The 57671-nt window shown below is 35.7% G+C and carries 51 protein-coding genes and 4 tRNA genes (2 of these 55 cut by a window edge); 20 read left to right on the plus strand and 35 right to left on the minus strand.

The annotated features are described in order from the left end of the window. From putP to EIY84_RS02270, 3 genes are all read left to right on the plus strand, one after another. On the plus strand, positions 1 to 836 hold the 3' portion of the coding sequence (gene putP, locus EIY84_RS02260) for a sodium/proline symporter PutP (protein ID WP_124640084.1). 664 nt of this gene lie to the left of the window's left edge; 836 of the gene's 1500 nt are visible here — the last part of the coding sequence; its start codon lies off the left edge, out of view; the stop codon is at positions 834 to 836. A gap of 86 nt (positions 837 to 922) precedes the next feature. After that, positions 923 to 2398 (plus strand): lipopolysaccharide biosynthesis protein, encoded by a 1476-nt coding sequence (locus EIY84_RS02265; RefSeq protein ID WP_124640086.1) that lies wholly within the window; start codon positions 923 to 925, stop codon positions 2396 to 2398. Positions 2399 to 2402: 4 nt separating this feature from the next. After that, on the plus strand, positions 2403 to 5273 hold the full coding sequence (locus EIY84_RS02270) for a M16 family metallopeptidase (protein ID WP_124640088.1): 2871 nt from the start codon (positions 2403 to 2405) through the stop codon (positions 5271 to 5273). 120 nt (positions 5274 to 5393) lie between these two features. On the opposite strand, the gene EIY84_RS02275 is transcribed toward EIY84_RS02270, so the two are convergent. The 9 genes from EIY84_RS02275 to EIY84_RS02315 form a co-directional block, all read right to left on the minus strand. Continuing rightward, a complete protein-coding gene (locus EIY84_RS02275; RefSeq protein WP_124640090.1) occupies positions 5394 to 6173 on the minus strand; it encodes a GLPGLI family protein in 780 nt (259 codons plus the stop codon). A gap of 100 nt (positions 6174 to 6273) precedes the next feature. Continuing rightward, a complete protein-coding gene (locus EIY84_RS02280) occupies positions 6274 to 7350 on the minus strand; it encodes a GNAT family N-acetyltransferase (RefSeq protein ID WP_124640092.1) in 1077 nt (358 codons plus the stop codon). Next, the gene (locus tag EIY84_RS02285; protein WP_124640094.1) at positions 7347 to 8351 is read right to left on the minus strand and encodes a polysaccharide deacetylase family protein; all 1005 of its coding nucleotides are present in this window, start codon (positions 8349 to 8351) and stop codon (positions 7347 to 7349) included. Before EIY84_RS02285 ends, EIY84_RS02280 begins: the two co-directional genes overlap by 4 nt. Before the next feature lie 36 nt (positions 8352 to 8387). Further along, positions 8388 to 9437, minus strand: coding sequence for a hypothetical protein (locus tag EIY84_RS02290; protein ID WP_124640096.1), 1050 nt, complete (start codon positions 9435 to 9437; stop codon positions 8388 to 8390). Between the two features lie 71 nt (positions 9438 to 9508). Further along, on the minus strand, positions 9509 to 9967 hold the full coding sequence (locus EIY84_RS02295; protein ID WP_124640098.1) for a hypothetical protein: 459 nt from the start codon (positions 9965 to 9967) through the stop codon (positions 9509 to 9511). Between the two features lie 26 nt (positions 9968 to 9993). Further along, positions 9994 to 10890, minus strand: coding sequence for a glycosyltransferase family 2 protein (locus EIY84_RS02300; RefSeq protein ID WP_124640100.1), 897 nt, complete (start codon positions 10888 to 10890; stop codon positions 9994 to 9996). Positions 10891 to 10910: 20 nt separating this feature from the next. Then, complete coding sequence (locus tag EIY84_RS02305) at positions 10911 to 11711, minus strand: class I SAM-dependent methyltransferase (RefSeq protein ID WP_124640102.1); 801 nt, start codon at positions 11709 to 11711, stop codon at positions 10911 to 10913. Between the two features lie 3 nt (positions 11712 to 11714). Then, positions 11715 to 13115 carry an aspartate ammonia-lyase gene (gene aspA / locus EIY84_RS02310; protein ID WP_124640104.1) on the minus strand — a complete coding sequence of 467 codons (1401 nt, stop codon included), beginning with the start codon at positions 13113 to 13115 and terminating at the stop codon, positions 11715 to 11717. Positions 13116 to 13216: 101 nt separating this feature from the next. Beyond that, positions 13217 to 14236, minus strand: a complete 1020-nt coding sequence (locus tag EIY84_RS02315; RefSeq protein ID WP_124640106.1) for an N-acetylmuramoyl-L-alanine amidase — start codon at positions 14234 to 14236, stop codon at positions 13217 to 13219. A gap of 135 nt (positions 14237 to 14371) precedes the next feature. Here EIY84_RS02315 and EIY84_RS02320 point away from each other — a divergent pair. The 3 genes from EIY84_RS02320 (at position 14372) to EIY84_RS02330 (ending at position 14655) form a co-directional block, all read left to right on the plus strand. Then, positions 14372 to 14456: transfer RNA gene (locus EIY84_RS02320), tRNA-Ser, on the plus strand. A gap of 15 nt (positions 14457 to 14471) precedes the next feature. Then, positions 14472 to 14546, plus strand: a tRNA-Pro gene (locus EIY84_RS02325). A 35-nt stretch (positions 14547 to 14581) separates the two neighbouring features. After that, positions 14582 to 14655 (plus strand) — tRNA-Arg (locus EIY84_RS02330). A 330-nt stretch (positions 14656 to 14985) separates the two neighbouring features. Here EIY84_RS02330 and EIY84_RS02335 read toward each other — a convergent pair. Beyond that, positions 14986 to 15552, minus strand: coding sequence for an N-acetylmuramidase family protein (locus EIY84_RS02335; RefSeq protein WP_124640108.1), 567 nt, complete (start codon positions 15550 to 15552; stop codon positions 14986 to 14988). A gap of 238 nt (positions 15553 to 15790) precedes the next feature. Between EIY84_RS02335 and EIY84_RS02340 the strand changes: the two genes are divergently transcribed. Together EIY84_RS02340 and EIY84_RS02345 are read left to right on the plus strand one after the other, a co-directional pair. Continuing rightward, the gene (locus tag EIY84_RS02340) at positions 15791 to 16327 is read left to right on the plus strand and encodes a DUF2975 domain-containing protein (RefSeq protein ID WP_124640110.1); all 537 of its coding nucleotides are present in this window, start codon (positions 15791 to 15793) and stop codon (positions 16325 to 16327) included. Positions 16328 to 16330: 3 nt separating this feature from the next. Continuing rightward, on the plus strand, positions 16331 to 16558 hold the full coding sequence (locus EIY84_RS02345; protein ID WP_124640112.1) for a helix-turn-helix domain-containing protein: 228 nt from the start codon (positions 16331 to 16333) through the stop codon (positions 16556 to 16558). Positions 16559 to 16815: 257 nt separating this feature from the next. Here the strand turns inward: EIY84_RS02345 and EIY84_RS02350 are convergent, their stop codons facing one another. From EIY84_RS02350 to EIY84_RS02445, 20 genes are all read right to left on the minus strand, one after another. After that, positions 16816 to 18069, minus strand: a complete 1254-nt coding sequence (locus tag EIY84_RS02350; protein ID WP_124640113.1) for a type II toxin-antitoxin system HipA family toxin — start codon at positions 18067 to 18069, stop codon at positions 16816 to 16818. Position 18070: 1 nt separating this feature from the next. Beyond that, positions 18071 to 18352 (minus strand): helix-turn-helix domain-containing protein, encoded by a 282-nt coding sequence (locus EIY84_RS02355; protein WP_124640115.1) that lies wholly within the window; start codon positions 18350 to 18352, stop codon positions 18071 to 18073. Positions 18353 to 18543: 191 nt separating this feature from the next. Next, positions 18544 to 21567 carry a type I restriction endonuclease subunit R gene (locus tag EIY84_RS02360; protein WP_124640117.1) on the minus strand — a complete coding sequence of 1008 codons (3024 nt, stop codon included), beginning with the start codon at positions 21565 to 21567 and terminating at the stop codon, positions 18544 to 18546. Continuing rightward, complete coding sequence (locus EIY84_RS02365) at positions 21557 to 23377, minus strand: DUF262 domain-containing protein (protein ID WP_124640119.1); 1821 nt, start codon at positions 23375 to 23377, stop codon at positions 21557 to 21559. The genes EIY84_RS02360 and EIY84_RS02365 overlap by 11 nt, the downstream gene beginning before the upstream one ends. 77 nt (positions 23378 to 23454) lie before the next feature. Then, complete coding sequence (locus EIY84_RS02370; RefSeq protein ID WP_124640121.1) at positions 23455 to 26535, minus strand: sacsin N-terminal ATP-binding-like domain-containing protein; 3081 nt, start codon at positions 26533 to 26535, stop codon at positions 23455 to 23457. A 97-nt stretch (positions 26536 to 26632) separates the two neighbouring features. Continuing rightward, entirely contained in the window at positions 26633 to 28387 is a 1755-nt protein-coding gene (locus tag EIY84_RS02375) for an ATP-binding protein (protein ID WP_124640123.1), read from the minus strand. Between the two features lie 22 nt (positions 28388 to 28409). Then, complete coding sequence (locus EIY84_RS02380; RefSeq protein WP_124640125.1) at positions 28410 to 29702, minus strand: restriction endonuclease subunit S; 1293 nt, start codon at positions 29700 to 29702, stop codon at positions 28410 to 28412. Between the two features lie 3 nt (positions 29703 to 29705). Continuing rightward, a complete protein-coding gene (locus EIY84_RS02385; RefSeq protein WP_124640127.1) occupies positions 29706 to 32057 on the minus strand; it encodes a type I restriction-modification system subunit M in 2352 nt (783 codons plus the stop codon). A gap of 24 nt (positions 32058 to 32081) precedes the next feature. Beyond that, the gene (locus EIY84_RS02390) at positions 32082 to 32279 is read right to left on the minus strand and encodes a helix-turn-helix transcriptional regulator (protein WP_124640129.1); all 198 of its coding nucleotides are present in this window, start codon (positions 32277 to 32279) and stop codon (positions 32082 to 32084) included. Between the two features lie 158 nt (positions 32280 to 32437). Then, positions 32438 to 33034, minus strand: coding sequence for a hypothetical protein (locus EIY84_RS02395; protein ID WP_124640131.1), 597 nt, complete (start codon positions 33032 to 33034; stop codon positions 32438 to 32440). Positions 33035 to 33038: 4 nt separating this feature from the next. Next, on the minus strand, positions 33039 to 33959 hold the full coding sequence (locus EIY84_RS02400) for a relaxase/mobilization nuclease domain-containing protein (protein WP_124640137.1): 921 nt from the start codon (positions 33957 to 33959) through the stop codon (positions 33039 to 33041). Then, a complete protein-coding gene (locus EIY84_RS02405) occupies positions 33952 to 34401 on the minus strand; it encodes a plasmid mobilization protein (RefSeq protein WP_124640139.1) in 450 nt (149 codons plus the stop codon). Before EIY84_RS02405 ends, EIY84_RS02400 begins: the two co-directional genes overlap by 8 nt. Before the next feature lie 123 nt (positions 34402 to 34524). Further along, on the minus strand, positions 34525 to 35394 hold the full coding sequence (locus EIY84_RS02410) for a toprim domain-containing protein (RefSeq protein ID WP_124640141.1): 870 nt from the start codon (positions 35392 to 35394) through the stop codon (positions 34525 to 34527). A 246-nt stretch (positions 35395 to 35640) separates the two neighbouring features. Beyond that, positions 35641 to 36810 carry a VapE domain-containing protein gene (locus tag EIY84_RS02415; RefSeq protein ID WP_124640143.1) on the minus strand — a complete coding sequence of 390 codons (1170 nt, stop codon included), beginning with the start codon at positions 36808 to 36810 and terminating at the stop codon, positions 35641 to 35643. A 5-nt stretch (positions 36811 to 36815) separates the two neighbouring features. Beyond that, positions 36816 to 37154 carry a helix-turn-helix domain-containing protein gene (locus EIY84_RS02420; protein WP_124640145.1) on the minus strand — a complete coding sequence of 113 codons (339 nt, stop codon included), beginning with the start codon at positions 37152 to 37154 and terminating at the stop codon, positions 36816 to 36818. A 128-nt stretch (positions 37155 to 37282) separates the two neighbouring features. After that, positions 37283 to 38098: a hypothetical protein gene (locus EIY84_RS02425; RefSeq protein ID WP_124640147.1), complete on the minus strand. Its 816-nt coding sequence runs from the start codon at positions 38096 to 38098 to the stop codon at positions 37283 to 37285. Then, complete coding sequence (locus EIY84_RS02430) at positions 38095 to 39351, minus strand: site-specific integrase (RefSeq protein WP_124640149.1); 1257 nt, start codon at positions 39349 to 39351, stop codon at positions 38095 to 38097. Before EIY84_RS02430 ends, EIY84_RS02425 begins: the two co-directional genes overlap by 4 nt. After that, entirely contained in the window at positions 39348 to 39917 is a 570-nt protein-coding gene (locus tag EIY84_RS02435) for a helix-turn-helix domain-containing protein (protein ID WP_124640152.1), read from the minus strand. The genes EIY84_RS02430 and EIY84_RS02435 overlap by 4 nt, the downstream gene beginning before the upstream one ends. A 229-nt stretch (positions 39918 to 40146) precedes the next feature. Then, a complete protein-coding gene (gene dnaK / locus EIY84_RS02440; protein WP_124640154.1) occupies positions 40147 to 42030 on the minus strand; it encodes a molecular chaperone DnaK in 1884 nt (627 codons plus the stop codon). Between the two features lie 18 nt (positions 42031 to 42048). Next, the gene (locus EIY84_RS02445) at positions 42049 to 42330 is read right to left on the minus strand and encodes a hypothetical protein (RefSeq protein WP_124640155.1); all 282 of its coding nucleotides are present in this window, start codon (positions 42328 to 42330) and stop codon (positions 42049 to 42051) included. Between the two features lie 129 nt (positions 42331 to 42459). Here EIY84_RS02445 and EIY84_RS02450 point away from each other — a divergent pair, with 129 nt between their 5' ends. The 9 genes from EIY84_RS02450 to EIY84_RS02485 all read left to right on the plus strand — a co-directional run bounded on the left by EIY84_RS02450 (position 42460) and on the right by EIY84_RS02485 (position 48183). Then, a complete protein-coding gene (locus EIY84_RS02450; protein WP_241154719.1) occupies positions 42460 to 42768 on the plus strand; it encodes a DUF2752 domain-containing protein in 309 nt (102 codons plus the stop codon). 22 nt (positions 42769 to 42790) lie between these two features. Further along, positions 42791 to 43120 (plus strand): CCC motif membrane protein, encoded by a 330-nt coding sequence (locus EIY84_RS02455; RefSeq protein WP_187477590.1) that lies wholly within the window; start codon positions 42791 to 42793, stop codon positions 43118 to 43120. Between the two features lie 51 nt (positions 43121 to 43171). Further along, a complete protein-coding gene (locus EIY84_RS02460; protein WP_124640157.1) occupies positions 43172 to 43810 on the plus strand; it encodes a DUF4290 domain-containing protein in 639 nt (212 codons plus the stop codon). Beyond that, complete coding sequence (murA, locus tag EIY84_RS02465; RefSeq protein WP_124640159.1) at positions 43810 to 45117, plus strand: UDP-N-acetylglucosamine 1-carboxyvinyltransferase; 1308 nt, start codon at positions 43810 to 43812, stop codon at positions 45115 to 45117. The genes EIY84_RS02460 and murA overlap by 1 nt, the downstream gene beginning before the upstream one ends. Before the next feature lie 40 nt (positions 45118 to 45157). Further along, positions 45158 to 45883 carry a CDP-alcohol phosphatidyltransferase family protein gene (locus EIY84_RS02470; RefSeq protein ID WP_124640162.1) on the plus strand — a complete coding sequence of 242 codons (726 nt, stop codon included), beginning with the start codon at positions 45158 to 45160 and terminating at the stop codon, positions 45881 to 45883. Between the two features lie 37 nt (positions 45884 to 45920). Further along, positions 45921 to 46043, plus strand: coding sequence for a hypothetical protein (locus EIY84_RS11930; RefSeq protein WP_262696897.1), 123 nt, complete (start codon positions 45921 to 45923; stop codon positions 46041 to 46043). Between the two features lie 5 nt (positions 46044 to 46048). After that, entirely contained in the window at positions 46049 to 46813 is a 765-nt protein-coding gene (locus EIY84_RS02475) for a 3'-5' exonuclease (RefSeq protein ID WP_124640165.1), read from the plus strand. Positions 46814 to 46916: 103 nt separating this feature from the next. Further along, the gene (locus EIY84_RS02480; RefSeq protein WP_124640167.1) at positions 46917 to 47522 is read left to right on the plus strand and encodes a fumarylacetoacetate hydrolase family protein; all 606 of its coding nucleotides are present in this window, start codon (positions 46917 to 46919) and stop codon (positions 47520 to 47522) included. A 223-nt stretch (positions 47523 to 47745) separates the two neighbouring features. After that, the gene (locus tag EIY84_RS02485; RefSeq protein WP_124640169.1) at positions 47746 to 48183 is read left to right on the plus strand and encodes a universal stress protein; all 438 of its coding nucleotides are present in this window, start codon (positions 47746 to 47748) and stop codon (positions 48181 to 48183) included. A 73-nt stretch (positions 48184 to 48256) separates the two neighbouring features. Here the strand turns inward: EIY84_RS02485 and EIY84_RS02490 are convergent, their stop codons facing one another. Together EIY84_RS02490 and EIY84_RS02495 are read right to left on the minus strand one after the other, a co-directional pair. After that, the gene (locus tag EIY84_RS02490) at positions 48257 to 49048 is read right to left on the minus strand and encodes an aminotransferase class IV (RefSeq protein WP_124640171.1); all 792 of its coding nucleotides are present in this window, start codon (positions 49046 to 49048) and stop codon (positions 48257 to 48259) included. Positions 49049 to 49144: 96 nt separating this feature from the next. Next, the gene (locus EIY84_RS02495) at positions 49145 to 49531 is read right to left on the minus strand and encodes an START-like domain-containing protein (RefSeq protein ID WP_124640173.1); all 387 of its coding nucleotides are present in this window, start codon (positions 49529 to 49531) and stop codon (positions 49145 to 49147) included. Positions 49532 to 49906: 375 nt separating this feature from the next. Between EIY84_RS02495 and EIY84_RS02500 the strand changes: the two genes are divergently transcribed. The 3 genes from EIY84_RS02500 to EIY84_RS02510 are packed head-to-tail and all read left to right on the plus strand — an operon-like array spanning position 49907 to position 53329. After that, the gene (locus EIY84_RS02500) at positions 49907 to 50383 is read left to right on the plus strand and encodes a Fur family transcriptional regulator (RefSeq protein ID WP_124640175.1); all 477 of its coding nucleotides are present in this window, start codon (positions 49907 to 49909) and stop codon (positions 50381 to 50383) included. Beyond that, positions 50380 to 52113 carry an OstA-like protein gene (locus EIY84_RS02505; protein WP_124640177.1) on the plus strand — a complete coding sequence of 578 codons (1734 nt, stop codon included), beginning with the start codon at positions 50380 to 50382 and terminating at the stop codon, positions 52111 to 52113. Before EIY84_RS02500 ends, EIY84_RS02505 begins: the two co-directional genes overlap by 4 nt. Positions 52114 to 52153: 40 nt before the next feature. Beyond that, positions 52154 to 53329 (plus strand): aspartate aminotransferase family protein, encoded by a 1176-nt coding sequence (locus EIY84_RS02510; RefSeq protein WP_124640179.1) that lies wholly within the window; start codon positions 52154 to 52156, stop codon positions 53327 to 53329. Positions 53330 to 53448: 119 nt separating this feature from the next. Here EIY84_RS02510 and EIY84_RS02515 read toward each other — a convergent pair. From EIY84_RS02515 to EIY84_RS02525, 3 genes are all read right to left on the minus strand, one after another. After that, positions 53449 to 53526: transfer RNA gene (locus EIY84_RS02515), tRNA-Pro, on the minus strand. Between the two features lie 160 nt (positions 53527 to 53686). After that, entirely contained in the window at positions 53687 to 54955 is a 1269-nt protein-coding gene (locus EIY84_RS02520; RefSeq protein ID WP_124640181.1) for a DUF2130 domain-containing protein, read from the minus strand. A 114-nt stretch (positions 54956 to 55069) separates the two neighbouring features. Beyond that, positions 55070 to 57671, minus strand: the 3' portion of a protein-coding gene (locus tag EIY84_RS02525; protein WP_124640183.1) for a RecQ family ATP-dependent DNA helicase. It continues 2237 nt past the right edge of the window; only the last 2602 of its 4839 coding nucleotides appear in the window; its start codon lies off the right edge, out of view; its stop codon occupies positions 55070 to 55072.

Below are 57671 nucleotides of genomic sequence, written 5' to 3' on the forward strand. Positions count from 1 at the left end.
GCAGTCAGTATCTGGATCTTTTCAAAGGAACAACCTTCGTGGGCATTCTTTCACTTTTAGCTTGGGGATTGGGTTATTTTGGTCAGCCCCATATTCTGGTTCGTTTTATGGCGATTGACAACCCAAAAGATTTGGTGAAAGCAAGAAATATTGGCATTACCTGGATGATACTTACTGTTGCGGGTGCTTTGGTTATTGGTCTCATTGGGATTGCTTATTTGTTAAAATTCGATCATGCCACCATGCTGAAGTTCGATAGCAACAATCGAGAAGCCGAAACGATTTTTATATATTTTTCCAGAACATTGTTCCATCCTTTGGTGAGTGGTTTTTTACTTTCGGCCATTCTTGCAGCCGTGATGAGCACCATTTCTTCACAACTTTTGGTTACCTCCAGCTCATTGACCGAGGACATTTACAAGGCCTTCATCAACCCAAAAGCCGACAGCAAAAAAATGTTGATGGTAAGTAGAATGTCTGTATTGATAGTAGCAGCCATTGCACTTTTACTTTCATTAACCCCAAGAGACAGCATCCTGAACTTGGTAGGAAACGCTTGGGCGGGATTTGGCGCTGCGTTTGGACCTCTTATTTTATTGTCTTTGTTGTATAAAAAATCCACCATGCAAGGTGCTCTTTCCGGAATGTTGGTGGGTGGAATTACTGTTTTGGCTTGGGTATATTTTGACCACCCTTTCAAAAATTGGTACGAACTGATCCCTGGATTTACCTTATCGTTCCTTACGCATTGGGTAGTTTCGCAATTTACTTATCAAAAAAACGACATCATCGAACAAGAGTTTGATGAAGTTGAAAAAATTCATCAAGAAAAATAAAGTAATCTTTCAAAAAACAACATAAATTCGACAAATGCGTATCTTCGCAAATTAATTTTCAGGAAAAACGATCAGAATAAAAATCAATGAGTGTAGTAGCCCGACAAGGATTCAAATACAGCATAATAGGATATTTAGGATACCTACTGGGTACCGTTTCTTCGTTGTTCATCTTCACCCATGACATGAAGTTTTATGGCCAACTAAGATTCATCCTTTCCACCACGGAAATCATGGTTCCAATTGTGGTTTTTGGGATTTCCTTTGCCAATGTCAAATTCTTTTTACAAGCTCAAAAATCCGGGAAACATCAGAATTTATTGTCCCTATCTTTACTTGCCATTTTTATTAATTTCCTACTTTTTATAGGTGGTTTTTTCTTGATTAATTTTTTATTTCCCGAGTTTAAAACTTCCAAAATATGGTTGTACAAAACCATTATTTTACCGTTGATATTGGTATTGTCATTATCTGCAATTTTCAATAAATACATCAGTAATTTCAAGAGGATCGTTGTCCCCAATATTTTCGAAAATATTTTTCCAAAAGTGGCCAACTTGGGTGCTTTCACCCTGTTTTTTTTCCTTGGTTTGGAGAATACAGCTTTGTTGTTCTTCTTTTCCATGTTTGTGATGTCCATGATTGGATATGCCGTTTATGCCAATAAATTAGAACCTATAAAACTGGATTTTTCTAAAGATTACATCAAAAAAGATCATCTGTGGAAAGAAATATTGTCCTACAGTTTCTATGGTTTTCTTGGGAACATCGGAAATTATATTGCCATAAGGATAGACACCTACATGATTGGTGAAAATATTGACTTGGAAGCCGTTGGGATCTACTCCACTCTTTTCGCGGTGATCTCTCTGATTTCCATTCCTCAAATGGGACTTTTCAACATTTCGGCACCCATCATCAACAAATGCATCGCCGAAAATAATTTTGAAGAATTGGATCGTTTTCACAAAAAAACTTCGCTATCCTTATATTTTTTAGGAGCTGTATTGTTCTCGTGTATTTTGGTGGGTTTCCCTTATCTCACACATTTTATGGGCAACGGCAATCTTTTGAGAGAAGCACAACCGGTTTTGTGGATTTTGGGTTCAGCCATTTTGGTCGATTTGGCTACGGGTTTCAATGGAAATATCATTTCATTATCAAAATATTACCGATTCAACATCATCATCATGCTGATTTTAGCTGCATTGACCATTGCGCTCAATTACTATTTCATCTTCCAAACCAGTTGGGGAATAGTAGGTGTGGCATTTGCAACAGCGATATCGTTGTTAATTTATAATTTAACAAAAATTATCTTTAATTTTGTTAAATTCAAAATACATCCGCTCAGCATCGAGATGATTTTTGTGTCCATACTTTGCACTTTAGCCATTACCGTTTCCATCTTACTTCCGGATTTCAAAAATCCGATTTTCAACTTGATCTACAAGCCTTTTTGTGTAGTGTTGATGATTGGAATTGGCAACTATTTTTTAAAAATTTATTCGTTAGATAAATTCCTAAACAAAGAATTTTTCAAAAGTCTTTTCAAATTTTAAACACATGTCAGAAAATAAAAATTATACGATAGAAAAACATACCGACCCCAACGGATATGCATACACCACAGTTTCTAACGACGAAAATGGAGTGAGAACCTACCTTTTAAAAAATGGTTTAACCGTGTTTCTTGCACAAAATTTCGACGCACCGAAAATCCAGACCTACATCCCTGTAAAGACCGGGAGCAACAACGACCCTGCCGACAATACCGGACTTGCCCATTACCTGGAGCACATGATGTTCAAAGGGACTTCTAAAATTGCTACCGCCGATTGGGAAAAAGAAAAACCTTTGCTCGATCAGCTTTCGGATCTATTTGAAGTTCATAAAAAAGAAGAAAATCCGGAAAAGAAAAAGGAAATTTACAAAGAGATTGATGCCGTATCTTACGAAGCATCCACCTATGCCATCGCCAACGAATACGACAAAATCATAACTTCCATTGGTGCCACCAACACCAACGCCCATACTTGGTTGGATGAAACGGTGTACAAAAACAACATCCCCAATTACGAATTGGAGCGCTGGTTGATGATCGAAAAAGAACGATTTTCTGAAATTACCCTTAGGCTTTTCCATACCGAATTGGAGGCGGTTTACGAAGAATTTAACCGCGCGCAAGACAACGACTCCCGACTGACCAATTATGCCTTGATGGAAGCCTTGTTCCCCACGCATCCCAACGGACAACAAACCACTTTGGGAAAAGCCGAGCACCTGAAAAACCCTTCCATGAAAGCGATTCATAAATATTTTGATGACTTTTATGTACCCAACAACTACGCCATGGTCTTGGTGGGCGATTTGGATTTTGAAAAAACCATTGCCTTGGTCGATCGTTATTTTGGAAGTTTTGAATATAAAGAACTTCCCAAAAAAGTTAAGATTGAAGAAAAACCACAAACAGAAATCATCAAAAAAACCGTAAAAACCCCTACCAATCCCAGATTGCACTTGGGTTGGAGAACAGACTCTTACGGCAGTCGAGAGGCGATGCTTGCCGATGTGGTAGCAAACATCCTGACCAACAAAGGAGAGGCCGGATTGTTGGACATCAACATTAACCAAACACAAAAAGCACTTTGGGCACAGGCGTATTCGGTGGGTTTCAAACAATATGGATATTTTTCGGCCGTCATCATCCCGAAAGAAAACCAAAGTTTAGACGAAGGCAAAGAATTGCTTTTAAACCAAATAGAACGCATCAAAAAAGGAGAATTTTCTGAAGATTTGCTACAAGCCATCATCAACGATTTTAAAACCCAAAGGATCAAATCTTGGGAAACCGCAGACGGATTGGCAACAACCCTTTACGACACCTACATAAAAGGCCGAACTTGGGAAGACGAACTGAACGAAATACCACAGTACGAAAGCATTAGCCACCAAGAAATTGTAGAGTTCGCCCATCGTTTTTTCAAAAATAATTTTGTGGAAGTCCACAAAGAAAAAGCAACCAACGACCAATTGATCCGAGTGGACAATCCAGGAATAACTCCAGTGAAAATCAACCGGGAAGGCAAATCAGATTTTGCAAAAAAAATAGCAACCTTCAAAACTGAAATTGCCAAACCCGAGTACATCGATTATCAAAAAGCCATTGAAGAAGAAGAAATCGCCGGAAAAAAATTCTCTTTTGTACAAAACCAATACAACAGGATTGCGCAGTTGCATTACATTTTCCCAATCGGTACGGATCACGATAAAGAGCTTTTGCTCAGCACTCAATATTTACAATATCTGGGTACCGATTGCTTCAGTCCCGAGGCTTTGAGGCAAGAATTTTACAAATTGGGGATCACCAATGATTTTAGAACTTCCAACAATCAATTGTACATCATCCTGACCGGTTTGGAAGAAAATCTTTGTGCCGGAGCCGAACTTTTGCAACATTGGTTGGACAATGCTATTGCCGATCAAGAGGTGTATAACGACTTTGTACAAACCGTTTTTGAAAGTAGAGCGTACGCTAAAAAAGACAAAACCCGCATCATGTCTGCCTTGGTCAATTATACCAAATACGGTAAAAATTCCAGACTGCGAGAAGTCATCAGTCATGAAGATTTGCAAAATATTGATGTTGAAAAACTGATCGAAAAAATGAGAACGATTTTCCAACATCCCTACGAAATTTTCTATTACGGCACCGAACCGGAAATCATGAAAAAACATGTTACCAACTACATTAAAAAAGAAAAATTCGGGATTCCAACGGCTAAAAAATTCCCTGAACCCAAGACAGAAGATAAGGTATTTTTTGTAAATTATGACATGGTGCAAATGGAAATGTCCAGGGTGGCAAAGGCAAAAACGGTAAATCCTGAAAATTTCGGAAAAATAAATGTGTACAACGAATATTTTGGACGCGGACTGTCTTCCATTGTTTTTCAAGAAATGAGGGAGAGTAAGAGTTTGGCCTACTCGACCTATGTATCCTACATGGCTGCTATGGAAAAAGAAAACTCCGATTACATCAGCACTTACATCGGAACGCAACCCGACAAATTGCACATTGCTGTACAAACTTTGAACGAATTGATGGCTGAGCTTCCGCAAATCCCAATCCAGTTTGAAAATGCCAAAAACTCAGTTCTCAGACAGATCGAGTCCGGCAGAATTGTACGCACACAAGTGTTTCTAAACTTCAGGAGTCTAAACAAACTCGGCATTTATCACGATTTTAGAGAAAACATGTACCGCGAAGTGGAGCAATTGGATTTGGAGCAATTGACAACATTTTACCAAGACGAAATTCAACATTTGACTTACAACACGGCCATTATAGGGAAAAGGGAAAACCTGGATCCCGATATCATCAAACCTTTGGGCGAACTGACCGAACTGAGTTTGGAGGAGATTTTTGGATACTAAGAACTATGGGAAAATACTGCTCATTTACACCAATTCGAAATTTGAGAATTATTCTTAGGAATTCAAATTAAATATCGAGCAGTATTTCTTAAATCAAGAAATACTGCTTATTTATAGAATCTACAATTCAAGTTCTAAAGGATTATACTTTTTAGATTTTTCCAAGATTTTTTGCTTTAATAATTTTAGAGTCTCAGGATCTTCTATATAATCGTTGTATTTATCTTGATTTGCCATATCATTTCTTTTGTAATCAAATATTTTTGATTTGGATACAAATTTAGCATTCGCATTTATATTGGCAGATTTACATAAATACTTTCTCTTTTTAAAACTGTACATCTCAAATCGATAATCGCCTTTATCATCGTACACTTCCAAAATAAGCCCAGGAAGTTTATTAAATTTATACGGACCAAATGGCAAAGGGATTGCAGCTGTAAAATAAGCAATCCATACTCTACCGTATTTTTTTATAGTTGCTTTCTGACAAGTGTACTTGTCAATCTTTTTGAACTCATTATGAAGTTTCCAATTAAAATCATTCTGTTCCTCATATTTAAAATTTTTATCAGAAATTGGAATCGTAACATAAATTTTACCACTTGTAATCCCAATATTTTCGGGGAATGATGTATCGTATTTCATGTGTAAACTTATATCGCTAACATCCGTGATTTTCTTTTCAAATTTCAACGAATCACCAATATATTTATTCATGCTCTTAAAATAGGATTCTCTCTCGTTCATTAAAAGTGCAAAAGCCTCTTCCTGTTGGAAGTCAGTGTTTTTTAAATCTTTATATACTAGTCTATAATCGGCTTCATATACCACTTTAAAGCTCTTTTGAGCATAAACCATCGAAGCAAAAGAAAAAAGGGTAAAAAAAAGTAATTTCATATCCAAAACGATATTCTTTATTTAAAATACACAGCAAAAAAAATAAAACACAAGAAAAAAAAAACAACTCAACCAAAAATAATCAAAACAGCTGATGAGTCTATGTAAAAACCCAATCTCCGTCTCCATCTTGGAAATGGAGATTTTCTTTTATAGAAATAGCATTTACAAAGTTTTCATGAAAAAAATATCGCCTTTCAAAATCTTTTGAAAACAGCTTTGGGAAACGATTTTCAGAAATACAACGGTTGAGTTCGTCATGGTAACAAGTCAAAAATTTCACCTTATGCTCTTGAATAAAACCGTTGAGGAAATGTGTGAAATCTTTCAAATTTTGCTTCGTAAAAAGATACGGTATTTTCAGATGTCCATCTCTTAAAGACAGCATAGCACAAGCCTTTAATTGACGATCGGCAGAGAAAATTTTAACCCAAAAAAAGTCCATACTTTTGGCAAAAGACGAAAAATTATAAGCCTTTATAGGCTGATTACCTTCCACAACCCAAGGATTTTTCATGATCCAATTCAAATCATCTGCATTTCTTATGGATGGAAAATTTTGTAAAAACAATACACTTTCAGCATCCACTTCTTTTTGCATTTCAATGAGATGTAAACCTGGATTTTCTTTCTTTTTAAGAAGAGCATAACACCCATCCAAAACGGAATTTGCTTGGGTTAAAAACGGTTTGATCTTATGAAAAAATGAAAATTTTTGAGGTAAAATTTCATCGATACCGAATGAAAAATAGTACCGTTTTCCCAATTTGGACTTTCCGTATTGCAGTGCTTTGGTTTTGCTAAAAAGTCTCTCGGCTTCAGGTGTAAATTCTGTTAAAACCACCTTCCCATCGTACAAGTTAAAAGCAAGATCCATCATTTTTTGTGCAATTTTCTGACCTCTAAACTGCGGATTGACATATATCGTACTGAACCAGCCCATCTTCTGTGGGGTGCCTTCAACAAAAATTTCATCCGGTAGAATCCCCAAATATCCTGCAAGTTGATGATCGGCAAAAGCCAAAATCAACAAAACATCGTCCTCCGTGGCTTTGGGATTTCGGCATTGAGATTGAGCTCTAAAATCGGTGATGGGTAAAAACGGAAAAAGTCTGAATCTATCGGAGTTCAGCAAATGCACCAATTCGGATTTACAAAAAGTTTCTAATCGAATCATCTTCTAAATATCGTATTTTTCCCAAAAAGTTTTTTCACTCGAAAATAGGCAATTTCTTCTTTTAAAATTTCCTCTGCACCCTTTCCATTTTCCATCGGTATTCGATGAAAATTTCTCTCGATGCTGTCCAATTTTATCCCTGCCGCTCCGAAGGTACAAAACAGATCGGGCTCACGAGAAAAAAGCGCATCAAAAAAAACTTTTTCTACACCAAAATCGGTGAATGGAAAGGCAAAGGACTCCGTGTGAAGTCCTTCTGTTTTCAAGTATTCAAAACAGTTTTGACTTTGCCAAAGTTGCTCTTCCAAATTCAGTTCGCCATACAAAGGATGATCCCAACTGTGTGCACCAAATTGAAAACCCAACTTGGACAAATCCTGAATTTCTGCAAACGACAAATACGGTTTTTCTTGCTTCAAAAATTCAGAAAAATTAACATTTACCAAAGGAGCCAAACCGTCTAAAACCGACTGATTAGCGTAAGAAATGGACAAAATTTTGGCTGCTATTTTCTTAGGATTTTCTTGTTTAAAGCCCAATAAATTGAAAATTTCTGGGTGGATCGTTTTGGATTTCAAAAGAACATCCACCAGCAAAGAGGCTTTGCAACGAAAAGACAAGTCGTGGTTATCAACAAATTGAGGATTGATGTAATTGATGGCAAAAATTCCCTTTTCGTACAAAATGGGGGCGACAACCTCTTTGAAATCCCTCAATCCATCGTCAAAAGTCAAAAGGGCTACTTTCTTTTTCGCTTTGAATTTTCCCTGAACAAAATCTTTGAACTCGTCCCAAGTCACCCACTGGAAATTTTTAGAAAGCACATCCAAATCTGCTAAAAATTGCTTTTTGTTTTTGTAACGAATGATGTGCTTCAGATGCGGCAAATCCCTATCCGAAACCGTATGGTACACCGGCAGACAATAATCCAAAGGATAATCCTTTGAAATCGTAATGTATTTGATGGGCAAAATGGAGATGACTTTTTCTTTGAAAGGCATGATGAAAATTATGAAGACAAGTTAAGAAAAAAGAAATTACAACGACAACAAAACTTTTTCCAATTGTCCTGCAATGGTCCTGCGGTTGAAATTTAAGCTAAAATCTTCTGAAAAATTTGTCAAATCGATAATTTGCTTCTCAACATCTTCCCTTTCTGTAAAGATAAAAGAATAAGCATTCTTGTACGAAGCCGGAAAAATAGCCGGAACGCCAAACTTTATGGCATCGCCCACATTTCCAGAAATTTTACTGCTTCCGTAGGTTTCTTTTTGACTAAAAAAATCGACATGGAGTTGGAGTGGGCACCACAAAACCGAGGCGTTGGACATCTCTTCTCGAAAATCGACATCGGGCACTTTGGTTTCGAAAAATTTTATAGAAATTTCTTCTGGCAATTCTTGGTTTAATTTCTTTAAAGCGTTCAATTCTTCGTCCATTGCCTTTCCGAGAAACACAATTTCCATAGGGGTTTTAAAGGTTTTAACCGATGAAAAAACACGATGATAATCTCTCCTTTGTTGCGAAACCGTCCCCGGAACAACCACTTTCAACTTCGAAGGTTTTTCCTTAAAAAACTCATTAAAAAAGAGAGAAATGCTTTCTTTTTTTGCATTCAGTTCAGTTGAAATAAGATCAATACCACCGTCCAAAACCAAAAGTCTTTTTGCATTTTGATAAATTTTTGTTGATGATAAAAGCCCTTCTTTCAAAAGCAATTTCAATCGATAGACCTGTTCTTTTTTCCAACAATTTATAAAAAGCTGAACTCTTGAAAGATTAATAAAACACGCATTATGAACCAAAACAGAAGTCGAAAACAGCTTGGTAATCTCAAGGAAAGTAGAGAAATACCGATGAACCGTCCCAACAATAACCTCATCGTATTTTTTCCGATTGAGCATGCCTAAAATGGTTTCGGAATTGCAAAGTATTGCCTTGTGTTTTAACTTTTCCGGCAACAAACGGACGATCTTTTCCGAAAGATAAAAATCCATCTCCACGGCGTGAAATTCCTGAGCCAATTCCATGAAATTAGTGGCAATTTCGGCATGGGTATCCAGTTCTATGTAGGCAATTTTTCTCAAAAAAAACAATTTTCACAAAGCTATAAAAAGCTCCACTTCCGTGGAGCTTAATTTATTATTTTCTTAAAATTTTATTGAAAATACTCGTGGTAGGTTTTATAAGAATCGGCCAGTTTTGATACCAATTCTTTAGCTTCAGCATCATCGGAAGCACCTAATTTCTCTACCAATTCCAAATGCGGTGCCAGCCATTTATGCAATTCATCGTGGCTTTTTCCATCCATGGTGCAGCTGTTGATCAACTCATCATTTTTTATGGTAATTTCTTTTGCCAACATCTTGTAATCGTTTTTATTTTGCGAAACAAAGTCATTTACAATGGTTTCGCTTTCCAAAATAAAAGGTTTCATTTCTTCATTCACCTTCCATTTCTCACCGTTATTCAGTTCTATGCCAGCTTCCTTTTCATCGGTTGCATGATTGTCATGCGTTTCGTGCGTTTCGTGTCCTGCATGATTTTCGGTTTTATTACAGCTAAAAACGATCAGTCCCATTACCAAACCTGCTGCTATTAATTTTGCTTTTTTCATTGTAAATACTATTTATTTTGATTGATTTAAAATTTATTCCACATTTTTTTCCATCTCAAATTTCGGATAAAGTCCATTTCTTCCGAGCTTAAAACTCGATTGTGCTTTTGCTTTAAAAAGCTATTCATGGTGATCATCAACTCCGAAAAAGAACGGTTTTTCCAAGATGATTTTGCCGAAGAAATAAAAGCCAAAGGGAAATTCAACCCCAAATTATAAAAGTACTCACCCAATTTTTCAGCCTTTTGATTTTTGTATTTGAAGGCGGTAGGTCTCAGGTGTTTCACCCAAATATTTTTATCGGTTTGGGTAGTAAACCCCTGCATTTCGGCCAACATAACATCCAGATTATCCCAACCCAAAACCGGTCGCAAACCGTTCATTTTCAACAAACATTCTTTTCGATACGCTTTTATTGGACCACGAACATGATCGGGAGACGAAAGATTTTCAAACACCCAACCGTCTGAGCTTTCAAAATTCAAAATTTCAGTGTTGATTTTACGAACATTTTGTTTTTCTTTCAGAATTTTCACAATTCCCGATGCCATTCCCAATCGAGGATTTTCTGTAAACATACGATGAATGGTCGATAAATATTGGGATGGAAAAATTATATCGGCATCGAACTTACAGATGATGTCGTAAACCGAAAGGTCAGCAGACTCCAGTCCTGCATTGAACGATCTCACGACTTTTGCTCCGGGTTGATGCTCAGAAGCTGCCAAATTCAGAGTTTTAATTCTCGCTTTTATGGGCGATTGCTGAATAAAATTTTGAATGATCGCCTCGGTATCGTCCGTTGATCCATCGTTGACCACCACCAAATCAAAATTTTGAAAATCTTGAAGCTCCAAAGATTTCAGACAGAAAAAAATATTTTCTTCTTCGTTATGTGCAGGTATGATGATGAGAAATTTCACAAATTCAATGGATTAAAACCTTACAAATTACTGATTTTCAAGTCTATTTTAAACAAAACCTCAGGCGTTTTTGGACTTTCAAACTGCTGGGTCAACTGCTGTTTTCCGTTCAACATAACGGCGCACATCGTATTGGCAACATGATGCAGTTTGTGATGAAATTCTTTGGGAGTCCCATCCATAATCCCACGGAAAACTTCGTATCTAATTTTTTCCGGATTGTAGGCATAATCGTGCCAAACCACCACAGAGTTTTCATGGATCAAATGTTGAAAAACCTTTTGGGTATCGTGTTTTACCATCTCATAACTGTGGTCGCCATCGATAAAAATAAGATCGTATTTTTTTTGAAGTTTCTGGAAATCAAAGGTTAAAGTATTGCCTTTCAAATGAAGAATTTTTGGATTTTTTTTGGATAAAAAACCGTGGAGTTCTATGTATTTTTCAGGAAGATTCATGGCCTTCATTTCTTCATCTCCAAGGTTTAGCGTGGTGCAATCTTCAATATTTTTAGCAACATTCCAAATGCTTTCTCCGCGCCAAGTACCAATTTCGAAATAGCTTTTCTTTCCTTTTGCCAAGGTTTTCAACAAAGCCAAATCCGTTGGTAGAGAGCTTCCATCCAAGAGGAAACTCTCTACCGAAGATTCAAAATTATCATCCAAATCCTGAAGTTTTATCTGTGGCAATGCCAAAATATCCGGATATGCTTCCTTAAATTTATTTTGTTGAACTCCTTGTTCATTCAACACCAAATTTAGTAAATACGGTTTCGATGAAATGGCTTTTACCGCTTCAAAAAACTTTTGAAGTTTCTTCATCGATTAAAAATTATGTGGGGTAAGCATATGGGCAGGATCCAAGATTTCGTCTAATTTTTGTTGAGTAAGCAACTCGTGCTCCAAGACCAAATCGTAAACGCTTTTCCCGGTTTCCAATGCTTCTTTTGCAATTTTTGTTGAGTTTTTGTACCCGATGTACGGATTCAGGGCTGTTACAATCCCGATGCTGTGTTTCACCATATTCAGGCAAGCCTCTTTGTTGGCTGTAATTCCCACCACACATTTGTCTCTAAGGGTGTCGATGGCATTGCACAAGAAGTGAATATTTTCCATGATGGCGTGGCACAAAACCGGTTCCATCACATTGAGTTGCAACTGACCCGCTTCGGCAGCAAAAGTTACCGTAAGATCGTTGCCAATCACTTTAAAACAGACTTGGTTCACCACTTCTGGAATTACGGGATTCACTTTTCCGGGCATGATGGAGCTTCCAGGTTGCATCGGTGGCAGGTTGATTTCTGCCAAACCGGCTCTAGGTCCGGAAGTCAGCAAACGAAGATCGTTGCAGATTTTGGATAATTTCACCGCCAATCTCTTCATGGCTGATGAATAGATCACATACGAACCGGTATCCGGAGTGGCTTCAACCAAATTGGCAGCCGAAACGATGGGATAACCCGATATTTGAGCTAGATTTTCTGCACAAAGTTTGGCATAGCCCAAAGGTGCGTTCAGTCCTGTACCAATCGCTGTTGCCCCCATATTCACTTCTACAAACAGCTTGGCATTGTTGTTCAGTTTTTCAATATCTTCTTCTAAGTTGGCGGCGAAAGCTTCAAACTCTTGTCCCAAAGTCATAGGAACGGCATCTTGAAGTTGGGTTCTTCCCATTTTAATGACCTCTTGGAACTCAACTCCTTTTTTCCTGAAAGCATCGACAATACTGATGACTTTTTCTACCAATCTCTCGTTCATTTGCAACAAAGCCAACTTAATCGCTGTTGGATAGGCATCGTTGGTGGATTGTGACAGGTTGATGTGATCGTTTGGCGAACAGAATTGATAATCTCCTTTTTCTTTTCCTAATTTTTCCAAAACACGGTTAGCTATTACCTCATTGGCATTCATATTCACCGAAGTTCCGGCTCCACCCTGTATCATATCTATTGGGAATTGATCGTGAAATTGACCTTCCAATAATTCATCACAAGCTTCAGCTATTTTCACATTAAGAGCTTCAGGCAACAATCCCAACTCGTAATTGGTTTTGGCTGCTGCTTTTTTCACAAAAGCCAATCCTTTGATAAACTCGGGGTAGGACGACAGCAATTGCCCAGAGATTTTGAAATTATTGATGGCTCTTTGGGTTTGAACCCCATAATATGCGTTAATAGGAACTTGCAATTCTCCCAAAAGATCACTTTCTTTTCTAAAATTTTCCATAAGAATAGTATTTTTTTTAAAATCGTTCATCATAAAAAGATGAACAGTAAAATAAAGACACACCTTGCGAGATGTGTCCTACAAAGATATTTAAAATATGATTATTTTGTCGTATTATATTTCTGAATTAATGCTTGCAGTATGGACCAAGTTTCTGCATCTACCACCCCATCGTATTTGGCTGGTCTGAAATGGTACTGGAAAGCCTCAACCACTTTAACATTGTTTTTATCCCAAGATCCGCTTGGTACAATATCGTAACCGAATTGCTGCAATGCGGTTTGCACTTTGAAAATAAAAGGACTTTGTCCTGACTGCGTTACAAATTCTTCTGGGTTGATCTGGCTCAAAATGCTTTTCATGGTCGCATCGTCGTACCACATTCCTACTTGATAGTCATCGTAAAGTTTTTTCCAAGGGAACAAAGGTCCTGGATCTTGCTTTCGGGTAGGTGCAATATCCGAATGTCCCAAGATGTTGGTTGGTGCCATCATGTAACGATCTGCAATATCTTTAACCAAGGTGGCCACTTTCTTAATTTGTGCATCGCTGTATCCTACAAAAACTTTTTTCCCGGAAGCATCGGTTTTAAAACCAGGATTCACAATTTCGATCCCAATGGAAGAGTCGTTCAGGTTATAGTCTCCTTTCCAACGACTCACCCCGGCATGGTATGCTCTTTTATTTTCATCCACCAATTGATAGATTTCGTCATTGTTGGTATCGTTCACTAAGTAATGAGAGCTTACGGCTTGTTGAGAAAGAACACGAACGGACTTCTCTTCGTCCAAAGCCGTGTAGTGTAAAATTATATAGCGCTGTCTGAAATTTTGTCCTAAAGCCGGAAAATAATTTTTGGTCACTTTATAACCTTTTGGCTTTGCCGAAACCAAAGATCCGTAACTGGTCGTACTGTTATTTTTACTGGCATCGGCAATATTCTCTTTATAAAACTCTACATCACCCTGATGTTGAATGCTGGGTTTTGGATTTGGATTTTCAGTTTTTTGAGGAGTCGTGGACTTTAATTTTGACTTCGCATCATAAGTGTAATAAATTTTTTGTGTGGTACAGGAAAACACGACAGTTGCTAATCCTATGAAATATAATGTCTTACGCATTTATGAATTTTTTAACAGTTATTAATTACCAAAAATACGAAAAAAAATATGGAAATAAATTTGGCGAATAAGGAAAAGTGTTCTATATTTGCACTCGCAATTACGGAACAGATGATCATTAAAAAATTGCAATAAGGAGGGTTGCCGGAGTGGTTAACGGAGCAGTTTGCTAAACTGTCGACGCGCAAGTGTCGCATGAGTTCGAATCTCATACCCTCCGCATCAAAAAAAAATACGGGGCGTAGCGTAGTCCGGTCATCGCGCCTGGTTTGGGACCAGGAGGTCGCAGGTTCGAATCCTGCCGCCCCGACAAAAAGTTATCGTACTTTTAAAAAAAACGAAAACGGGTGCGTAGCTCAGCTGGATAGAGCATCTGCCTTCTAAGCAGACGGTCACAGGTTCGAATCCTGTCGCGCTCACGAAAACTTCTCAGAAATGAGAAGTTTTTTTTGTTTTAAAACACAACTCCGATGGAGAATGCATCCTTATTTCACATTTTTACACAACCTTAAATTAAGTGCTTGTTTAAAATTTTACCTGAATAAAAATTCGGATATTTATAATCTTTCTTATCTTTCTTATCTTTCTTATCTTTTTTATCTTTCTAATCTGCCTTTTTGTATTCTCTTTAGTGTATTTTGCATTTTAAATTTTTGTTTCAGCCCGCTAAAACTTCGATTTTAAAACCCAAAACCCATCTAAATATCTATACAAAAAAATCTAGATATAAAATTTAAACAGTCTCTAAGCTATTCCAAGTTTTTAAATTTAGTATACGCTTTTTGCAATTTACTATCATAAAGGTTTTTGGAATAAGCAGGACCGTTGTATCTCCTGGCAAACTCTTTCCAGTTTTTCGCTCTCAATTCATCATCGATAAAAGTGTTGATGATGTAGTGAACAAATGCATCCAAATGAGCCGCCTCGGAAGTGTACATCGCAGTAATGAATTGTTGTAAACTGTTGTACCCTGCCAATGTGAAATTGAATCCCATTATCTGAAATTTTCCCCATGAAGCAGACATCAGAGCTGCATTTCTATCCAGCGCTACAGCTGCTTGCAGTCGCTTGTGCTGCCGAGAGATCGCTCCGTATCCTCCAGGGTCTCGATTGGAAACATCGGGATTTGTGCTATCGTACAAATGACGGGTGAGTCTTGAAAAAACATGCCTTTCAAACAAAATAATAGGCTCATCTGTAGAAAGAAATCCATCGGATTTCGATTCGACTTCAGCAACAGCTTTTATTGCGGCAACTTCACAATTTAACGAAATAGCTGCGTTCTTGAAGTCTTTTTCCGTAAGTTTTGGTTTTATTGTGCTTTAGTTTTGTTCGTATAAATTTAGAAAATATAGAAGGAATTAAAAAAGGTAAAACCCTAAAATTCAATCGTTAATGAAATATTTTGATGAATAAGAATAAAAGACGAATGAAAATAAGTTTTAGTTTTCATGTTATAATTAGACCACAGATTAAATGTTAAACGCTGTTTATTTATTGTTATTCAATAAATATTTATTAATTTTGTTTAATATATTTGAAAACACTTGATTTATGGAAACTAAAGATAACATGATTTACACGGGACTTTTAGTCGTGGTTTGGATCATTTTTGTTGGGCTTTGCATCAATGCCGGTGGTTTGGTGGTGAATTTTATCTTCAGCCTAATACGGCCGGATTTGTTGGGGAATCTGTATGAAAAATTAGATCTGACCGCTCTGTATCAGCAAAATACAGCCTGGTTTTTTGGGATGTACAGCTTTGTACTGTGCATTGCCATTCTCAAGGTACATCTCTTTTACATCTTGGTTCGGCTGATGCACAAAATCGATCTATCAAAACCATTTAACACCTTCGTGTCCAATCAAATTTCAGCAATTAGTTACTACATTTTCTCGATTGGGATCATCAGTTTTATTGGGCAGCAAATTTTAAAAAGTGGAATGCGACAAGGGTACAACCTCAAGGATTTGAGAGCTTTTTGGGTAGATGCAGAGGCGTTCATCCTTTTGTCTGCCGTAGTCTATGTCATCGCCTTGATTTTTAAAAAAGGAGTGGAAATACAGAATGAAAACGATTTAACCGTATAGATTATGCCGATAGTTGTAAATGTAGATGTCATGATGGCAAAAAGAAAAATGTCTCTGAATGAACTTTCAGAAAAGGTAGAACTGACCCTTTCTAACCTTTCAATTTTGAAAACCGGCAAAGCCAAAGCCATTCGCTTTAGTACCTTAGAAGCCATCTGCAAGGCGTTGGATTGTCAGCCTGGAGACATCTTAGAATATATTCCGGAAGAAAAAAATAAAAAACCGCTGTGAACATTACATTTACAGCGGTTCTATTTCATTCATGGTTTTCAGTTCAAGTGAAACCATGAGTCGTAAATTCTATTTCACTTCTTCAAAAATAACGATATATGAATATCAGTTAGTTATGGTTTTATGGTACAAATACGGCACAAAAATAGGATTATAACTTGATAATAAAATGCCGTTATTGGCAAACAGATCATAGATTTTATGTTTTAAATAATCGTTTTTGCCAATGAGAATAAAAGAAATATGGAGTTTCTAACTTAAATAAATCTGAAAGCAGCCTGCATCAACTCTTGTTCCGCTCGTGAAATGCCAATTTGATGAGCGATTTCTTTCCATTGTTTTACGGAAGTAAAAACTTCGCCCAATATATTGTTCATTTCAGAATGATTTAATCTAAAAAAGTCGCCTACATTTTTCGCTAATTCAAAATCTAACGCATTGTTATCCATATCAATATTTAAAGCCAAACCCTCTTTATCAATGGACGGATTTAAATCATAAGCCGGAGATAATACCCAACCTTCATCAGTTAAAATAAATCCGTGGTTGCGAAGATGGTCGTCCGTATTGGAAACAGCAATATTAAAAACAATTCTTCGCCACAACTGGTGCAGATTTTCATTGACCTTACAACCATAATTTTGAACAAATTCTACTATATCCAAATAACTTGCGGGCTGATTTTTAATCGTGTCTTCATTATTTCCAGTCATTGTCATTGCCGATGAAAAATGAATTCTTTCTTTGCCAATTCTATCAAAGCGTCTGGTAAAAAAGGTGTGATAAGTTCCACTTACTTTCTCCATTTTACATTCTGCCATTTCGATTCCTGCTTTTATCGCTAATTGATAAGTTAAATATTCCCAAGCGGCTTTATCAATGGTATCGTTTTTAGAAGGGAATTTTGCAATCCAAAGTTGATTCTTGTCATCTAAAACATTGGCTTTGGGTCTTGCCCCACCTAAAGAAGAACCCGGTGCGATGAGCACTTTTAACCATTTATTTATGGCTTCGTTATCGGTATCATTTTCGTAATGAACAACCGCTTGTTGCAATTCTCGAACCGTTGACCAAGGCGGAGTTGATTTTTCGGAATCATTATCCAAAAAATCTCCATCAGGATTCAATTTAAACCGAAATGCTCCCATTCTGGTTTCGTCAAAAACGCCCAATAAATAGTCAATATCATACAGTGTTTTAGGAATTTCGCCTTTCTCTTTGGCTAACTGAATTTCTCGTCTTTTCATTAGAGTTCGTCCCCAGGTATCGGGCATACTGTCTAAGAAAATACCGAAATTCTCTTTATTATTTGGAAATTGTTGTCCTGAATAAAATTGAATATCCGGATCAATCAATCTTTGAACATTAGATTTTAACCAATTTTTGTCATATTCAAAACTAAAAGCCTTTCGTCCTTTTGCTTGATGTGCAGACAAAATACCCAACAACACAGGTTCGGCTAATCCAATCCAGTGTGCATAAACAAAGATATCTGTTTTATTTGCTGCCATTTTATAATAGATCTAAATCTTGTAGTTTCCTGCCCAATTCATCATCAGCCGCCAATTTCAAAAAATCGTTTTGCAAGCCCAACACACGCAATACATTAAAGTAAGCACCCATTGCCACGCTACTATCCCCTTTTTCTACCAAATACAATGTAGAACGAGCAATACCAGCACGCTCGGCTACCTGTATTGCCGTTAGCTTTCTACGCTTTCGGGCTAATTTTATGTTCTCACCCAATTGCTCTAAAAGAGCGGTGTATTTGGGCAAAATAATTTGCTTTTTCACTATATATGATTGTTATTTCATACAAAAGTAAACAAAATGATTGAAATAACGAACTATTTATCATTAGTGTTTCAGCATTGTGAAAAAAATGAAAAGGCTACATAGGCTTATATAGTATTGAAAGTTTTATTGACTATAAGCATGAATTTATAGTTTGGGAAATATTAAGTCATCAATTTTCGAGTTTATAACTAAAGATTGATTATTCTCTTCATCGTATTATAAAACGCCTGATAAAACGATGAATCTTGAGCATAGAGTTTATAGAGTTCCAATTCTTGTTTTCGCTGATTTGCCATCACTTCATCTAATATTTTTTTTAATGCTAATTCCTGAGTTTGTCCATCGGTGTTTTGTGCCACTTTGGTTTTAAAATCGGGATGTGCCTGAACAGATTTACTTAAAGAGAGAAACTTAACCCTTTGGTCTTCGGGAGTAGCTTCCCAACCTTGAAACCATCGCTCATTGAAACCATTAATAATCGCTTCTAATTCGTCTTTTTCTTCTCCTCCATGTGCTCCTCTGGCATTTGGGTTTTGGGGATTCAATTCTGTTTCCTCTTCACTTAATGTGATGGAAACATTTAATTTCGTTCTTTCTAAACCATAAGTTGATAAATCTACTGATTCTAATAATTTATCAAGTAAATCTGATTGTGCGTCTTTCACTATCATTTTAGGAATAAGAAACTTTAAAAACCAAAATAGTTTTTCCCAAGCCAGTATTTCATAAGGTAAAATTGCGGCTACTTGCCCATAAATTTTCACAAATTGTTTCGCCTTAATTTTATAATCGGCTTTTTGTTTGTCATCTAAATCCAACTCAACTACAAAACGCTTTGCAGCGATATCAACGATAGGACTTAAAAGCTGCGCATCTGCTCCTTTAAAATATTTTTCGTTAAAATCATCTACTTCTGCTTGTTCATAAATCCCGGAATCGTCCAAACTGTCTTTCAGTTCATGCAGCACATTAATATCGGTGGCACCGCTCAGACTGGTGGCGGTATAAAATGGATCAAAAGACTGTTGAATATCGTCCACAGAATTAAAGAAGTCTAATACAAACAAATCTTCTGTTTTCTTATTCAGTTTGTTGGCAGAGCGATTCAGTCTAGACAAAGTTTGTACTGCCAGTACACCTTGCAATTTTTTATCGACATACATTGCCGAAAGTTTAGGCTGGTCAAATCCGGTCAAGTATTTATTCGCCACAACCAACATTCTGTATTCGTCTTCGTCAAATTTATCTTTGGTTTCAGTTTCCGAAAAACCATTCATTTGGGCTTCTGTATATTTAATTCCATCCATTTCTTTTTCACCCGAAAAGGCAATCACAATTTTAAACGGATTTCCTCTTTTATGCAACAACTGATTCAAAGCTTGATAATACCGAATGGCAGATTCTATGCTTTGGGTTACCACCATGGACTTGGCTTTGCCGTTGAGTTTTTTCTGATTGACAACCGCACTGGTAAAATGGTCTAACATAATTTCGGCTTTGGTACCGATGGTTTGCTGATGTTTTTCAACATAAGCTTTCAGTTTTTTCTGTGCTTTGGAGGTATCAAACAAAGGGTTTTCTTCTATTGATTTTTCCAGCTCATAATAACTTTTATACGTGGTATAATTTGCCAATACATCCAATATAAAACCTTCCTCAATAGCTTGTTTCATCGAATACAGATGAAATGGCTTGAAAGAACCATCTTCTTGTTTTTCGCCAAATTTCTCTAAAGTGGAGTTTTTGGGAGTAGCCGTAAAAGCAAAATAAGAAGCATTTTGGGTCATCTTCCTCGCTTGCATCGCTTGGAGCATCATATCCTGATAATCTTCACTGTCTGCCTCGTCACCTTTGTTACCAAGGGCTTCATTCAATTTGTCGGCAGAGCTGCCCGACTGCGAGCTGTGCGCTTCGTCAATAATCACTGCAAATTGCTTGTTGCTCATATCGGCAATGCCATCAAGGATGAACGGAAATTTCTGAATGGTGGTAATAATGATTCTTTTACCGTTTTCTAAAGCAGATTTTAAGTCGGAAGATTTATAAGCTGGAGCTACGATGTTTTTTACTTCTGAAAATTCTTTGATATTGTCCCGCAATTGTTTGTCCAATAACCTTCTATCCGTTACCACGATAACCGAATCAAACAGGGGTTGGTTTGTCGTTTTATTGCCAGCGACCGATTCATTTTCGGGATAAGCTTCTATCAATTGATAGGCCAACCAAGTGATAGAGTTGGACTTGCCCGAACCGGCACTGTGCTGAATGAGATAGGTTTTTCCTGCTCCGTTTTGTGCTGTGTCTTTCAGCAATCTGCGAACTACCTCCAACTGATGATAACGAGGAAAAAACAAAGTTTTCTTGCTCAAAGCATCATTTTCTCCTCCATCAAAACGAACAAAATGTTGAATGATATTGGCAAGACTTTCTTTCTTCAAAATATCCTGCCAGAAATAGGCGGTTTTATGTCCAAATGGATTGGGTGGATTTCCTTTGCCATGATTAAAACCAAGGTTAAAAGGCAAGAAGAAGGTCTTTGCACCATCTAATTTGGTGGTCATATAAATTTCGTCTGTATCTATGGCAAAATGGACAATACACCTTCCAAAATTCAACAAAGACTGGGTAATGTCTCGTTTAAATTTATACTGGTTTATGCCATGAACTTTTGCATTCTGACCTGTCCATTGATTCTTCAATTCGATAGTGGAAATAGGAATTCCATTGATGAAAATTACCATATCGATCTCTTCCAAAGGATTAGAAACTGAATACCGCAACTGTCTTGTCACACTGAACTGGTTCTTCTCAAAATTATCTTTGATTTGCTGACTGCTGTTTTGCAATGGCGCCACATAAAACAAAGTAAAATGCGCATCATCTACCGCCAAACCTTTGCGCAACAATCTAAGGATACCGTATTTCTTTACTAATTTATCATAGCGGTCGAGTACTTTTATTTTCCAGTCGCTTTGGCGTTTGAGTTTTTCAAGTTCGTCTTTTTGGCTGTTTTCCAGAAAATCCCAGAAGCGGGCTTCATCCAGTGCATATTTAGCATTGTAATCTGATGCCCGACCAATACAATAACCATTACTTGCATAAGCTGCCGCAGGCTCTGCAACAACTCCGTTTTTTATATCTTCGGTCGAAATACCACAGAGAGCTTTTTCTATGGCGGTTTCGAGAGCGAGTTCGTTAGTTTTACTGGTCATTAAGATTTATAGGCTTATTATTAAACTTCCAAGTTTCAAAAACTAAATTTAGTAATTTCTCCTGTCTTTGATTAATAGATTCTTTATCCCATTTTTTAAATTCAAAATCGTAATCACTTTTAAATCTATTCAGAGCAGTGTTTGCACCTATCTGAAATTCATCGTCAAGAAGTTGAGTTGAAATAATTCCAGAATTTTTATACTCATTTTGTTTCTTTTCAAACCAATCGCTACTCAAATCATTGAAATTATTGACTGCTTGATTTATTGTTGACTCAATCAAAGTAACGTTTCCTAAACGATATACGTAATTAGAATAATCGTGTTTACTTTCAAATTCCTCAGTTAAAACATCATTCTTTGGAGTTTGAGGTAATATATGTTCAATTTGTAAATTATACAGATAATCTTTTCCTTTTATCGGAAAATTAGATTTCGATAATATTGTATTCTCAATCATCCCTAATACATATCTTTCTCTGTAAAGTGGACTATAATGATAGTGAGTTAAAGTTGGGAATTTAACTAAAAATTCACCTAACCTTTCTTTGATATAAGGTACCATATTTTTTTCAATAACTTCTGCGACCTCATCAATAGTATTTTTATTTCTGAGTTTTATTGCCCATCTGGTAAATTGATTTTCATTATTTTTTGCTTGAATTCCTAAACTTACACTATAAAAAAAGAAACTTTCTATTTGTTTACCTAAATACTCAATAACATCTGTTGTTGCACCTTCATTAAGTGCCATCAATAGAATTAAATGTTGTCTCGATTTATATTTATTAATAAATCCTATGTTGGTAATATTGGGATATTCTCCTCCGTCTTTTACTAATTCTGTTGCAATAACTAAATCCGAATATCTTTTAGACATTTTTTTTAACTCCTTAGCAAAAATAAGTGGTTGAGTTTCATACTTAGTATCATTTTTACCCCTTTCAGATAAAAACCATTTGTAAATATCATCTTCTCTTAGAATTCCATCATAGTATCTGGACATTAAAAAATATCTAAGAAATCGTAAAGGCGTATTGTCTTCTTTACATTTTTGAAGATTATGGACTATATCTTTCCATATATCTTTTATGTGATTAAAATCCGCAGGTTTAGCTTTACTAAACAAAAGATTTTTCACCAAATCCATTGCATTGAGCCCAGCTCCCCTTTGATTAATTGTTTCGAAAATCTTTAATGCACTACTTAGGTTTTCTGACTCGATTACAACTAATTCTATTTTGGTAAGAAAATATTTTGCATAGTTGGTTATTGCCTCAACGCTATCATTTAAATAAGTTTCTAAATGATTCTTGATTTTGTAATAGGCTTGCTCCATCTTAATAATCGAAGGAGACTTCAAATCATTAAAATCTGTTTTAGAAATTAATGATTCCAAATAACCTTTACTTTCTTCATACTGCAATTCTAATCGCATTTGAGTTTCATCACTATCCATATCAAAATCAGATAGAAGTTCTTCAATATTTTTAAGATATTGCTCTTGCTTTCTGTCTAAATCAACTTCTTGTAATAAATCACGAAAGGCACATAAAGTGAGAATTATTGTAGTAAGTCTCTGTTGCCCATCGATAACATCAAACTTTTCTTTATTGGCTACAATAATTATTGACCCAATGAAGTAACCTTTTTGTTTTGTTACGTCTTCATCGTATTCATTATCTATGTCTATTAGAAACTGTTCTACCTGATCTTCTGGTTTCCAAACATACTCTCTTTGATAATCTGGTACTACAAAGAAATAATCCTTTAATTTTGATATACTTTTAACTTGTGCGTTTATTTCCATACTATTAATTTTCAGTATATTGTGTCTATGTTGTAATTGTTTTTTTTATCAATATTTAAAATTACTTTACTAAATATTTAAGCCTTAATCATAACTTCTTTAAGGTCATCGATAAATTTTTCGAACGACATACCATTTGTTTCAATTCTCTTCTGAGGTATGTGACCTCTATATTCTATTAACTTAGTTTTTTCAGGAATCTTTTCGGATTCTTCATTCTCTTTAATTAATTTTTCAAAATCATCTCCTAAGTCTACGTTTACCTTTACATCATCTGCTAAATCTACAAAAGAAATAGTTTCAATATCTATTTTGTTTTTAGATTTGTAATTAGCAACATTTACAGTTATTACAGCGTAATTTTCTTTATTAAGAGAGCAACATTCTACTTGTCTTTTACTTAAAGCAACTATTCCCTCTATATCCCATCTTGATTTAACTTCAATATAGTAGATAGGTCTACCTGACTTGTATATTATAAAATCTTGCCCATTTTGTTCTTCAACACTTTTTAATTTCTCATCCGATATAGATTCTATGATTTCTATAGTATCTCTCAATGAAGAATTCAATTCACTTTCAATTATATTTTGGATTCTTAATCCAACTTCATTTATGTATATTAAATGATTTGATTTTCTAGCCTCCTCTTTTTGTTTCTCTTTACCTGCACGGATTAAATCACTAAGATTATCAATTTTTGCAAGTTCTCCTAACAAATTAATCTTTTCAGGTTTAACAGAAAGAATACTAAATAAACTTTGTCTTGTACTTTCATCCTGAAATTTATACATTAGAATTTCTTCCTTTACTGCATTTATTTCCCTTAACCAACTCCCCCAAGTATCTTGATTTGAGGAAATTTTTTCAATTAAACTAATTACAGTTTCCAAAATATCTTTATCAACTGGAATAAATTTTCTCTCACTGTTTAGTTTTTGTTCTATTTGGCTTCCTAATTCAGAACCTGACACAAAACTACTGTGCTGAAGAAAGCCTTCAAAGCCTTCAAACACTAAGTCATCACGAATATCTCCTCCTAAAATTTCATCCCATTCATCTTTAAAATCCTCGTCTTTTACATTATCTTTTTTTAAGACAGACTGCGATTTTAAACACAAATTTTGATTTGGAATACACTCCATTTTATGCAAAAGCTCCTCTTTAAGATTTGTGTTAGTATACATTATCCCGATGATTTCTTTTAAATCATCAATAGTAGATTCAATGTCATTTTTGACAATATTTTTGATATATAAATTTGCTAGTAACTTAATCGCTGGTTGATAATTTACTTCAACAGTTGGCGAAGATAATCCCTCAAACATTGTTGAAAAATTATATATCTTATTGTAAAATGAATGTAGGTCAATATTTAATTGCGTATTTCTATTTAATCCAATAAATTTATTTAGAAACTCTGTCAGGTATATATATCTGATTCCCTTTGAAGAGAGAGATACTTTTTCTTTTTCCAGATTATCTAATAACTCGTTACAAAATTTGCTAAAATCTTCTTTAAACTTTTCTCTTGTATAGATGTTTACATTATTAATGAACTCAAAATCTTGATGAATATATTTTTCGCTAACTGATGCATTTATATTATCCATAATATCTATCAGTAAATATTCTTTATTATCCCATTTTACAAGACTTTCAAGCGTTTTGAAATCGCCGTGAATATTAGGAATGAGAGCAACTTTATTAAGTATAGTAATATCTGTACTAATTTGATTTACAAATTCTTTATAAGATTTTTTATCATTTAAAAATGCATAATTTCCTCCTCCTTCATTTGCAATAATTTGGGCGAGATCATTTAATGATAAAATATCGAAATTCTTATTTGCATTTTCATTCCAAGTATTTATGTATTCACTAAGAAAACAATAAGTTTCATAAGGTGGTATTTTACGAAATTGCTTTAATAATTTGTATACTTCTTTTTTTGCATATTCTTCTAACAATAAAATAGACTTGTCAAAGTACTGTAAATCACAAAGAGCATATTTTTCGCTGTCGAATTCAAGACGTTTGAGATTCTTAATATTTTCAATGAATTCAGTTTTCAGTTGTTTCTCAAAAATGGAATCAGAAGCGTTGAATGAAATCTTAGCCATATCTACAATTGATATGTCTTCATCTTCATTAATCCTTTTTAGCGCTAATTTAAATGCTATCTGTAATAAGTTTTCATTTGTCTCAACATCGATTTTCAATTCCTCATTTTCCTTTATTTTGTGTAAATAATCTCTTTCTCTATTGGGTTTAAAATCATTAGCGTGAATAATAAAGTTATAACCTGCTTTGCCAGTTTCCATTAGAGGATAAAACAAAAATTGTTTAGGAATCTCATCGATTAAACGTTCTTTACTTGCCAGCACTACCACAATCTTATTTTCTTTGTCTTTTAGTATTGGTATTTTTATTGGTTGGTCGTTTATCTTAATCGAAACTTCTATATCAGAAGTCTCATCTCTTTCATATTTTAATGAAATATTATCATAAGTAAGATTAACTTGCGAAAGTTTATCATTAAAACAAAATATGTAGGGTAATACTGTTTCAACATATTTAAGCATAGAGTCAATATGTTCTTTACTTTTAGCAGATGCTTTATATTCAAAAGAAGTATAACGTAAGCAAGTTTTTTCTGCTAATTCTATATTATCACAGAGTGTTTCTATTTTATGATCTTGTACAATAAGTTTATCTGTAAGCTCATCTACACTAACAGCATCACGGTCAATCTCAAAATCATTTAACAATCTATAATTAGTATCATCTGTTAATAAAGAGCCATTAACAAAGATTTTTTTTCCATAAATATGAGTACTCAAAAAACCTGTTCCGTACTGACCGAGTTTTTCACTATTGTCTCCGTAAGATTTTCCAACACTATATTGGTTTATTAGTCCTCCAAATTCATCATCTGTAAATGGCCTGCCATTATGCTTAAACAATAGACCTTTATCTGTTTTTGCAATTTCAATAATTCCGTTTTCCACGACAGTGTCTAAAGCATTCTGAAAAAGTTCCCAAATTGCTCTTTTCTCCGCATATTCAGGAACGATTTCCCTTATGCCTGTAAAAATTTTATTTGCTGAAGATTCAAAGAATCCCCTTTTACGTTTATCTCCGTATGATGCACACATTATTTAAAATAAATTTTCTTGGTATTAGTATTAGTTTTTCATTATTATTTCATCTAAGATATATTTGCTTAAAATCTTGTTCACAAAAATGTTTTACTTAGTCACTTTTCAACTCTTTCAGCAACCAATCCAACTGCGTTCTCGCAGTAGAAATCAAGTCTGAATAAGTTATCATCATAACATCATCTCTTTCATTATGCGATGAAATGGCAGGATTAACCTTTCCGCCAATAACTATAATTTGAATATTTTTACTATGAATTACAGAGTTTAAGTCATCTCGATATTTTAAAGCTTGACTCTCTGCATCTCTTCCAATTGTTGCATCAGGTTTCTTAAACTCAATCAGCAAATGTCTTCTCAGAATATCTTCACCTAAAAATAAGTCAGGTCTTTTGTCTGCTCTTTTACCAGTAAATTTTTTATCTAGCATTTCCATTATGGCTACCTTTAAAGTTTTATTAGAAAACATCAGAGTATATTCGTTTCCAAATACCCATAAATTGTTCTCCAAAGCCTTATGTATTGTAGCTTCTAAAGTTTTAGAGTTTTTATTTAATAAATCCAATTCATCCAAGAACTTTAATCTACTTGTAGCTTGACTTGTCATTACTGCCATCTCAACAAAACCAAACTCTGATAATGCATCTGCTATTTTTTCGATATCGCCATCTTTTGAACTTTCTATATTCTGAACAACGTTCCAGTAATAATCTTTTTCCAAAGCATCTACCATCACTGATATGATTACATTTACTTTCTCTTCCGGCTCACCGTAGAACTTTTCAAGAACTTTATGTAGTGACTTTTCAGCAAATTGCCTTTTATATTCAGGCAACTTTTGCAGTTCCCTATTAATCTTTTGCTGATGTCTTTGTTTAGCAAGATGCATATCAGTTTTAAAAACTTCGGTAAAAGAACTGTGTAGTTCTTCTTTTACTTCCTTTTTTATACTGTCATTCAGTTTGCTGTTTTCAATAATTCCTCCCCAATCAGCGGTTACAAAATCTTCCAACTCATCACAAATAATCTCGCCAACAAGCCTTTTCTTCAACTTATCCGGTACCAATTCATCTTCTTTTAAAAAATTTTCCGGTCGTCCAACTATTTTTCCGCCAACCCTATAAATAAGACCAGCATATGGCACAGGCTTGTCTGTAATAGTATAGACGACTTGCGCAGTACTTCCATTTTCTAAAGGCAAATCTTTTGTAATCGTTTTGCCTTGAAAATCTTGCACACCGAGTTTTTCGCCATTTACAAAAATGTTCAGGTCGGAAACTCTACCATAGTCCCAAACCAAAATCTGTTTTAATTTGTCTGGATTGGGATAATTAAAATTCTGATTGAGTCCAATCAAAGTGATAGTTGTACCGTGTTCTTCTTTTGAACAGTCGGATACAGTTATAGGCAGATTTACTTTCTCTAAATCGTATTTTTCTCTTGCCAGCTCATCTTTCGCAATAGATACTGTAGTTTGTTTACCTCCTGCTTTTGTAGTAACATTCATAACAGCCGCAACCATTAATCCTGAAAACTTACCAATCCCTTTTCTACCTTTAACTTTTCTGCCTTTCAATAAAGTTTTTTCACCTTTTCTAGATAGACGACTACTTGCAATCTTAAGATACTCTGTTCGTAATTCTTGTTCTTTCATACCCGTACCATCATCAGTAATAGTGATTACGGCGTCATTTGTAAGAACTTCGGGCAATGTAATCCAGATATTATCGGCATCTGCATCATAAGCATTATCAACTAATTCCTTTGTGGCATCCTCGGTTGATTTGTAAGTTTCACCTAAAAGCTCTGCTAGCTTTGGATCAACTTGGAAATTGGCATTTTTTGACATATTGTTTGCGTTTGGTTTTTTTCTAACTTACCCTCACTTTCCCCATTACCACCTGATCTATCAACACCGTTTTATACTCCTTCAGCTTTTCTATTTCCTGCTCTTTCAGCGTGATGGCTTTGGCGATTTTACTAGAATTAAATTCGATAAATTTCGCTATTTCCTCTTGTTCAGAAATTGGTGGCACAGCAATAGAAACTGTTTTCAAATCATTGATATTAAATCTAAATACTTTTATTCCTGTTGCAAATTTTCGTAGTTCTTTTGAAAACACTTTGGAAGAAAAATACAGAAAGTAGCTGTTTACTTTTTCTTGATTTGGTTTAAGCATTATTTGCTCGCCTCCCAATAGTCCCAATTCATTTCTTCTGTAATAAACTGTGTGACCTAAATCCTCAATTGTTTCAGAAGTAGAAACTATAATTACATCTCCATATTTTACGACTTGACTATTCTTGTAAAATTCGCTATTAACATAAAAGGCAAATTCTTCATTTACTTCATTTACTTTATAAGTTTTTCCATATTGCAATGCAATATATTCTCCTTGGTCCAACAATTCATCCTTACCAAAAGGAGAATTACCTCTAACTAATCGACATAAACTAACCAACTTCCTCACCTCCCAATGCTCCGGGATCTCCCCAATCCAATCCACACCGCTGTCTTTCATCGGTACGTTAGCATCCAAACCTTTGGTTACGGCTTGCTGTATCACGATTTGTCGGCGTTCTTTGAGCAGTTCTATTTCTTTTTGGCGGATGGCAATGGTTTGGTCTATTTTGGCGGTTTTGTCATCGAGAAATTGGGCAATGGCGGTTTGTTCGGGAAGTGGGGGGAAAATCGTTTTAAAAGAAAAGAAACTGTCTTTAGGAATTGTATTTCTTAAACCTCGATATAAAAATTTAAGCCTTTTCTTCTCATCTAAATTGAGATAAAAATAGTAAAGATACTTTTTGTCTGGAGTTGATTTAGTGTCAAAAACAGTATATGCTCCTGTTATCATTCCGTCAAAATCAGACAAACCAACTGTTCTTGGCGTTTCTTCAACATCAAAAAGACAAAAGATAAAATCACCTTTCTTAACTTCTTGATATGTATCAAACTCAGCAGGAAATTTTCCCTCAGGATTTTCCATATCTCTTTTGATTACACCTTTCAATGTAAGAGATAACAAATCATACTCATTTGATCTTTTTCCAACTTGACTTTTTTTCAAATTGAAGATATATTTATTCTTTAGGACATCCCATCCCTCGGGAATTTCCTCAATCCAATCGACGCCGCTGTTTTTATAGGTTTGGTATCTTTTCATCTGCTAAAAATTTAAGATTTCTGCCAACATTCCATCACCTTCTTTTTCCAGTGCCAAAATATCCTGGGTTACTTCTTCTAAAGAACGCAATGGGGCAGGCTTGTAAAAATATTTGTTGAAGCTTAGCTCATAGCCAATCTTTACGCTGTCTAGTGCCATCCAGCTTTCTTCGGCATACGGTTTTACTTCTTTCAAATAATATTCCTGTATATTGTCTTTCAGCGGGATGCTTTCGCTGTCACGCAGGTCGCTTTCGGTTTCGTAAATGATGTATTCACCTTTCTTTTCGGCAGGGAAATAACCATAATACGGCAAATTTTTTTCGGTACAGCCCAAAAAAGCCAATAAATCCTCTAGCTTTTGTCCGCTGAATTTTTCAGTTTTCTTGATGACTTTCTCTGCGGTTTCATCATACCAGCTCACGGCATCGAGGATCTGTTTCTTTTCAGAAGCCGAGAGTTTGGTTTTATCCTGTTTCAACACTTCCTCTACTTTCGCAGTGAAACTATTGAAGTTGGTAAACTCGTCTGTTCCCAACACTTCCATCAGGCGCACCGCAGTCTGGTACAGTTCTTCCTGCTTTTGCCAGGTTTCTTTTTTCAGAAAAGCGGTCAGTTGTTTGGCGTTGATATTCAGTTCGTGTTTGTCGATATAGTCGGAAATGGCTTTTTTGTGAGCTTCCAAACCGCTGTACACTTCCATTCCGTACTGCTCAAAAAGATAGTGTGAAAACTCGGGTTGTGCTTTATCCCATTTCAACACTTCAATTTTCTCTTTTGTAAACTGGGCTTTCAGTCGCTTCGGTCTTTCGATATTGATTTTATAATATCCAAAATCTGCATTGTCAAAAACTTTACTTGCCAGTTTTTGTTCTCCCTCTTTCTCCATTTCACTCAACCCCAGATAGCAATTCACAATTTCGCTGATGTGTGTTTTGCTGAGTTCGCAGTTTTTATTCCCCAAATTCTTGCGCAGTTTCTGGTACATTTCACTGGCATCTATCAGCTGAACTTTTCCTTTTCGTTGCGCAGGTTTATTGTTGGTTAAAATCCAGATATAGGTGGTAATTCCCGTATTGTAAAAAATATTGTTCGGCAACTGGATGATCACATCCAGCAAATCGTTTTCAATAATGTAGCGTCTGATATTGCTCTCGCCACCGCCGGCATCACCTGTAAAAAGGCTCGAACCGTTGTGTACCGAAGCAATGCGGCTTCCGATTTTATTTTTATCGGTCAGGGCTTTCATCTTGTCCACCATTTCCATCAGAAACAGCAACTGCCCGTCGCTGGAACGCGGTACGGCATCCACATCTTCTTCTTCGCCCCAATAGTTTTTAAGTTTAATTTTAAAACGGTTGTCGATGACGTCTTTTCCGTCTTTGATGTATTTCTGCTCACTCGCCCAGCTCTTTCCATACGGCGGATTAGACAACATAAAGTCGAACTTTGTTCCGGCAAATTCATCGGTAGAAAGTGTAGAACCCACCTTGATATGTTCAGGGTCTTTACCCTTGATCATCATATCCGATTTACAGATGGCGTAGGTTTCATCATTCACTTCCTTCCCAAACATATAGACAGAAGTGTTGGTCGCTTTGATTTCGCCCTCTGGGTCTGTAATGAAATTTTCAGATTCAGTCAGCATTCCCCCCGTTCCGCAAGCAGGATCATAAATGGTAATCACCGAAGGAATTTGATTTTTAATCGGTTCAAAAACCATGTGCGTCATCAAATCGATTACTTCTCTTGGCGTGTAGTGTTCTCCGGCTTCCTCATTATTCTCTTCATTGAATTTACGGATCAGCTCTTCAAACACATAACCCATTCCCAAATTAGTCAAAGCAGGCAGTTTTCTACCGCTGGAATCCAGTTTTTCAAAAGGCGTCAGATTAATATCCGGTGAGGTAAATTTTTCCAGCACATCCAGCAACACATCTTTGTTTGCCATGTGTTTGATCTGTGCCCTGAGGTTAAACATTTTGATGATTTCCTGAACATTGTCGCTAAATCCATTCAGATAGTCATTGAAATTTCCCAGAAGAATTTGGGAGCTATTGGTAGCGTTGGTATGGAGGCTTTGCAATGTCCATTCGCTGGTATTGTAGAATACATATTTAGAAGCGGCGGTCATTCCTTTATCGTCCCATTCGGTAAACTTCATCGTATTTTTCTGAAAATCTACTTCTTCTAAAACCCTTTCTTTAGTAGGTTCAAGCAAAGCGTCCAATCTTCTCAATACCACCATGGGCAGGATAACATCTCTGTATTTTCCACGCACATAAACATCTCTAAGACAATCATCGGCGATGCTCCAGATAAAGGAGATTAATTTATTATGTACAGTTTGATTCATTTCTTATTTTTAAATCTTTTTTAATTATTTGGTTGCGTTAATAAGCTGTCGCACATCTACATCCAGCAGTTTGGCAATGGCTAAAAACATCTCCATCGAGGGTTGGATTTCATTGGTTACCCAGCGAGAGATTGTAACTTCGCTTTTGCCTAATTGTTCTGCTAACCACTTATTGGTTTTATCTTTCTCGGCAAGAACGACTTTTAGCCTATTTATCTTCATGAACTGTTATTTGATTAACACAAGGTGTTAAATATAAGAATAAAATTTTGAGTTTTGCAAGTATTCTGTTTCATTAAATATAATGTAAAATTGCAAAGCAAAAAGAAGCCGTCCGATAAGATCAGCTTCTTTTAAAATCAACATAATTTGATAGATGATTATCTACTCTCAAAACCTTCTTTAAACCTCATGAAATCTTGAGATTCTTTAGGATTTTTTTGTATCCATTTATTCATAATGATGGTATTGTGTTTCAGTTGTTCTAACTCTGAAGTTTTATAAATCGTATTTCCATCATTCTTGATTTCGTTCAAAATTTCGAGTCGGATTTCGCTTTTGGTTCTTACGCTTTCCGAATACCAGTCCTTGGCAAGTTTTCCAATAGAGAAAATTGAAAGTATTGCAAGTAACAAAATACCCATGCTTCCGAAAAATAAATATTTAACGGTTTTGGATTTCTTTTCAAATGCATTAAGTTGATTTATAGAATCTTCAGAAAACTTAACTTCAATCGATTTTGGAATTTTTTCTAAGAATTGATTTCTTTCTAGCGTTTCTTTTTCAATAGTTTTGTTTAATACTGAAATTGAGTAGTCTAATCCTCGTATCGAGGATTGTGTTTCCCCAAATATATTCAATAAATTTTCAAGGGCAAATTCTAATTTTATACCTTGTTCAATGTTTCTTACATTGGATTCAACAACTTGTTTAAGTAGCTCTAAACCATTGTCTTTCGGAGTGTTATTATTTTCCATATTTTTAAATTTTTCTTCTTTTTTTCTTTTTAAATAATTCAGGATCAGGTGCTGTGAAGCTTGGTTTCATAATTTCATGAGCAATAGTACTCAGCTGATTTAAAATTGGTGTGATATTACTTTTCTCGTTATTCTCAAATTTTTGGGAATCTGGATTTTGAGAAAATTCACTTTTAAAAATTTCTTTTTCTTGATTTGCATTGAGCATGTTTTTAATATCCGTAATCTTTAATTTATTCGTGATTTCAGAAAGTTTATAACCCGACGAATATTGTCGAGCCGTCTCATTATTAATATCATCATTTCGGACTATTCGCATTCCTGAAACTCCAACTTTTACATTTTGTGAAAGTATAACACGATAATTTAAATCATTCATTTTCTGAATGAGTTCATCGAAATTTTTTGCCGTTTTAAGACAGGATTTCAAATCTTTCAGCATTTGATTTTTCTTTTCAATACCAATTTCAATATCCGTTTTCAGATTCATTTCTTTACAAACTTCACGAACGGCTTTTCCGAAAGTCTCACCTATTTTATGCGCTTTTATGGTGTTTTTTCCATGGATATTAATTCTATTAACAACAAAATGAATGTGCTTTTGCTTGGTAGAAGAATGAATATCTAATCTAATTTGATTTTGTTCGGTTACACCCACTTTTTTCAATGCTTTCAAAGTTAATTTCACCAAATCTTCATTTGATAATTGATCGCCAATTGATTTTTCCGGAGAAATATATCCTGTAAAAGCCCATTTTTTAACATTAGAATTTCTATCGGCAATCGTCTTCATTTCCAGAAATTGCTTTTCGGGAGCTTCATTCAGTAGATTCTGGCTGAAAACCATTTCGGCTTTTCCTTTGTCATTTCCGTTGTATTCCAAAGCGATTTTTGAAATTCTTCTTGTGGTTGCAGAGTTATTCATTTTGAAGCTTTTTTTGATAGAGATAGTTTTTAATTAAGCCTAAAACCAATTCTATTTCGGTTAAAATTTCCTTTTTATTTTCAAAGGCAGTCCATTCTGCATTTCTCAAAAGATTTCGGATTTTGAGAAAATTATCTCCATATTTCAATAGAATTTCATCGGTTTTAAATTCATTAACTTTCAATTCTTTTTCTGTAAAAATCAATCTCAAATATTTTGAAAAACCAAGGTTAAATTTTTCTGATTCGTTTTTGATTTCTTCAAATTCTTTCTCGGTAAATCGCACCGAAACTACCTTAGAAAATTGCTGAGAAGTTTTCTTTTTTAGTCCACCTTTTCTTCCTAATTCTTGGAAGTATTTTCGCTTTTTTTGTTCTGCTTTTTTCTGTTCTTCCTCTTTAGAAATTTGTTGAACAAATGCTTTTAAAAAATCATTTTCCATCTGATTTATATTTTAATTTATTGGTTTTAGAATCTGTTTTTGACGATAGGAAAAAACCAAAAAGTCCAGAGTTTTTAATCAGCGGATACGCTTATTGTAAACTTTGGGTACTTTTTGCACTCACTATCTGCCGAATTTTCGCACTCGCTTCTCAATAGTTTCATGGCTCATTAAAAACTCATTCAAATCTTTATGGCTTTTGTAGAGTAATCGCTCGTCCGAAATATTTTTATCAAGCTTAATTAACTGTTCGGTTGCTGAATTTCCTGCTTTATCGTTATCAAAATAAAGTTCAATTTTTTGATAATTTTTAAGTTCACTTTTAACTTTGAAAAGCATAGAAACCGAATTTAAAATCAGATAATCTGAAGGTTCTTTTTCGAGTGAGTTTTCTAAAATTTTGAATGATAAATAATCCGTGAATCCTTCAAAAATTCTCAAAGTATTGAAGTTATTTCCAATGGTGGTGGTGTCTTTTTTTCCAAGACATATTTTAATCCATGGATTCCTTATTTCATATCCTTCGGAATCGTTTTTAAATCCAATTCCAAAATAGTTTTTTCCGTTCAGTTCATAATGGATTTCTTGAAGTGTAGATTTCATAGAACCAAGTTTTCTTGACTTTAAATAACTTATCAAACTAGGATGCTCGACTTCATTGATTTTAAAAATATGATAACTTGACTTTGAATGGTTGTTTTTAGTTTCTTGTTGTGTTGTAATGGAATAATTAAATCGCTTCAGATACTCCAAAGCTTCAGAAACTGTACATTTTTTGATGGCTTGAACCAAAGAAACATTATCATATTGTTTCCCAGTTCCAAAATCAAAAGCGGTATTTTTTTCATAATTAACGGAAAGACTAGGTGTTCTTTCCTCACGGTCAAAAGCAAAATAAAAGGCTGATTTTAAATTTTCTTTGCTTGGAAAAAGAGAAAAACTTTCCAGAATTTCTCTGATTTTAATATTCTGAGTTGCTGTTTTACAGTTCATTTTTTTATGTTTTTAAAGTTTTATAAATTTTTACCGAATTTGCCTACCTGCTTACCAAAGCCTTTGCTAGAAGTGGTTTTGATTGAATTTTAGCAGTCACCTTTCTTTACCTAATTACCTTTCATTATTTTAAAAAGGTAACTTAGGTAAGAAGATTTTTTAGGTTACCTACTTAGAAAAACCTTTATTGATGGTGATTTCAAAAGATTTTAGGTAAGTTGGTAATTGAGGTAAGTCGTTTTGTAACTATTCGTTTTTTGATTCTTCAATTTTTCGTTTGATGAGATAGCCATAAACTTGTCTTTTGGAGTGTTTAATCCGATCATATTTTAGATTGGTTAGTGCTTTCCCGATTTTCACGATGTTTAACCGAACTCCTAAGGCATTATTCATCACCAACATAATATCGGTTGCGGTAAGAAAATCGTTTTTGTTTTCTGATTTTTCGAAATGACTAAGGATTATTTCCTGCTCCAAACTAACTTGTTTGAATTTCTCATTTCGCTTTTCGTTCTCCAAAATATCTTCGGCAGTGAGTTCAGGATTGTAATTTTTTCTTTCAAAAGCATTGAAATACGCCTGAGCCCAAACTTGGTTGATGTTGATTTCTTTAGAATAATTGAAATCGATTTCTAATACTTCAAAAATTTGCCATCGTACACTTCCTGTTTCATCCGTCAGAAAATCAGAACGATTGGTTGAACCACAAAATGAAGCGGTTCTGTGCATTAATGAAGATTTTCTGTCATAAGGTAATCTCGCATTGATGGTATTTTTTGAAATAAAAGATTTCAGCGTATTCACATCAATTTTTGACATTACCGAAAGCTCATCTATATTGATAATCAGAGATTTACAAAGTGAAATCAATCCATCTTTATCAATCCCAATATCTTCGGTATAGTATTTTTCTAATTCAGTTGGAATCAAGAATCTCAAAAAGCTGGTTTTACCTGAATTTTGTTTGGTATTGAAAAGTACTAAGCATTGTTTATTAACATAGCCTTTCTTCAAAGAACATAAAACGGCTCTTGTCAACCATTTTTCAAAATACTTAATGAAAGATTGATCGTCAGTTGTTTTTACAAATCCTGAAAATTTTTGAATGTGATTTTTACCGTCCCACTTTTGCAGATTTTCAAAGTAATTTTGAATAGGATTGTATTTTTCTATCAAATGACTTTTCAGTAAAATTTCCAATTTATTCAAAGTGACATTAACCCCCGATTGAATCAGCTCGATAAACAAGGAATTGATGTTCAGTTCGTCCCAATCTTCGTTTTTAGTTCGGATTTCAAATTCTAAAGCAATTTCATTATACCGGACTTGATATTTTTGGTTCAGATAATTGATAACTTTATCAAAGACTGTGACCGAACCAGAATCTGTCTGATATCGTTTTTGTGGCAAGTCCATACGAATTATTTTAGATTCTTATAATTCGTCCTTGCCTCAGCTTCTATTTCTTGCAGGGTTTTCTTTTTACCTTTAGAAATCCATTCTAAAAGTTCATCTTCAAAAAAATAGAGTTTCTTTCCGTTTTTGTAACATGGGATTTTTCTTTCTCGAACAAGTGTATAAATAGTCGGTTTTGCTTTACCTATAATTTTACAGGCTTCGGAAATGTCAATAGGGATTTTCTTGGTAGGAATTGCGGGAGCTTGCTTTTGCTCTACAATAGATTTGATTTCGGCAATTTCATTTACCAAATGTGCGACTGCTTTTGGCAGGTTTTCAAAGTTGATTTCTTGTGCATCCATAAGTATCGTTTATGATTGTTATGGTGCAATGATAATTTATGTTCTGTGTATGTTTTTTTTATGATAAAGAATATTTAAATCATATTAATATCATAAGAGGTTTTCTGCTCAATACTTATTGGATTTTTTTATTGAAGTAATTCTTTTTCAATTTTAATTAATCCTTCCTGACCTTTATTAGTTAGTAATTTTTCTATTACTGATTCTTCCATATTCTCGAAATTTTTCGAAAAAACAGTTTTCAAAAATTTGGCAACATCCTTTCTTTTATTATCGCCTCTATAAAGATCCCATACATTCCAACCAAAATGCATTAAATCTATGGTACGTAATTTTTGTATCTTTATCGAATCTATATCCTCAATTTTACTATCCTTAAGGAAATTTACAAGATAGGTACAAAGTCTAAAAATTTCTTCATTACAAGCGTACGGTGCAAATTTTTGTTTTGTGTATTGGTCAATAAAATCTAACTTTTCCTGAAGAATTTTTTCGTTTTCAAATTTCGCTTGAATTCTTATTTTTTCAATATCAGAAAGTTCAACTGGCTTTTCAGCTTCCTCTAATGTATTTGATATTTCTTTTTTATCTTCTAAGGTTGGTTTCTCTTCGATAATATTTTGAGGTTTTGCATTCAATTCCGAATTCTCCGTCGAATTAGCTTTTTGAGTATTCATTAAATCGGCTTCTTGTTTTTCAACATTATTCTGATTATATAATTTATTTTTTATTTGTTTGAATATTTCTATAAGAGAAATACTCAAAGAAACAAAAGCCAAATACAATAAAATGAATACTAAATTGATAACCCAAAAAATACTATTTGCAGTAAATTCATCTACTCCCTTTTCAAGTACTATCAACCTTACTCCTAAACCTGTAATTACTCCACCAATAATAATAGCAAGATTTTGAATTAAAATATCTCGATAATTCTGTTTCATTTTTGATTTTTAAAAAGTGTTTTTAATTGTATTGCTTCTGCTGCTTTATTTTTCTTTTCATCAATTACTTTGGCGTAAACTTGAGTTGTTTTTACATTCGTATGACCAAGCATTTTACTTACCGTGTAAATGTCCGTTCCGTTGGATAATTGTAAAGTTGCAAAGGTGTGACGAAAACAATGGAAAGTAATATTTTTCTGGATTCCTGCTTTTGCTACCCAAGTTTTTAATGGTCGATTGATCCAAGATGGATCTGTTAAGTTTTCAAAAACTAAATCATTGGGCGACTTCGGATCTCCACAAATCTCTAAAGCTTGCAGAGAAATTGGCATATATTCTACACCTTTTGTCTTTTTTTGTGTGAAATTTATTCTTGGCTGATTGCTTTCAATATTTATTTCATTCCATCTCAATTTCTGAATATCAGAATGTCGCAATCCTGTTAATGCTGAAAAAAGTGCGGCACGTTTCAGTACATCGTTTTCGCAAGGTGTTTCCACTAAAGTATTCAATTCTTCAATAGTTAAATATTCTCTTCTTGTTTCTGCTTGAGGAATACTTTTTATTTTTGAAGAGATATCTGTGGTAAAATAACCATCGATAAAAGCTTGTTTCAGTGCTGCTTTGAAAACAGAAAAATAAGTTGAAGCTGTATTTTGTGAAAGTATTCCATTTTTATTTCCTCCTCTTTCAGCAGTCAGTAGAAACGATTTAAAATCCTCACAAAATTTCAAATTAATCTGAGAAAATTCTATATTTTCATCAGCAAAACTCTTCAAAAACTCTATGGATCTTTCCCAGTTTGTGATAATGGAAATCGAACTATTCTTGTGTCGCTTTTTAATTAAAGCTTCAAAATATTTCACAAAATTTTCTTGAGACTTTTCTTTTTGTTCCGCCTGAATGCTATCCAGTTCGCTGTATAGATCAATATTATCATATTCTTTCTGTCGTAATTTTCTTACGGCATCAGCATACAACATGGTTTCCATATCATTATCGCTTTTGCAAATAATGATTCCATTGTCATTCCTTTTTGGTTTATAAGAAACAGAAGTTTCTGTAGTTCTTGCTACTCTTTTTTTATCGAAAACAACTGTAGCAACACTTCTGTTAAGATATTCTCTAAGTCGCTGAGGCGATTTCTTTCCGCTAACCTGAACCGGATAACTTTCCAAATAAATGTACCATTCCTTTCTATCTTCTGCTTTTCGAAGCCGAACCGTGACTTTTGTTTTGGTTAATTCTTTCATTTGTTAGCAAATATTTTATCGATAAGTTTTTTAGGGACATATACGAAGCTTCCAACTTTCCTTTTGGGAATATTATTTTTCTTAATAATGCTACTCACAGTTGAAGCATTAGTATTAAACTTCTTAGAAACTTCAGAAAGTGTATAACAATCCTCAATTTTGTAATCATTTTTAACTACTTCTTCCTCAGAAGATTTAACTACCAATACTCTGCTAAACATTTCTTCTAAATCAGTTTTGCTAACACGAGTGAGCCTTTCTCCAAAATTATATGCAGATATTCTCTTGCTTTTTATTAATCTATGAACAGTATCCTTCGACATCCCAAAAAGTTGAGCTGCCTCCTTTACTGTAATATAAGGTCGGGTTTGAATATCTATAATCTTAGCTTTATAAATCTCTAATAAAGTTTGCCTTTCCTCTGCTTCCTTTGTTAATTGTTTCTGTTTTTTCGCAGATTTATTTGCGCAATAAGTACTACAAAAACGTGTAGTAACGGTTTTTGCTTCAAACGGTTTTTCACAAAGTTCGCAAACTTTCGGAATTTTCAATTTACTAAAACCCATTATAAAATATTTTTATGATTTATAGACTATTAAAAGTGATTAAGACTATTTAAGACACTATAAGACGCAGATTAACATCATTTAAAACGCGGTACAAATATGATACAAAAATAAGCTAAAAATCAATGAAAAACAAGTACAAACAAAATATTGAAAAAACAAAAAAACCGCTGTAAATATTAGATTTACAGCGATTTGTCTATTTTTATTGATCGTTTACAATGAGTACTTACTTCACTTCTTCAAAGTCGGCATCTTGTACATTGTCTCCTGCGTTAGCGTGAGTCTGTTCTCCTCCACCTTGAGTTTGTTGACCTTGAGCGTACATTTCTTCAGAAGCAGCCATCCATGCAGCATCCAAAGCTTCTGTTTTCGTTTTGATGGCTTCCATATTTTTAGCCTCAAAAGCAGTTTTCAATTCTGCGTGTGCAGTTTCTATAGCCGCTTTTTTGTCCGCAGAAAGTTTGTCACCAAATTCTTTCAATTGCTTTTCGGTTTGGAAGATCAAACCGTCTGCTTTGTTGATAAGATCTGCCTCTTCTTTTCTTTTTTCATCGGAAGCAGCATTTTCCTGAGCCTCTTTTTTCATTCTTTCAATTTCTGCATCGGACAATCCTGAAGAAGCTTGAATTTTGATGGATTGCTCTTTTCCTGTACCTTTATCTTTTGCAGAAACGCTAAGGATACCGTTGGCGTCAATATCGAAAGTTACCTCGATTTGCGGCACACCTCTTGGTGCAGGTGGGATATCGGTAAGGTCGAATTTTCCAATTTCTTTGTTGTCGTTGAACATGGGTCTTTCTCCTTGTCCTACACGGATGCTTACTGCAGGTTGGTTGTCAGAAGCAGTAGAGAAAGTTTCGGATTTTCTGGTTGGGATGGTGGTGTTGGCATCAATCAGTTTTGTGAAAACAGATCCCATGGTTTCAATACCCAAAGAAAGCGGAGTTACATCCAATAACAATACATCTTTCACATCTCCGGTAAGTACACCTCCTTGGATAGCAGCTCCTACAGCAACCACTTCGTCCGGGTTAACTCCTTTTGATGGTTTTTTTCCGAAGAATTTTTCTACCTCCTCTTGGATGATTGGGATTCTTGTAGAACCACCTACCAAGATTACCTCATCAATATCCGAAGTGGACAAACCTGCGTCTTGAAGCGCTTTCTTACAAGGTTCCATAGATCTTCTTACCAAGTCTGCAGACAACTGCTCGAATTTTGCTTTGGTCAAAGTTTTCACCAAGTGTTTAGGTCCTGTTGCTGTCGCAGTGATGTACGGCAAGTTAATTTCTGTTTGAGAAGACGCAGAAAGTTCAATTTTTGCTTTTTCAGCAGCTTCTTTCAATCTTTGAAGAGCGATAGCATCGGTTTTAAGATCAACACCTTCCTCAGCTTTAAATTCGTCTGCCATCCAATTGATGATGACATCATCAAAATCATCTCCACCAAGGTGTGTATCTCCATTGGTTGAAAGCACTTCGAAAACTCCATCTCCTAAATCCAAGATAGAAATATCAAAAGTACCACCACCCAAGTCATAAACAGCAATTTTTTGATCCTTGTGGTTTTTATCCATACCATAAGCCAAAGCAGCAGCAGTAGGCTCATTGATGATTCTCTCAACCTTCAAACCGGCAATCTCACCAGCTTCCTTGGTCGCTTGTCTTTGTGCATCGTTAAAGTAAGCCGGAACAGTAATTACCGCTCTTGTTACTTCTTGACCCAAATAATCTTCAGCCGTTTTCTTCATTTTCTGAAGGATCATCGCTGAAATTTCTTGTGGCGAATATTCTCTACCGTCAATTTTTACTTTTACCGTATCGTTAGGTCCAGACACCACTTCGTAAGGCACTCTTCCCACTTCTTTAGCATCGTCTTTAAAATGCGTACCGATAAATCTTTTGATGGAGTACACCGTATTTTTAGGGTTGGTTACCGCCTGTCTTTTAGCTGGATCTCCCACTTTTCTTTCTCCATCTTGCGTAAATGCTACGATGGACGGAGTGGTTCTTTTTCCTTCAGCATTAGGGATAACAACAGGGTCTTTACCTTCCATTACAGAAACACAAGAGTTGGTTGTTCCTAAGTCAATTCCAATTATTTTACTCATAATATTATTTATTTTTTTTTAAAATTTTTCGTTGCGATGCTTGTCTTTTTTCCAATTCTGTACCAAATTCGGAAATGTGACAAAATGACACGCAAGCATATGTTTATGCTCCTCCCTTTTGCCATTAACATCATCAGAAACCTTTACATGAGGATGTTTTATCACAAAATTGTCTTGGTAAGTTTCAGAAGCCCATTCTTTATATATGGCAATTTTTTGCTCTCCATCGCTTTTCCCACCGCCAGCAAAAACCGGGCTTTCCGTTGCAATCTTTTTTTGCCAACACGCTTTCCAAAGCAAAAAAAAGGATTTCCACTGCAATCCCTATCGCATAAAAAACCAAAAAAAAACAGATCAGTTGAATTGAGAATCGACAACCTGCTATTTTCGGTAAAACCTAAACAGACTCTTACACGAATAAGAAAAAATATGTATCATTGTAAAAGCTTATTTTTTATGAATTTAGAAGATTTCATGTTGTCCTGTCCTTCCAAAAGCATTCTGGGAATAGAATGTTTAGGTTGTGGCACTCAAAGGGCCTTGCTTCTTCTGTTTCAGGGTAAGTTTTCGCAAGCCTTTCAGATGTATCCACCGATATATACCTGGCTGATCTTTTTGGGCATCCTAACCGCAAGTGTCATTGACAAGAAAAGAAGTTACTCCACTTTGACAAAAGGATTTGCCATTGTACATGCCCTTGTTATGGTGGTTGCATACGGTGTTAAACATCAATTTTAAACAAATCAAAAAAAACAAAACCATGATTAAACAAAAATTACCACACGAACAAACGGTTTTTATCCTTGGCATCGTGTCCATCGTAGGCAGCTGCTGTTGTTTTGGACCGGTTGCAGCAATTTTCGGAATTGTAGGACTGTCTTTTTACAACAAAGACAAAGTCTTGTACCAGTCCAATCCGGAAAAATATGGAGAAAGTTTCAACAAAATGAACACCGGCAAACTGCTTAATATCATAGGCATTGTGTTGGGTGCACTAGCAACACTTTATTTTATTTTCCAAATACTAACCCTTGGTTGGGACGGATATTTGGAGCAAATACGAGAAGCTCAGAAAATAATGGGTCAATAATTATTTTTAGTCTCGGAAATTTTTCGAGGCTATTTTTTTATATTTGCATTTATGGAATACAATACACAAAAATCTCAACTCTTCATGCCGGAATACGGAAGGATCATCCAACAGCTGGTAGAAAGATGCAAATCGCTTGCAACCAAAGAAGAACGCAACGAAATGAGCCATGCAATTGTTGATTTTATGGGACAAAGAAACCCACAACTCCGCGATGAGGACGGTTATAAGCACAAGCTTTGGGATCATCTGTTTATTTTGGCGAATTACGATTTGGATGTCGATGCACCCTACCCTTTTCCAACTCCGGAACAATTGGCCGTAAAACCAGAAAGAATGACCTATCCAAAGCTGCAAGGAGATTTTAAATTTTACGGTAAAAGTATTCTGCAACTTATAGAAAAAGCCATCGAACTGCCAGAAGGAGACGGAAAATTGGCTCTGATTGAGGTTATTGCCAATAACATGAAGAAATCCTACAACATCTACAACAAAGAGCATGTCACAGACGATGTCATCTTTCGACACCTGAAAGAACTTTCAGAAAACCGCCTGGATCTAACTTCTATCGACTCTTTGGACAGAAGCAAAATTTATTATTCCAACAAGTCGAATAAAAACAACAACGGTAACAACAGAAACAATAGCAACAACAAAAAGCGACATTTTAACCATAAAAATAAAAAATAATGACAGGGGCTTTTCAAATACGAGGTGGAAAAAGATTGCATGGTGAAATTACACCACAAGGTGCAAAAAATGAAGCTTTACAAATCTTATGTGCCGTTTTACTTACCGATGAAGAGGTAAGAATAAAAAACATTCCCGACATCCACGATGTAAATAGACTGATCGAAATTCTGGGCGATTTTGGCGTGAAAGTAACCAAAAATGCTCACGGCGATTATACCTTCAAAGCAGATCAAGTTAATTTTGACTACATACGCTCCAAAGAATTTAAAAAAGACGGAGCCAAACTTAGAGGTTCCATCATGTTGCTAGGACCGATGTTGGCACGATTTGGCGAAGCGTATATGCCAACTCCTGGTGGTGACAAAATCGGACGACGAAGACTGGATACCCATTTTCAAGGTTTTGTTGAATTGGGCGCCGAGTTTACTTACGACGAAGACGAAGCCTTCTACAGTTTGAAAGCCAAAGAACTAAAAGGGAAATTTATTTTACTTGAAGAAGCTTCGGTTACCGGTACCGCCAATGTGGTCATGGCAGCAGTTTTGGCTAAAGGAAAAACAAGAATCTACAATGCCGCTTGCGAACCTTACCTACAGCAACTATGCAAAATGCTTAACCGCATGGGAGCTCAGATTTCCGGTATCGGCTCTAATTTACTAACGATAGAAGGCGTAACACATTTGCACGGCACAGAGCACACCATGCTTCCTGACATGGTAGAAATCGGCTCTTGGATTGGTCTTGCTGCCATGACAAAGTCCGAAATCACCATAAAAAATGTAAACTGGAATCAGCTGGGCGTTATCCCAAATACTTTTAGAAAACTAGGAATACAGCTGGAGCAAAGCAATGACGATATATTCATCCCAGCTCAGGAACAATACCGAATCCAAAAATTTATCGACGGATCCATCCTAACGGTATCCGATGCACCATGGCCGGGTTTCACACCGGATTTATTGTCCATCGTTTTGGTGGTGGCCACACAGGCAAAAGGTACGGTACTCATTCATCAAAAAATGTTTGAATCCAGATTGTTTTTTGTGGACAAATTAATTGATATGGGTGCACAAATTATCCTTTGCGATCCGCACAGAGCAACAGTCGTTGGACTGAACCACGAATACCCATTGAGGGGAACCACCATGACCTCTCCAGATATCCGAGCCGGAAACGCTTTGCTTATTGCTGCCCTTTCTGCAGAAGGCAAATCCATTATCCACAATATTGAGCAAATTGACAGAGGGTACGAAAATATCGACGGCCGTCTGAAAGCTTTGGGTGCCGATATCGAAAGAATTTAATTTTAAACAGACCCTTAGAATAATTGTTAGAATTTCATTCATGAATTTTATTAAAAATAATTTAGCCAATGCCTTTACCTTGGGGAATTTGTTCTCCGGTTGCATTGGAGCGATACAGTTGCTTTATGGAAATTATCAAGTGACGGCTATTTGCATTGCCATTTCCTTGGTGTTGGATTTTTTTGACGGTTTTATCGCTCGTGCCCTAAAAGCCAACTCCAATCTTGGAGTGCAGCTGGACTCATTGGCAGACATGGTCAGCTTTGGATTCTTACCGGGATTGGCCATGTACAAAATGTTGGAACCCTACGGAAACATCCTTTACGGCATACAATTGCCTTTCGAAATAAAGTATTTGGGGTTGTTCATCACGCTGTTTTCTTGCCTGCGATTGGCAATTTTCAATTTGGATGAAGAACAAAAATATTATTTCAAAGGTCTTAATACGCCCAGCAACACCATCCTGATTTTTGGTTTGTTTTGGATACAACCCAACATTGTACTTAGCCAAGACATCATCACCAATGTCAATCTTACATCTGTACTTTGGGTGGTGGTTACAGGACTTTCATCGTGGTTACTGATCAGTCCGATAAAAATGATCGCCATGAAATTCAAGTCAATGAAATTGCAAGATAATTATCCCAAATTGGCCTTGCTGATTGGTGGAATTGTCCTTTTGGCCGTATTCGGAGTTACGGGAATCCCGATGGTCATTTTGTATTACATCATTATCTCCATCGTCTTTCAAAAACAATTGAAATAAACGAATGATGGTGCGATGAAGTAAAAAAATACCAGGATTGAATCCTCTTTTTTACTTCATCACTTCATCACTTCATCACTTTATAACCTCATCACCTCATCACTTTATAACTTCATCACTTCATCACTTCATCACTTCATCACCCAATAACATCTTCTAAAAATAATGAACTTAAAACTCCATAAACCGCTTTGTGTTTTCGATTTGGAAACCACAGGAACTCATGTAGGAAAAGATAGAATTGTTGAGATTTGCATTTTAAAAGTAAATCCGGATGCCTCCAGAGAAAGCAAAACTTGGTTGGTCAATCCAGGAATGCCCATACCTGCAGAATCCAGCGCCGTGCATGGCATTTCTGATGCTGATGTCGCCGATGCACCAAGTTTTCAGGAAATTGCTCCAAAAATCATGGAGATGATTGCCGGAACCGATTTGGCAGGCTTCAACTCCAATCGTTTTGATGTACCCCTTTTGGCAGAAGAACTTCTGAGAGCCGGTTTGGATTTTGATTTGTCAAAATTCCGTTTGGTAGATGCACAAACCATATACCATAAAAAAGAACCGAGAAATCTAAGTGCTGCGTATCGATTTTATTGCGATAAGGAATTGGTAAATGCCCATTCTGCCGAGGCCGATGTAATGGCGACTTTTGATATTTTGGATGCTCAGGTGGGCAAGTACGAGGATTTGCCTAATGAAATTGCCGAACTGAGTGAGTTTTCTTACCACAGCAAATTTGCCGATCTCGCCGGGATGATCCATTTCAATGATAAAAATGAAGAAATTTTTGCTTTTGGAAAGTACAAAGGACAAGTGGTGAAGGAAGTTTTCCAAAAAGATTTGGGTTACTACGGTTGGATACAAAATGCCGACTTCCCGTTGTACACAAAAAAGATTTTCACAGCCATACAATTAAGATCTAAATTTTAATCGAATAAAAATTTGATGAAGATGCATCTTCTGAAGACTTAGTCGTTTTTTCAAATGAAATCTAAGTCCCAATCGTCATTTTACAATTAATTAAAGAATATCCATGAAAATAATTTGCATTGGAAGAAACTATACCGAACACGCGCAGGAACTAGGAAACGAGATACCGGAAAATCCGGTGATTTTTATGAAACCCGATACGGCGGTATTGAAAGGTTCGGATTTTTATATTCCGGAGTTTTCCAACGATGTACACCATGAATTGGAGGTGGTTATCAAAATTTCAAAGGGAGGAAAATACATACAAAAAGATCATGCCCACAAGCATTACGAAGAAATTGCCTTGGGCATCGATTTTACTGCTAGAGATTTGCAATCCGATCTAAAAGCCAAAGGACTGCCTTGGGAATTGTCTAAAGCCTTTGACGGGTCTGCGGTTTTGTCCTCTTTTTTTTCTAAAGATCAATTTGATTTGGCAAATTTGAATTTCCAACTCAATAAAAATGGAAATAAAGTTCAGGAGGGCAACACCTCACAAATGCTCTATTCACCAGACGAAATTATTGCCTATGTTTCTCAGTTTTTTACACTTCGTGTGGGCGATTTGATCTATACCGGAACTCCAAAAGGAGTTGGAAAAGTAGAAGAGAACGATATTTTGGAGGCTTTTCTGGAGGGAGAAAAGGTTATGGATCTTAGGATTTGTTAATCGCTCTATTTTTTCTTTTTGTCCTTTTAATGTTCTAATTTCTCTGCTCCATAGCCCTGATCGAACGGCCTGTCTGAGCTCTTTTTGTGAAAATGGTTTTGGAAAAAGCCTTGGCATTTTCACAAAAAAGCGAGTAGTGAGAGTAGGTTCCCGGCTACTAAAAAAAAATCATGTTTTGGGTTTGGTAAAAATTGATTAACTTTATGGAACAAAAATAAAAATCATGATGAATATTGTATTGCCTGTGGATTTTGGAGGATCTTCTGATAAATTAATTGAGGGTGCTGTTAATTTTGCAAAAATTACCAATGCCAAAATTTGTTTGATCCATGTTGCTCCTTCGGATATAGGTTTTGCCATTGGGGATATGGGTTTCCAATATTTTCCCGAGGTGGAACAAAACGAGATCAAAGAAGAATTGCTGCAACTGAACAACCTGGAGCAAAGAATTATTGCGATGGGTGTAGATTGCGAGCATTTGCTGAAGCAAGGTATTGCTGGAGATGCCATTTTGGACTATGCCAATCTGAAAAAAGCATCATACATTGTGGTTGGCTCTCACGGAAGAAGCGGTATTTACGATGTTTTTGTTGGCAGCCTAACCAAAGAGATTACCCGGAGATCGACCATTCCGGTGGTGGTTATTCCGGTGCATGAATAAACAATAGAATGACTAAAAAAGCCTCTTTTCCGTGATGGAAAAGAGGCTTTTTTGGTGGAATGAGAATTATTTTCTAAAAAGAATTTTTCCATTGGTTGATGATTTCTGAAAAACGCTCGTTGCCAAACGATTTGTTTCTGATTTTGGAAACGGTATAAAGTCCTTTTTCATCGGATATGATGAGGATTTCGTCGGCTTTTTGGGATTCGAAACCGCTCATTTCTTCGGGTTCTACAAAGGCCAAATTGCTTTTATGAACAAAAGTGACAAAATTTTCCATCAAAGGCGAGATGTAGGCGCCTTCCGATTGTTTTGGGATGCGGATGTATTTGTCTTGCAAAAGAAGGATATTTCCGTAGATGGATCTCGCAATTCTCTTGTTCGGGTTCAACAAAATAAGATCCTGAAGGTCGTTTTCCTGAGCATAGATCTCGGCATAGATGTTTTCTGGACTGTGCGTGCGGATGTTGCTCAGCAAATTGGTGTTCACATTGATTTCTTTGATCATGTCGATTTCTGCTGTTTTTTGAAGTCCCAAAACATCATCGGTTGGTTGGATTGAGAAAACAAAATCGACTGTGGATTTTTGTAATGCCTTTTGATCGATATTTCTATAGGCCATCAATTGGATAAAGGCATTGTTGTGTCCTTGGTTGATCACTTTTTCTGTGAAAAGATTTTGGAAAAACTCCAAGGTGTACGACAATGGAATGTTCATTCTCATCTTTCGCATGGATGCCATTAGGAAGAAATAACATTCTTCGGCCATAATTAGTTGTCCATTTCTGACAAAAAAAGAAACTTTTACAGAATCTCCGTTTAGGAATGCGTGGTTCTGAGCTTGGAATTGATCCGTACTGTACATATTTTTGGTACTTATGAAAGTGAAATTAAGGTTATAAATAAAAAAAATAATGAACGAATGGTTTTTCGTTCATCTATTTTTGTGTTTCGAGTGAAATTAGGCTGCTCCAAGTTTTATTTGAAGATTTTCGATCAGGTTTTCCCAATACATTTTGTTTTCCTCTTCGTCGCCCGGTTCGCAGAAATCGGTAATTATCAGAGCGAGATCATCGGTAATGTCATCAATAACAATGGACATTTCGAAGAAATTTTTGGTGCCTTCGTCTTCTTCCCAACGGAAACGAACGAAACTCTCCGGTTTGTAGCGAATAAGCGTGGCTTTTTCTGCCGGTCCGCCACCCCAAGAGAAAAAGAAATCGTCTCCTTTTTCCACAACATCTTCCGCAAACCATTCTGCTAAGCCTTCAGCACTTGCAAGATATTCATACAAGATCTCGGAAAGACAATGCATAGGAAACTCATACTGTACTTTATGTTTCGCCATATTGATCGATTTTTATATTTCGTGCAATATATAAATTTATTTATAAAGATTGCAAAATATTCAAATTAATTTTCATTCACTTTGAAATGAAATCCAAACGGCTACTAAATTAGGTTTAGAAAAGGTCTCAAATTTTGAGTTCAAATTCTTGAATCCATTAAGAGCCCGTTCAAAATTTTAACTAAATAATACTTCGGCTATTTCTAATCTTTATTATCTTTCTTATCTGCCTTTTTATATTCTATTTAGCGTATTTTGCATTTTAAATTTTTGTTTTAGCACGCTAAGAGAATATTCATACAGACTATCGTGGTAATTGTATTCTGCAATATCCAATAAAAAACAATAAATTTGCATGAACTATCAATTAGAAATATGAATACCAATCAGAAGGAGAATAATATAGAAATTATTAAGGATGTATTAAGGAATTATTTGCAAGAAAATGGTTTTAGAAACACTCCGGAACGCTATACGATTTTAGAAGAAATTTACCAATTGGATCATCATTTTAATGTGGACGATCTTTATCTGATGATGATTCAAAAGAAATATCATGTTTCTAAAGCCACCATTTACAATACCATCGAGATTTTTTTGGATGCCGGACTCATCCGCAAACACCAGTTTGGAGAGAAAATTTCATCTTCGGCTTCTTATGAAAAATCCTATTTCGACAAGCAACACGATCATTTGGTTATCTATAAAAACGGATCGGATCGTGAGATTGACGAAATCATAGAATTCTGCGACCCTCGTATTCAAGGGATTAAAGAAGCCATAGAAAATGCTTTTGGTGTGCAAATAGACTCTCATTCTCTGTACTTTTATGGGACTAGAAAAGATTCATGAAAAAAATTGTAGCTCTATTTTTATTTTTTAGTGTTTGGTTTACTGCACAGGTCAATCAAAAGAATCTTAAAAAAGATTCGTTTTTCACTCCAAGTTCTGCACAACAAAATCAAAATGCAGAAAAAATACATCATACCCATTCCGATACTTTTTCAAAGGATCCTAAAAAGTATGATGGAAACCCTTACTTTCAGGGCAAAGTTCAGTTTGACCATCAAGGCTCTACACTTTTTGCAGATGTGGTGATCCTTTACCAAGAACAAAACTTTGTAAAAGCCATTGGAAATGTAAAGTTGCAAAACCCCGATGGCACCATAATTACCGCAGGCGAAATGGAATACGATGGCAATACACAAAGAGGAATTGCCAGAAAAAATGTGGTGCTTACCGATCCCAAACAGAGCATAAAAACGGAAACTTTGTATTACGACAAACTTCAAAAAAAAGCGTATTTCAACACGGGAGGTACCATTTCGGATTACCAAAATACCATGTACACCAAATCCGCAACTTACAATACGGAAAGCCGAATAATTGATTTTACAGGAAATGTGAAAATCAACAATGCCGAATACACGGTTGAAGGACAAAATATTCTTCAGGATCAAAACACCAATACGGCAACTTTTAGCGGTCCCACTTGGATTACCAATAAAAAAAATCCTGGCAATCAAATTTTTACTGAAAAAGGAATTTATAACATGACTTCCAAAGAGGTTTGGTTAGAGAAAAATTCGACCATCTATTACAACGGAAAAACCCTGAAAGGCGACAGAATGTATTTTAACCAGATCACAGGATTCGGAAAAGCCAACGGAAGGGTCACCCTGAACAATCCCAAAGAAAATCGTTATATAAAAGGAGGTTATGCCGAAATTTTTGAAAAAAAGGATTCGGCGATGATTACCGAAAAGCCCTATGCTGTGAAGATTTTGGAGAAAGATTCCATATATTTTTCTGCTGAAAAAATCTTTGCCTTTCAAAAGGCCGATACAGCGGATGTCAAGAAAAAGAAAAGTTTTCTCCGTGCTTTTTACAAAGCCAGAATGTACAAGTCCAATGCACAAGCCAAAGCCGATTCCATCAGTTTTAACGAGACCGATGGCATCATGCACCTCTTCCACAAACCCATTTTGTGGAGCGGCGAAAAGCAAGTGAGCGGTGACAAAATTGAAGCCTACTTCAATTCGGATTCCGAAAACATAGATTCTCTAAAAGTGGTGGGCAATGCTTTTGCCATTTCCAAAGCCGACTCCTTGAACCTGAAGGATGAATTCAATCAAGTAAAAGGAAAATTAATGTCAGTGTATTACCAAGACGGCGAGGTGAAATTGGCCAAAGTCATAGGAAATGCACAAGCAATCAATTATGCCGATGATCAAAATGAAAAAACCAAACAAACCGAAAGAATTGGGGTTGCCATTTCTTCTTGCGGAGTGATCGAGGCTGAGTTTGAGGAGAGAAAAGTTCAAATAATTTCGTGTAATATTGGCGCCAATTCGGAAGTCTATCCCATGAGTAAAATCGCAAAAAAAGACCGATTTTTACCCGATTTTAATTGGAATACCAAAGATCGACCTCTAAAATGGGAAGACATCTTTTTAGACACTCCCAACAATCCAGAAACCGTTTACGAGTCGGATGATTCTTTGTACGATCAAGCCCAGGAAATCATCCAGAAAAATAAAGAAAAAGAAGAGGCTAAAAAACCTAAAAGAACCAGGAAATAAATTCAATTTTCTTCTTTAATTCACATTCAAATCCATTAAAATGAATCAAGATTTTTTTAAATACCAAGCGCAAACCACAGCATTTGCCTCAGGATTTCAGGTGGAAAAAGCCGTTGGATCCTATATTTACGGAAAAGACGGTAAAAAATATTTGGACTTTGTGGCAGGAGTATCCGCAAATACTTTGGGGCATTCGCATCCCAAGGTGGTTGCAGCCATAAAAGAGCAAGCCGACCGGTATCTTCATGTGATGGTTTATGGCGAATATGCCCAAGAAAAACCGGTAGCTTTGTGCAAACTTTTGGCAGAGGCAACTCCCGAACCTTTGGAGGTCACTTATTTGGTCAATTCCGGAGCCGAAGCCATTGATGGAGCTTTAAAACTGGCAAAAAGATACACCGGAAGGGAAGAAATTGTTTCGATGAAAGATTCCTATCATGGCAATACTCATGGCGCACTGTCGGTGTCGGGAAATGAAGTTCATAAAAGGGAATTTCGACCGCTTTTGCCCATGGTCAATTTTATTCGCTTCAACGACGAAAGCGAATTTTATAAAATTACCGAAAAAACGGCCTGTGTTATTGCCGAAACCGTACAAGGAGCAGCAGGATTTCTGATGCCGGATCAGGATTATTTTAAAAATCTAAAAAAACGATGCGAAGAGGTTGGTGCTTTGCTGATATTGGACGAAATACAACCCGGATTTGGGAGGACGGGAAAATTATTTTCTTTTGAACATTTCGGCACGGTTCCCGACATCTTGGTGATGGGAAAAGGAATGGGGGGCGGAGTCCCGGTGGGTGCTTTCATGAGTTCCGAAAAAATTATGAACAGTCTTTCTCATTCTCCAAAACTTGGACACATCACTACTTTTGGGGGCAATCCCTTGATTGCTGCGGCTTCCTTGGCAACACTAAACGAGGTGTTGACTTCTGGTCTGATGGAAGAAATGGAAAGAAAAGAACTCTTATTCCGTCAGTTGTTGGTGCATCCTAAAATTAAAAACATCAATGGTAAAGGATTGATGTTAGCGGTAAATTTAGGCGAACCGGAATTCACGCTAAATGTGGCTAAAAAATGCATGGATAAAGGTCTGATTGTCTTCTGGCAGTTGTATAAGAATGAATACATGCGTATATCGCCACCATTGACCATCAGTGATGACGAAATCCGTGAGGGTTGCCAAATTATTTTGGACAGTTTGAATGAAATGTAAAAGCCTGTGATACATTTGAGAATATAATTTCAGGCTCTAAAATACAAATCCAACTTCAATATTGAGGTTGGATTTGTAATTTTTAAGCATAAAAAAAACCGTTTATAAAAACGGTTTCTTGGTCGGGGCGGCAGGATTCGAACCTGCGACCTCCTGGTCCCAAACCAGGCGCGATGACCGGACTACGCTACGCCCCGAAAGGTCATCTAACAAAGGGATGTTACCTTTATTTTTGTGGGTGCAAATCTATTGTTTTTTTTCTGAATAACAAAAATATTTTTCTGAAAAAATAATTTATTTTTTTAATAAAAATATGAATGCCAAAGCATTTTTGTCCGGGATACAGAAGATTTATAATCAATCGTTCAGTTCGTCAAATTTTGCTTTCATCGTGGGGTTGCCGTGGGTAAGTTTTTTGATGGTCAAATCTTCGGCTTTATCGTTGGCCAATCTTAGGTTGTTCTCAGACGAAAGCAATGCTGCTTTGGTTTTTTCTAATTCTTTGATAGTCTTGTCTATTCCATCAATGGCGTCTTTAAATTTTCTGCTTGCCAAATCATAATTTCTTGCAAAACCTTCTTTGAATTTGTTCATCTTCTCTTCAAAATTGGTGATGTCGATGTTCTGGCTTTTTACCATTGCCAGTTCTGCTTTGTACTGTATGGAGTTCATGGCGGCATTGCGAAGCAAAGTGATGATGGAGATGAAAAACTGAGGCCTCACCACATACATTTTCGGATATCGGTGAGAGACATCTACAATCCCGGTGTTGTAGTATTCGCTATCGGCTTCTAGCAAGGAAACCAGAATGGCGTATTCGCATTTTTTTTCGTTTCGGTCTTTGTCCAGTTCTTTCAAGAAGTCGTCGTTTTTCTTTTTTGTTGCAGTTTCGTCGCCTTCATTTTTCATTTCGAACATGATGGAGATGATCTCGTTGCCGGCATCGTCATTTTCTCTGTAGATAAAATCGCCTTTGCTGCCCGATCTGGCGTCGTTGTCTTTCTCGAAATAGGCTTTTTGGAATGCAGTTGCTCTTAGCTTATTGAACTCTGTTTCGCAATGTTGCTCCAGCGTTTCGCCCAACATTTTAGTGGAGAGTTTCAGTTTCATGTCTTTTACACGGGAGATTTCATCGTCTTTGTATTTGATGATATCGTCTTTGGTTTTCAGTTCGGCAGCATATTTTTCGACCAGAGATTTTTCTAGAAGTTGCTTTTCGGTGTCTATATTTTTTAGGTCGTTGGCGAGACGGTCTCTTTCTTTTTCAATCTTCTGTACCGCTTCGTTTACAGCGAGTTTTCTTTCAACTTCTGTATTTTCTATTTTCGCTTTCAACTTGCTGATTTCAGCGTCTTTTTCACTTAATTTTCCTGAGAGATTCAGTTCACTTTGGGCTTTCAGTTCGGTAAGCTCTTTGTCTTTTTTAGACAGCTGTTCTTGTATGGCGTTTCTAATATTGGCTTCGGCAAGTTTTACCGCACTTTCTTTTTCCCTTTCGGCCATGTCAAGTTGTCGTTTGATTTCTTCTTCAAACTGATGGTCTCTTACTTGTTTCAGTATATCGGCAAACCCGGCTTCGTCCACTTTAAAAGCTGTTTTGCAATTGGGGCATATTATTTCATTCATGTTCGATGTTGTTCTAGGGTTTAAAAATAGGACATTACTGTTTAATTATCAGAATGAATTGGATGTTATTTTGAAGATTTTTTTTTGAAATTTATATATAACAGTTTTTTGTGATTAATCTGTTTTTCTTTCAAAGGTCAACTCTGGCAAAATGATCTTTATCTCTTGTTGGGTTTCTTCTTTTTTCCAATAGAGAACAAAGTTTACTTTAGCAGATTTCAATTCAAAGTTTTTAGCTTTCAGTTTCTCTATTTGGGCGGTAAATTGCTTTGAAAATTTTAGCACTGAATTTCCTTTTTCATCAAAACATTCCATGCTATTTAACCGTAAAGAATCACCACTTTTAAGTTCTGAAATGGCGATTTGTCGATTGATGAAGAAATCAAGCCAAACATCTTTTAAAGTTAGATGCATGGACAATTGATTGGGAGGCAGATGCATTTCGATATTTTCAAATCGTTCTAAATTTTCTGCCGTGAGCGGGTCTAAAAAGTTTGAATTTAGATGAATTGTTAGGTTTGTTTTTGCCCGAGTCATTGCCACATACAAAAGTCGTTTCGCTTGATCGGTCGTTGCATCAAAATTTTCCAGCAGTATGAAAACATTATCAAATTCTTTCCCTTTGGCTTTGTGTATGGTTGAGACGAAAACAGTTTCTCCATTTTCATTGTAAAAATCTTCCAATTTAGACTCTCGAATGAAAACCTCTAAGTCGGATTTGTACTTGATTTTTGTGTTTGAGGCTTCAAATTCTTTGATGATGTTTCCTAAAATTTCCAATTTCGTACTGTGTCTGTATTTATTAACCACCTCTCGTTTTGCTTTCAGCCAAATGTCATCGTTGATGGTGTAAACATCATCGGCCAAATTCAAATGGTTCAAAAAATATCGAACTTCGTTGAGGTTGTATAAGCTGAAACCATCATTAGACTGTATCAATTTTGCTTGTAAGTTATTTTTCAAAAGCAATCCCGTAATCTGTTGTGCCTCATCGTTAGTTTTTGTCAAAACACAAGTTGTCCCTGATAGTCCTGTTGATAGTAGTTCTTGCACAAGAGGGACGGTCAGGTTTCCACTTTTATAATGGACAATTTTAATTTTCCCATTATCATTTTGCTTTGCGATGATGGGGGTTTGTTTGATGCGGTGCGAAACTTGTTTTACAAATTGATTAGAAAACCCAACTAAGTTAATTTTACTTCTGTAATTTTCTAATAATTCATGCTTTACGGCTTGGTTTTCGAAGATGAACTGCTCAAGATGTTTAGAATCTGCACCTCGAAATTCATAAATATTTTGGTCGTCATCGCCTACGGCAATTACGCGCATTTCTTCATTTTGTTCCATCAAAGTTTGAATCAAGTCAAACTCATCTTTGTCCATATCTTGTGCTTCGTCTATCACCAAAACTGTTTTGGTTATCCTACTTACTTCTACCTCATTATTTTTGATTTTCTGAATCGTTTTGCTTAGAATTTCGTTTGATTTTTCTAGGCTACCTACTTTACCTAATAGGTCAAAACAATAGGAGTGAAAAGTTTTAATTTCAATATAATTGGCAGCATTACCTATAAGCTGAAGCAAACGCTTTTTGAATTCAGTTGCTGCTGCTCTAGAGAAAGTAATCATTAGCAATTGCTCATGTTTAACATCCTCCATAAGAAGTAACGAAGCTAATTTGTGAACCAAAACCCTTGTCTTTCCACTACCTGGACCGGCTGCAACAACAATGTGTTTGGTTTCGTTGTCGTTAATAATTTTCAACTGAGTAGGTGAAAGTTCCCCGAAAAGTTGTCTAAATTTGGCAGGTGTAATATTTCGTTTTATTTCATTTTGCCTACTTCCTTTAAAATATTTATTGAGAAAGACAGGATAGTTTAAATGAAAATAGTCTTCTACAAATTGCAATGCGCTTTTATAGTCTTCAATCATTTTCTTAGCATATTCTCCAACAATATGAATTTGTTGAATTTTGCTTTCGTAAAACTGATTGAGCTTTTGATAATCCTCTTTTGTGTATCTTTTTTTGTTGTCTGTTTCTGTTCTTTCAATGGTCAAACGATTGTACACAACTAAAAAACCACCTTCAATTTTTATAGCTTCAATTCTTGACAAGTAAAAAAGCGTATCTTCAATATCATCAAGATTTATTTCCAATTTGAATAAATCTGAGCCGTTCTCATAAGCTGTTTTCAGTTCATGAATTGAAAATTCAACCAAAATTTCTTCTTTTGTTGAATCTTCAGATGCCGTAGTTTTAGTTTTTTCATAAAGAAATTCGATAATAAATTTTGCTAAAGTCTGTCTTTTTTCTAATTTTTCTTTCAACAATTCTCTTGGGTGCAAGGCAATTATTGACACATGACTTTTGGTGTCTAAGATTTTTCTTTTAACCCAATTTTTGATGGCCCAAAAATTGAGAATGGTTTTTATCTTATTACTACTGATGTCATTAAGTCCCTGTTCCTCGCCTTTTTCATTCAGTTCTTTTAGATGGTATATTTGTTCTTGCTCTTTTAAAAGCAGGAGCAAATAATTTTCAATTTTACTGAAGGAATCCACAATATTAAATGAACGATTGGTATTCTCTCCTTTTTTTATGAAAGCGGTTAGATCTTTTGCATCGGCCAGAATTTTTTCTTCACGCAAAAGATTAACGATGTTGATGACTTCTTCTTTTACAATCCCTAAATGGTCACTGATATAATCAATTCTT

The organism is Amniculibacterium aquaticum (genome assembly GCF_003852705.1).
In the GTDB taxonomy this organism is placed as follows: domain Bacteria; phylum Bacteroidota; class Bacteroidia; order Flavobacteriales; family Weeksellaceae; genus Amniculibacterium; species Amniculibacterium aquaticum.

Coding starts and splice junctions, on each gene's coding strand:
- EIY84_RS02265 (WP_124640086.1), top strand. CDS start 923: ATGAGTGTAGTAGCCCGACAAGGATTCAAATACAGCATAATAGGATAT.
- EIY84_RS02270 (WP_124640088.1), top strand. CDS start 2,403: ATGTCAGAAAATAAAAATTATACGATAGAAAAACATACCGACCCCAAC.
- EIY84_RS02275 (WP_124640090.1), bottom strand. CDS start 6,173: ATGAAATTACTTTTTTTTACCCTTTTTTCTTTTGCTTCGATGGTTTAT.
- EIY84_RS02280 (WP_124640092.1), bottom strand. CDS start 7,350: ATGATTCGATTAGAAACTTTTTGTAAATCCGAATTGGTGCATTTGCTG.
- EIY84_RS02285 (WP_124640094.1), bottom strand. CDS start 8,351: ATGCCTTTCAAAGAAAAAGTCATCTCCATTTTGCCCATCAAATACATT.
- EIY84_RS02295 (WP_124640098.1), bottom strand. CDS start 9,967: ATGAAAAAAGCAAAATTAATAGCAGCAGGTTTGGTAATGGGACTGATC.
- EIY84_RS02305 (WP_124640102.1), bottom strand. CDS start 11,711: ATGAAGAAACTTCAAAAGTTTTTTGAAGCGGTAAAAGCCATTTCATCG.
- aspA (WP_124640104.1), bottom strand. CDS start 13,115: ATGGAAAATTTTAGAAAAGAAAGTGATCTTTTGGGAGAATTGCAAGTT.
- EIY84_RS02315 (WP_124640106.1), bottom strand. CDS start 14,236: ATGCGTAAGACATTATATTTCATAGGATTAGCAACTGTCGTGTTTTCC.
- EIY84_RS02340 (WP_124640110.1), top strand. CDS start 15,791: ATGGAAACTAAAGATAACATGATTTACACGGGACTTTTAGTCGTGGTT.
- EIY84_RS02345 (WP_124640112.1), top strand. CDS start 16,331: ATGCCGATAGTTGTAAATGTAGATGTCATGATGGCAAAAAGAAAAATG.
- EIY84_RS02350 (WP_124640113.1), bottom strand. CDS start 18,069: ATGGCAGCAAATAAAACAGATATCTTTGTTTATGCACACTGGATTGGA.
- EIY84_RS02360 (WP_124640117.1), bottom strand. CDS start 21,567: ATGACCAGTAAAACTAACGAACTCGCTCTCGAAACCGCCATAGAAAAA.
- EIY84_RS02365 (WP_124640119.1), bottom strand. CDS start 23,377: ATGGAAATAAACGCACAAGTTAAAAGTATATCAAAATTAAAGGATTAT.
- EIY84_RS02370 (WP_124640121.1), bottom strand. CDS start 26,535: ATGTGTGCATCATACGGAGATAAACGTAAAAGGGGATTCTTTGAATCT.
- EIY84_RS02375 (WP_124640123.1), bottom strand. CDS start 28,387: ATGTCAAAAAATGCCAATTTCCAAGTTGATCCAAAGCTAGCAGAGCTT.
- EIY84_RS02380 (WP_124640125.1), bottom strand. CDS start 29,702: ATGAAAAGATACCAAACCTATAAAAACAGCGGCGTCGATTGGATTGAG.
- EIY84_RS02385 (WP_124640127.1), bottom strand. CDS start 32,057: ATGAATCAAACTGTACATAATAAATTAATCTCCTTTATCTGGAGCATC.
- EIY84_RS02390 (WP_124640129.1), bottom strand. CDS start 32,279: ATGAAGATAAATAGGCTAAAAGTCGTTCTTGCCGAGAAAGATAAAACC.
- EIY84_RS02395 (WP_124640131.1), bottom strand. CDS start 33,034: ATGGAAAATAATAACACTCCGAAAGACAATGGTTTAGAGCTACTTAAA.
- EIY84_RS02400 (WP_124640137.1), bottom strand. CDS start 33,959: ATGAATAACTCTGCAACCACAAGAAGAATTTCAAAAATCGCTTTGGAA.
- EIY84_RS02405 (WP_124640139.1), bottom strand. CDS start 34,401: ATGGAAAATGATTTTTTAAAAGCATTTGTTCAACAAATTTCTAAAGAG.
- EIY84_RS02410 (WP_124640141.1), bottom strand. CDS start 35,394: ATGAACTGTAAAACAGCAACTCAGAATATTAAAATCAGAGAAATTCTG.
- EIY84_RS02415 (WP_124640143.1), bottom strand. CDS start 36,810: ATGGACTTGCCACAAAAACGATATCAGACAGATTCTGGTTCGGTCACA.
- EIY84_RS02420 (WP_124640145.1), bottom strand. CDS start 37,154: ATGGATGCACAAGAAATCAACTTTGAAAACCTGCCAAAAGCAGTCGCA.
- EIY84_RS02425 (WP_124640147.1), bottom strand. CDS start 38,098: ATGAAACAGAATTATCGAGATATTTTAATTCAAAATCTTGCTATTATT.
- EIY84_RS02430 (WP_124640149.1), bottom strand. CDS start 39,351: ATGAAAGAATTAACCAAAACAAAAGTCACGGTTCGGCTTCGAAAAGCA.
- EIY84_RS02435 (WP_124640152.1), bottom strand. CDS start 39,917: ATGGGTTTTAGTAAATTGAAAATTCCGAAAGTTTGCGAACTTTGTGAA.
- dnaK (WP_124640154.1), bottom strand. CDS start 42,030: ATGAGTAAAATAATTGGAATTGACTTAGGAACAACCAACTCTTGTGTT.
- EIY84_RS02450 (WP_241154719.1), top strand. CDS start 42,460: ATGTATCATTGTAAAAGCTTATTTTTTATGAATTTAGAAGATTTCATG.
- EIY84_RS02455 (WP_187477590.1), top strand. CDS start 42,791: ATGATTAAACAAAAATTACCACACGAACAAACGGTTTTTATCCTTGGC.
- EIY84_RS02460 (WP_124640157.1), top strand. CDS start 43,172: ATGGAATACAATACACAAAAATCTCAACTCTTCATGCCGGAATACGGA.
- murA (WP_124640159.1), top strand. CDS start 43,810: ATGACAGGGGCTTTTCAAATACGAGGTGGAAAAAGATTGCATGGTGAA.
- EIY84_RS02470 (WP_124640162.1), top strand. CDS start 45,158: ATGAATTTTATTAAAAATAATTTAGCCAATGCCTTTACCTTGGGGAAT.
- EIY84_RS02475 (WP_124640165.1), top strand. CDS start 46,049: ATGAACTTAAAACTCCATAAACCGCTTTGTGTTTTCGATTTGGAAACC.
- EIY84_RS02480 (WP_124640167.1), top strand. CDS start 46,917: ATGAAAATAATTTGCATTGGAAGAAACTATACCGAACACGCGCAGGAA.
- EIY84_RS02485 (WP_124640169.1), top strand. CDS start 47,746: ATGATGAATATTGTATTGCCTGTGGATTTTGGAGGATCTTCTGATAAA.
- EIY84_RS02490 (WP_124640171.1), bottom strand. CDS start 49,048: ATGTACAGTACGGATCAATTCCAAGCTCAGAACCACGCATTCCTAAAC.
- EIY84_RS02495 (WP_124640173.1), bottom strand. CDS start 49,531: ATGGCGAAACATAAAGTACAGTATGAGTTTCCTATGCATTGTCTTTCC.
- EIY84_RS02500 (WP_124640175.1), top strand. CDS start 49,907: ATGAATACCAATCAGAAGGAGAATAATATAGAAATTATTAAGGATGTA.
- EIY84_RS02505 (WP_124640177.1), top strand. CDS start 50,380: ATGAAAAAAATTGTAGCTCTATTTTTATTTTTTAGTGTTTGGTTTACT.
- EIY84_RS02510 (WP_124640179.1), top strand. CDS start 52,154: ATGAATCAAGATTTTTTTAAATACCAAGCGCAAACCACAGCATTTGCC.
- EIY84_RS02520 (WP_124640181.1), bottom strand. CDS start 54,955: ATGAATGAAATAATATGCCCCAATTGCAAAACAGCTTTTAAAGTGGAC.